The 56,344-nt window shown below is 64.4% G+C and carries 50 protein-coding genes and 3 pseudogenes; 24 read left to right on the forward strand and 29 right to left on the reverse strand.

Annotated elements, in window-relative coordinates; all coding sequences use genetic code 11:
• A partial coding sequence (locus LXM94_RS02020) for a hypothetical protein (RefSeq protein WP_235769483.1) occupies positions 1-204 on the forward strand: 204 nt, incomplete at its 5' end.
• On the opposite strand, the gene LXM94_RS26260 is transcribed toward LXM94_RS02020, so the two are convergent.
• Positions 154-333: a CBS domain-containing protein gene (locus LXM94_RS26260; protein WP_408015574.1), complete on the reverse strand. Its 180-nt coding sequence runs from the start codon at positions 331-333 to the stop codon at positions 154-156. The two genes, LXM94_RS02020 and LXM94_RS26260, sit on opposite strands and share 51 nt — an antisense overlap.
• Positions 334-381: 48 nt before the next feature.
• Positions 382-699: a hypothetical protein gene (locus LXM94_RS02025; protein ID WP_235769484.1), complete on the reverse strand. Its 318-nt coding sequence runs from the start codon at positions 697-699 to the stop codon at positions 382-384.
• A gap of 307 nt (positions 700-1,006) precedes the next feature.
• Between LXM94_RS02025 and LXM94_RS02030 the strand changes: the two genes are divergently transcribed.
• From LXM94_RS02030 to LXM94_RS02045, 4 genes and pseudogenes are all read left to right on the forward strand, one after another.
• Complete coding sequence (locus tag LXM94_RS02030) at positions 1,007-1,207, forward strand: YgaP family membrane protein (protein WP_235769485.1); 201 nt, start codon at positions 1,007-1,009, stop codon at positions 1,205-1,207.
• 10 nt (positions 1,208-1,217) lie between these two features.
• Positions 1,218-2,180 carry an efflux RND transporter periplasmic adaptor subunit gene (locus LXM94_RS02035; protein ID WP_235769486.1) on the forward strand — a complete coding sequence of 321 codons (963 nt, stop codon included), beginning with the start codon at positions 1,218-1,220 and terminating at the stop codon, positions 2,178-2,180.
• Entirely contained in the window at positions 2,177-5,404 is a 3,228-nt protein-coding gene (locus LXM94_RS02040) for an efflux RND transporter permease subunit (protein WP_235769487.1), read from the forward strand. The genes LXM94_RS02035 and LXM94_RS02040 overlap by 4 nt, the downstream gene beginning before the upstream one ends.
• A 102-nt stretch (positions 5,405-5,506) precedes the next feature.
• Positions 5,507-5,566 (forward strand): annotated as a pseudogene (locus LXM94_RS02045) (hypothetical protein); the annotation flags it as partial.
• A gap of 93 nt (positions 5,567-5,659) precedes the next feature.
• On the opposite strand, the gene LXM94_RS02050 reads toward LXM94_RS02045, so the two are convergent.
• From LXM94_RS02050 to LXM94_RS02065, 4 genes and pseudogenes are all read right to left on the reverse strand, one after another.
• Complete coding sequence (locus LXM94_RS02050; protein WP_235769576.1) at positions 5,660-8,329, reverse strand: cation-translocating P-type ATPase; 2,670 nt, start codon at positions 8,327-8,329, stop codon at positions 5,660-5,662.
• Positions 8,326-10,716: a phosphoketolase family protein gene (locus LXM94_RS02055; RefSeq protein ID WP_235769488.1), complete on the reverse strand. Its 2,391-nt coding sequence runs from the start codon at positions 10,714-10,716 to the stop codon at positions 8,326-8,328. The genes LXM94_RS02050 and LXM94_RS02055 overlap by 4 nt, the downstream gene beginning before the upstream one ends.
• Positions 10,717-10,796: 80 nt before the next feature.
• A pseudogene (locus LXM94_RS02060) lies at positions 10,797-11,979 on the reverse strand (acetate/propionate family kinase).
• Positions 11,976-12,920 carry a bifunctional enoyl-CoA hydratase/phosphate acetyltransferase gene (locus tag LXM94_RS02065; protein WP_235769489.1) on the reverse strand — a complete coding sequence of 315 codons (945 nt, stop codon included), beginning with the start codon at positions 12,918-12,920 and terminating at the stop codon, positions 11,976-11,978. The pseudogene LXM94_RS02060 and the gene LXM94_RS02065 overlap by 4 nt, the downstream one beginning before the upstream one ends.
• 169 nt (positions 12,921-13,089) lie before the next feature.
• On the opposite strand from LXM94_RS02065, the gene LXM94_RS02070 reads away from it, so the two are divergent.
• The 4 genes from LXM94_RS02070 (at position 13,090) to LXM94_RS02085 (ending at position 16,391) form a co-directional block, all read left to right on the forward strand.
• Positions 13,090-14,673, forward strand: coding sequence for a bifunctional aminoglycoside phosphotransferase/ATP-binding protein (locus LXM94_RS02070; protein WP_235769490.1), 1,584 nt, complete (start codon positions 13,090-13,092; stop codon positions 14,671-14,673).
• Between the two features lie 496 nt (positions 14,674-15,169).
• On the forward strand, positions 15,170-15,424 hold the full coding sequence (locus tag LXM94_RS02075; RefSeq protein ID WP_235769491.1) for a type II toxin-antitoxin system Phd/YefM family antitoxin: 255 nt from the start codon (positions 15,170-15,172) through the stop codon (positions 15,422-15,424).
• On the forward strand, positions 15,424-15,849 hold the full coding sequence (locus LXM94_RS02080) for a type II toxin-antitoxin system VapC family toxin (protein WP_235769492.1): 426 nt from the start codon (positions 15,424-15,426) through the stop codon (positions 15,847-15,849). The genes LXM94_RS02075 and LXM94_RS02080 overlap by 1 nt, the downstream gene beginning before the upstream one ends.
• Positions 15,850-16,109: 260 nt before the next feature.
• Entirely contained in the window at positions 16,110-16,391 is a 282-nt protein-coding gene (locus LXM94_RS02085; RefSeq protein ID WP_235769493.1) for a hypothetical protein, read from the forward strand.
• A gap of 459 nt (positions 16,392-16,850) precedes the next feature.
• Here the strand turns inward: LXM94_RS02085 and LXM94_RS02090 are convergent, their stop codons facing one another.
• From LXM94_RS02090 to dctP, 6 genes are read right to left on the reverse strand one after another with little or no spacing between them, the layout of a single operon-like run.
• Positions 16,851-17,576, reverse strand: a complete 726-nt coding sequence (locus LXM94_RS02090) for a ribonuclease activity regulator RraA (protein ID WP_235769494.1) — start codon at positions 17,574-17,576, stop codon at positions 16,851-16,853.
• 19 nt (positions 17,577-17,595) lie between these two features.
• Entirely contained in the window at positions 17,596-19,332 is a 1,737-nt protein-coding gene (gene araD / locus LXM94_RS02095; protein ID WP_235769495.1) for an L-arabinonate dehydratase, read from the reverse strand.
• Between the two features lie 4 nt (positions 19,333-19,336).
• Positions 19,337-19,510, reverse strand: coding sequence for a hypothetical protein (locus tag LXM94_RS02100; RefSeq protein ID WP_235769496.1), 174 nt, complete (start codon positions 19,508-19,510; stop codon positions 19,337-19,339).
• A 13-nt stretch (positions 19,511-19,523) separates the two neighbouring features.
• Positions 19,524-20,840 (reverse strand): TRAP transporter large permease, encoded by a 1,317-nt coding sequence (locus LXM94_RS02105; RefSeq protein WP_235769497.1) that lies wholly within the window; start codon positions 20,838-20,840, stop codon positions 19,524-19,526.
• Positions 20,830-21,351 (reverse strand): TRAP transporter small permease subunit, encoded by a 522-nt coding sequence (locus tag LXM94_RS02110; RefSeq protein WP_235769498.1) that lies wholly within the window; start codon positions 21,349-21,351, stop codon positions 20,830-20,832. Before LXM94_RS02110 ends, LXM94_RS02105 begins: the two co-directional genes overlap by 11 nt.
• Before the next feature lie 58 nt (positions 21,352-21,409).
• Positions 21,410-22,435: a TRAP transporter substrate-binding protein DctP gene (dctP, locus tag LXM94_RS02115; RefSeq protein WP_235769499.1), complete on the reverse strand. Its 1,026-nt coding sequence runs from the start codon at positions 22,433-22,435 to the stop codon at positions 21,410-21,412.
• Positions 22,436-22,552: 117 nt separating this feature from the next.
• On the opposite strand from dctP, the gene LXM94_RS02120 reads away from it, so the two are divergent.
• Entirely contained in the window at positions 22,553-23,269 is a 717-nt protein-coding gene (locus LXM94_RS02120; RefSeq protein WP_235769500.1) for a GntR family transcriptional regulator, read from the forward strand.
• 153 nt (positions 23,270-23,422) lie between these two features.
• Here the strand turns inward: LXM94_RS02120 and LXM94_RS02125 are convergent, their stop codons facing one another.
• The 5 genes from LXM94_RS02125 to LXM94_RS02145 all read right to left on the reverse strand — a co-directional run bounded on the left by LXM94_RS02125 (position 23,423) and on the right by LXM94_RS02145 (position 28,179).
• Positions 23,423-24,397, reverse strand: a complete 975-nt coding sequence (locus tag LXM94_RS02125; protein WP_235769501.1) for a LysR substrate-binding domain-containing protein — start codon at positions 24,395-24,397, stop codon at positions 23,423-23,425.
• Positions 24,398-24,484: 87 nt separating this feature from the next.
• On the reverse strand, positions 24,485-25,372 hold the full coding sequence (locus LXM94_RS02130) for an NAD(P)-dependent oxidoreductase (RefSeq protein WP_235769502.1): 888 nt from the start codon (positions 25,370-25,372) through the stop codon (positions 24,485-24,487).
• Positions 25,373-25,379: 7 nt separating this feature from the next.
• Entirely contained in the window at positions 25,380-26,639 is a 1,260-nt protein-coding gene (locus tag LXM94_RS02135; protein WP_235769503.1) for a TRAP transporter large permease, read from the reverse strand.
• Positions 26,636-27,202, reverse strand: coding sequence for a TRAP transporter small permease (locus tag LXM94_RS02140; protein ID WP_235769504.1), 567 nt, complete (start codon positions 27,200-27,202; stop codon positions 26,636-26,638). The genes LXM94_RS02135 and LXM94_RS02140 overlap by 4 nt, the downstream gene beginning before the upstream one ends.
• Positions 27,202-28,179, reverse strand: a complete 978-nt coding sequence (locus LXM94_RS02145; protein WP_235769505.1) for a TRAP transporter substrate-binding protein — start codon at positions 28,177-28,179, stop codon at positions 27,202-27,204. The genes LXM94_RS02140 and LXM94_RS02145 overlap by 1 nt, the downstream gene beginning before the upstream one ends.
• Before the next feature lie 301 nt (positions 28,180-28,480).
• On the opposite strand from LXM94_RS02145, the gene LXM94_RS02150 reads away from it, so the two are divergent.
• The 5 genes from LXM94_RS02150 to dhaL all read left to right on the forward strand — a co-directional run bounded on the left by LXM94_RS02150 (position 28,481) and on the right by dhaL (position 33,901).
• Entirely contained in the window at positions 28,481-29,335 is an 855-nt protein-coding gene (locus LXM94_RS02150; protein WP_235769506.1) for a transketolase, read from the forward strand.
• Positions 29,336-29,349: 14 nt separating this feature from the next.
• On the forward strand, positions 29,350-30,396 hold the full coding sequence (locus tag LXM94_RS02155) for a transketolase family protein (RefSeq protein ID WP_235769507.1): 1,047 nt from the start codon (positions 29,350-29,352) through the stop codon (positions 30,394-30,396).
• Positions 30,397-30,461: 65 nt separating this feature from the next.
• Positions 30,462-31,220 (forward strand): SDR family NAD(P)-dependent oxidoreductase, encoded by a 759-nt coding sequence (locus LXM94_RS02160; protein WP_235769508.1) that lies wholly within the window; start codon positions 30,462-30,464, stop codon positions 31,218-31,220.
• Positions 31,221-31,248: 28 nt separating this feature from the next.
• Complete coding sequence (locus tag LXM94_RS02165) at positions 31,249-32,073, forward strand: sugar phosphate isomerase/epimerase family protein (RefSeq protein ID WP_235769509.1); 825 nt, start codon at positions 31,249-31,251, stop codon at positions 32,071-32,073.
• 79 nt (positions 32,074-32,152) lie between these two features.
• Complete coding sequence (gene dhaL, locus LXM94_RS02170) at positions 32,153-33,901, forward strand: dihydroxyacetone kinase subunit DhaL (protein WP_235769510.1); 1,749 nt, start codon at positions 32,153-32,155, stop codon at positions 33,899-33,901.
• Between the two features lie 104 nt (positions 33,902-34,005).
• On the opposite strand, the gene LXM94_RS02175 is transcribed toward dhaL, so the two are convergent.
• From LXM94_RS02175 to LXM94_RS02195, 5 genes are all read right to left on the reverse strand, one after another.
• Entirely contained in the window at positions 34,006-35,364 is a 1,359-nt protein-coding gene (locus LXM94_RS02175) for a sigma-54-dependent transcriptional regulator (protein ID WP_235769511.1), read from the reverse strand.
• Positions 35,361-37,175: a sensor histidine kinase gene (locus LXM94_RS02180; protein ID WP_235769512.1), complete on the reverse strand. Its 1,815-nt coding sequence runs from the start codon at positions 37,173-37,175 to the stop codon at positions 35,361-35,363. The genes LXM94_RS02175 and LXM94_RS02180 overlap by 4 nt, the downstream gene beginning before the upstream one ends.
• Positions 37,176-37,282: 107 nt before the next feature.
• Positions 37,283-37,687: a DUF1850 domain-containing protein gene (locus LXM94_RS02185; RefSeq protein ID WP_235769513.1), complete on the reverse strand. Its 405-nt coding sequence runs from the start codon at positions 37,685-37,687 to the stop codon at positions 37,283-37,285.
• The gene (locus LXM94_RS02190) at positions 37,684-39,807 is read right to left on the reverse strand and encodes a TRAP transporter permease (RefSeq protein WP_235769514.1); all 2,124 of its coding nucleotides are present in this window, start codon (positions 39,805-39,807) and stop codon (positions 37,684-37,686) included. The genes LXM94_RS02185 and LXM94_RS02190 overlap by 4 nt, the downstream gene beginning before the upstream one ends.
• Before the next feature lie 84 nt (positions 39,808-39,891).
• The gene (locus LXM94_RS02195) at positions 39,892-40,836 is read right to left on the reverse strand and encodes a TAXI family TRAP transporter solute-binding subunit (protein ID WP_235769577.1); all 945 of its coding nucleotides are present in this window, start codon (positions 40,834-40,836) and stop codon (positions 39,892-39,894) included.
• Positions 40,837-41,176: 340 nt separating this feature from the next.
• Here LXM94_RS02195 and LXM94_RS02200 point away from each other — a divergent pair, with 340 nt between their 5' ends.
• Positions 41,177-41,386: a Rossmann-fold NAD(P)-binding domain-containing protein gene (locus LXM94_RS02200; RefSeq protein WP_329605579.1), complete on the forward strand. Its 210-nt coding sequence runs from the start codon at positions 41,177-41,179 to the stop codon at positions 41,384-41,386.
• Between the two features lie 236 nt (positions 41,387-41,622).
• Here LXM94_RS02200 and LXM94_RS02205 read toward each other — a convergent pair whose 3' ends face one another.
• Genes LXM94_RS02205 through LXM94_RS02225 form a run of 5 tightly spaced genes read right to left on the reverse strand, consistent with a single transcriptional unit; the run spans position 41,623 to position 46,841 of the window.
• Positions 41,623-42,804 (reverse strand): ABC transporter permease, encoded by a 1,182-nt coding sequence (locus LXM94_RS02205; RefSeq protein WP_235769515.1) that lies wholly within the window; start codon positions 42,802-42,804, stop codon positions 41,623-41,625.
• 6 nt (positions 42,805-42,810) lie between these two features.
• Positions 42,811-43,953 carry an ABC transporter permease gene (locus LXM94_RS02210; RefSeq protein WP_235769516.1) on the reverse strand — a complete coding sequence of 381 codons (1,143 nt, stop codon included), beginning with the start codon at positions 43,951-43,953 and terminating at the stop codon, positions 42,811-42,813.
• Positions 43,953-44,654 (reverse strand): ABC transporter ATP-binding protein, encoded by a 702-nt coding sequence (locus LXM94_RS02215; protein ID WP_235769517.1) that lies wholly within the window; start codon positions 44,652-44,654, stop codon positions 43,953-43,955. The genes LXM94_RS02210 and LXM94_RS02215 overlap by 1 nt, the downstream gene beginning before the upstream one ends.
• The gene (locus LXM94_RS02220; protein WP_235769518.1) at positions 44,651-45,751 is read right to left on the reverse strand and encodes an efflux RND transporter periplasmic adaptor subunit; all 1,101 of its coding nucleotides are present in this window, start codon (positions 45,749-45,751) and stop codon (positions 44,651-44,653) included. The genes LXM94_RS02215 and LXM94_RS02220 overlap by 4 nt, the downstream gene beginning before the upstream one ends.
• A gap of 46 nt (positions 45,752-45,797) precedes the next feature.
• Positions 45,798-46,841: a helix-turn-helix domain-containing protein gene (locus LXM94_RS02225; protein ID WP_235769519.1), complete on the reverse strand. Its 1,044-nt coding sequence runs from the start codon at positions 46,839-46,841 to the stop codon at positions 45,798-45,800.
• Positions 46,842-47,058: 217 nt separating this feature from the next.
• On the opposite strand from LXM94_RS02225, the pseudogene LXM94_RS02230 reads away from it, so the two are divergent.
• The 3 genes and pseudogenes from LXM94_RS02230 to LXM94_RS02240 all read left to right on the forward strand — a co-directional run bounded on the left by LXM94_RS02230 (position 47,059) and on the right by LXM94_RS02240 (position 48,592).
• A pseudogene (locus LXM94_RS02230) lies at positions 47,059-47,900 on the forward strand (integrase core domain-containing protein).
• A gap of 63 nt (positions 47,901-47,963) precedes the next feature.
• Complete coding sequence (locus LXM94_RS02235) at positions 47,964-48,206, forward strand: antitoxin (protein WP_235769520.1); 243 nt, start codon at positions 47,964-47,966, stop codon at positions 48,204-48,206.
• The gene (locus tag LXM94_RS02240) at positions 48,203-48,592 is read left to right on the forward strand and encodes a type II toxin-antitoxin system VapC family toxin (RefSeq protein ID WP_235769521.1); all 390 of its coding nucleotides are present in this window, start codon (positions 48,203-48,205) and stop codon (positions 48,590-48,592) included. Before LXM94_RS02235 ends, LXM94_RS02240 begins: the two co-directional genes overlap by 4 nt.
• Before the next feature lie 6 nt (positions 48,593-48,598).
• Here the strand turns inward: LXM94_RS02240 and LXM94_RS02245 are convergent, their stop codons facing one another.
• Positions 48,599-49,321, reverse strand: a complete 723-nt coding sequence (locus LXM94_RS02245) for a response regulator transcription factor (RefSeq protein ID WP_235769522.1) — start codon at positions 49,319-49,321, stop codon at positions 48,599-48,601.
• Positions 49,318-50,568, reverse strand: a complete 1,251-nt coding sequence (locus LXM94_RS02250; RefSeq protein WP_235769523.1) for a GAF domain-containing sensor histidine kinase — start codon at positions 50,566-50,568, stop codon at positions 49,318-49,320. Before LXM94_RS02250 ends, LXM94_RS02245 begins: the two co-directional genes overlap by 4 nt.
• A 278-nt stretch (positions 50,569-50,846) precedes the next feature.
• Here LXM94_RS02250 and LXM94_RS02255 point away from each other — a divergent pair, with 278 nt between their 5' ends.
• The 5 genes from LXM94_RS02255 to LXM94_RS02275 all read left to right on the forward strand — a co-directional run bounded on the left by LXM94_RS02255 (position 50,847) and on the right by LXM94_RS02275 (position 56,208).
• Positions 50,847-51,863 (forward strand): ABC transporter substrate-binding protein, encoded by a 1,017-nt coding sequence (locus LXM94_RS02255; protein ID WP_235769524.1) that lies wholly within the window; start codon positions 50,847-50,849, stop codon positions 51,861-51,863.
• 81 nt (positions 51,864-51,944) lie between these two features.
• Positions 51,945-53,387, forward strand: a complete 1,443-nt coding sequence (locus tag LXM94_RS02260; protein WP_235769525.1) for a sugar ABC transporter ATP-binding protein — start codon at positions 51,945-51,947, stop codon at positions 53,385-53,387.
• Positions 53,384-54,331 (forward strand): ABC transporter permease, encoded by a 948-nt coding sequence (locus tag LXM94_RS02265; protein ID WP_235769526.1) that lies wholly within the window; start codon positions 53,384-53,386, stop codon positions 54,329-54,331. The genes LXM94_RS02260 and LXM94_RS02265 overlap by 4 nt, the downstream gene beginning before the upstream one ends.
• Complete coding sequence (locus LXM94_RS02270; RefSeq protein ID WP_235769527.1) at positions 54,328-55,278, forward strand: ABC transporter permease; 951 nt, start codon at positions 54,328-54,330, stop codon at positions 55,276-55,278. Before LXM94_RS02265 ends, LXM94_RS02270 begins: the two co-directional genes overlap by 4 nt.
• Positions 55,279-55,293: 15 nt before the next feature.
• On the forward strand, positions 55,294-56,208 hold the full coding sequence (locus tag LXM94_RS02275) for an SMP-30/gluconolactonase/LRE family protein (protein WP_235769528.1): 915 nt from the start codon (positions 55,294-55,296) through the stop codon (positions 56,206-56,208).
• The last annotated feature ends 136 nt before the right edge of the window (positions 56,209-56,344 follow it).

The raw sequence follows: 56,344 nt of genomic DNA on the forward strand, positions 1-56,344 counted from the left end.
CTATATCTTCGGCGCAATCTGCCCGAAGCATGGGAAAGCCGCAGCTCTCGTCATGCCGTGGTGCGACACCGACGCCACATCCTTGGTCATGCAGTCGCCAACGGTGGTCCCGGGCGACCGAATACAGTCCGTGAAGAAGCCGCGGTTGGCGTCTCAAGGGGCAATGCTCACCCGAATATTGAAGACGCGACAGTGTTCCGCTGACTGCGCAGCACCATCGACAACCGGTACGCCGCGGGTGCGTTCGCGAAGCAACAGTTCTATGGCGGTTTCGACGCTGGTCTCGGGTGTGACACTGAACGGGTTGGCCGCCATCAAGTCCCTTGAAAGCATTTCCGTTCTTAGATCCTCGCGTTGACTGCATTGTCACAATCAGCGCCGTCATTTGCTTCCCGAATGGTTGGCAAACGCGATCTCGGACGCCCGAAGAGCTGCGCGCCAGTCGCGCACGTCCTGCGACGTCACTCGGACATGGCCGGTGGGATCCAAGCGCCCGCCGTCATATTTGTCGCTGGCGATTTGGCTGAAGGAATCGATGTACTGTTGCAGCCTGAACTCATCGACGCGGGGCGGATCTGCAATGGATTCAAGGGCATGGCGGGAAACGAACACGATTTCCTCGCCGGCCCCGGAGTCCATGAGCAACCGTCCGTCCTCGCCCGACGAGGTCAGAAAGCCCGATTTTAGTTTCAGCGGCATGACATCCTCCTTCCCTCACAAAACACAAGCTTGCTCCAAATAACCGTGCGGACAGCCGCATATGAGGGTGACACCATCTGGAAACGGCGCCTTGACGTGGGTCAACGCCGGACGACCGTTGTTGCGCTAGGAGTCAGGGCGCCTGAAACCAGCCAAGGAAGGCAGCCGAACCCCCGACATCTTGCGGAAGCAGGATCGAACAGGGCGCGCATGTGGATGGACGCTTGCTACCCTGGTCCGCACGGCGCTGCATTTGAAGACAGCAGGTCACTGTTTATCGCTCGACCACCAATACGGAGATATCTGCATGACCCTCGATCGTTCGATCCTTGCCTTTGCCGGCTTCATGGTCCTCCTTTCCGTCGCCCTGACGGTCTGGGTGTCGCCCCATTTCGTCTGGCTGACGGTGTTCGTCGGCGCAAATCTTCTCCAGTCCGCCTTCACGGGATTTTGTCCGGCGGCGTTGATCCTGCGCAGGCTCGGTGTCAAATCCGGCGTCGCCTTCTGAGGACGACCTGATGCGTCTGCTCCCTTCCATTCTCTTCGCCCTTGCGGCGTCGACGGTGCATGCCGGCACGCTGACGGTCGAAACCGTGCCGATCACCGAGTGGAAGGCGGTTTACAGCCGGATTGAAGCGCGCGACCTGGTTCCGGCCCGCGCCCGCATCGGCGGCACGGTGACGGAACTGCTCGTCACCGAAGGAGACTATGTGCGTTCGGGCCAGAAGATCGCCGCCGTGCGCGACGACAAGCTCGCCTTCCAGGTGGCGGCGATCGACGCGCAACTCGCAGCGCTGCAGGCACAGCTCGATCGGGCGGAAACGGAGCTGGTGCGCGGTCAGGCACTGGTCCAGCGCGGCGTCGCCACGGCACAGCGTCTCGACCAGCTCAGAACCGATGTCGACGTCACGCGCAACCAGATCACCGCCACAGAGGCGCAAAGATCCGTGGTACTCCAGCAGCAGGTCGAAGGAGATGTGCTGGCACCGCTCGCGGGCCGCGTCCTGACGACGCCCGTCACGCGCGGCGGCGTGGTCATGGGGGGTGACGCAGTGGCGACGATCGGCGGCGGGGGGTTCTATCTTCGTCTTGCCGTTCCGGAGCGCCATGCAGGCGCTCTCAAGCAAGGCGCGCAGATACGCATCACCACCGATGCCGGCGAGGTTGCCGGACGTCTTGCGAAACTCTATCCGCAGATCGAGAACGGCAGGGTCATCGCCGATGTCGAGGCGGGTGCCCTCGACACCGACTTCGTCGATGCGCGCGTGCTTGTCCAACTCCCGATCGGCGAGCGGCAGGCCATCCTGATTCCCGCCGCTGCCGTCGAAAAGCGCTACGGCATAGATTTCGTGCGGGCGGGCTCCGTTGAGGAACTGAACGAGCGTGCAGTTGTCATAGGCATGCGCATTGAAAGGGACGGTGTCCTGTTCGCCGAAGTGATTTCCGGCCTTGCGCCGGGCGAGATGGTAGACGTCCCATGACCGACGTATCCCATGACGGGCTGGCCGGCTCCCTGACGCGCACCTTCATCGTCTCTCCGCTCACGCCGCTTTTCCTCATCGCCGCCTTCACCTTCGGGCTGATCGCACTGGTCTCGCTGCCGCGCGAGGAGGAGCCCCAGATTTCCGTGCCGATGGTCGACATTCGCGTGCGGGCCGACGGCCTCAGCGTCGAAGATGCCGTCAAGCTGGTGGCCGAACCGCTGGAAACGATCGTCAAGGGCATCGACGGCGTCGAGCACGTCTATTCGCAGTCCCAGGATGACGGCGTGCTGGTCACGGCGCGCTTCTTCGTCGGGACATCCGCGGACGCCGCTGTCCTGCGCGTGCACGACAGGGTGCGCGCCAACATGGACCGCATACCGACAGGCGTCCCGGAGCCGATGATCGTCGGCCGCGGCATTGACGACGTTGCCATCGTATCGCTGACGCTGACGCCCCGCACGCGCGGTGAGGCGGTTATAGACGCGGGTACCCTGACCCGCATCGCCCGCGAATTGCGGACCGAGCTCGCCAAGGTCGAGGATGTCGGCCTGAGCTATCTGGTCGGGGAAACGAACGAACGCATCCGTGTCGCGCCCGATCCGGCCCGGCTGGCACTGAACGGCGCCACGCTGCAGCAACTTGCCGGCAAGGTGCAGGGCGCCAATCGTGCGTTTCCGGCGGGCCGCGTGCACGACGGTGGCGAACAGCTTATGCTGGTAGCCGGTGAAACCTTGAAGACACCCGCCGAGATCGGCAATCTGCTGCTGACGACACGGGATGGCCGTCCGGTCTATGTTCGCGACGTCGCTTCCATCGACTACATGACCGAGCCGGAGGATGCGTTGGTTTCGACGGTGACGCGCGACGGCGCCGGGGCCCGCCGCGTACCGGCCGTCACGCTGGCGATCGCCAAGCGTGCCGGCTCCAATGCCGTGACCGTCGCCGAAACAATCCTGCATCGGCTCCACGCATTGGAAGGTTCGCTGATACCGGAGACCATTGTCGTCGAAGTTACGCGCGATTATGGCGAAACGGCCAACGAGAAGGCGAACGAGCTTCTCTATCACCTCGGGCTTGCAACGATCTCGATCATCGCGCTGGTCTGGCTGGCAATCGGCCGGCGCGAGGCGGTGGTCGTCGCCGTGGTCATTCCGGTTACGATCCTGCTCACGCTGTTTGCATCCTGGGCCATGGGCTACACGCTCAACCGCGTCTCGCTCTTTGCGCTCATCTTCTCGATCGGCATCCTGGTCGACGACGCCATCGTGGTCATCGAGAACATCGCGCGGCACTGGGGCATGGCGGACGGGCGCAGCCGCAAGGACGCGGCCATCGCGGCCGTAGCGGAAGTCGGCAATCCGACCATCGTGGCGACGCTGACCGTGGTGGCCGCCCTGCTGCCGATGCTCTTCGTCTCGGGCATGATGGGGCCCTATATGAGCCCGATCCCGGCCAACGCTTCCGCGGCGATGGTCTTCTCCTTCTTCGTCGCCGTCATGGTCACCCCTTGGCTGATGCTGAAGGTGGCGGGCAAGGCGCCCGTTTCTGCCCACGACGGCCACGCCCACGGCGGACAGCTCGGAAAGCTCTACGCCGCGACGGCCCGTCCGATCCTCGCCTCCAAGGCCTCGAGCTGGGTTTTCCTGATCGTCGTCGGCGCGCTGACACTTGGCTCGCTCGCGCTCTTCTACACGAAGGACGTGACGGTGAAGCTCCTGCCTTTCGACAACAAGTCGGAGCTGTCCGTCACGATCGACCTTCCCGAGGGCTCTTCGATGGAAGAGACCGACGCCGTCGCCCAGGCCGTCGCCCGCATCGCAACCGGCATGGCGGAGGTTCGCTCGGTTCAGACCCATGCCGGCACAGCCGCGCCCTTCAACTTCAACGGCCTGGTGCGCCATTCCTACTATCGCTCCGAACCGCATATGGGCGAGGTCGCGCTCAATCTTTTGCCGAAGGCCGAACGCACGCGTTCGAGCCACGCGATCGCGCTCGACCTTCGCGAGCGGATCAGGTCTGTCGCCGTTCCGGTTGGCACAAGCCTGAAGGTCGTCGAGCCTCCGCCCGGACCGCCCGTCATGGCGACCCTTCTTGCCGAGATTTATGCTCCGGATCCCGAGACCCGGCGTGCGGTCGCCGGGAAGGTCGAGGCCGTTTTCCGCTCGGTGCCCTTCATCGTCGACATCGACAATTCCTACGGTGAGGCTGCGCGCCGGCTGCGCGCGCGCATCTCCAGTGACGATCTCGACTTCTACCGCGTCCAGGAGAGCGACGTTTTCGACACGCTCGCCATCCTCAGCGGCGGAACGACCATCGGCTATTCGCATCGCGGCGAGGGTCGCCAGCCGATCCCGATCCGCCTCGAACGGCCAAAGTCCGAGCGCCGCGTCACCGAGGACTTCCTGACGACTCCGATCCCGGCCAATCTTCTGCCGGGTGGCCGGGGTGTGGTGGAACTCGGCGATGTCGTGCGGATCGACGAGGAGAAGGCCTCCTTCCCCGTCTTCAGGCACAATGGCCGGCCGACGGAAATGGTCACGGCGGAGCTCGCCGGCGACTTCGAGGCGCCGCTCTACGGCATGCTTGCGGTCCAGGCCGCGCTCGACCGGCAGGACTGGACAGGGCTGCCGAAACCGGTGATCTCACTTCATGGCCAGCCGGAGGACGACCGCGCGTCCACGCTCTTGTGGGACGGCGAATGGGAAGTGACCTGGGTTACGTTCCGTGACATGGGGGCCGCCTTCATGGTCGCGCTGCTCGGCATCTATATCCTGGTCGTCGCGCAGTTCGGTTCCTTCAAAGTTCCCCTCGTCATCCTGACGCCGATCCCGTTGACCTTCATCGGCATCCTCGGCGGGCACTGGCTGTTCGGAGCGCCGTTCTCGGCCACCTCGATGATCGGCTTCATCGCGCTCGCCGGCATCATCGTGCGCAACTCGATCCTGCTCGTAGACTTCATCCGCCACGCACCGCGCGAAGTCGCTGCCGTCGACGGGGAAGGAACACGCACGAGACCGTTGACGGAAGTCCTTATCGAAGCCGGCTCGATCCGCTTCAAGCCGATCCTGCTGACGGCAGTGGCGGCGATGATTGGCGCCGTCGTGATCCTGACCGATCCCATCTTCCAGGGTCTCGCGATCTCGCTGCTCTTCGGGCTCGCGTCGTCGACGCTGCTGACGGTTCTGGTCATCCCGGCGATCTATCGGGTGCTGCGCACCTGAGGATCCGACGGGACGCGACCGGGTCATGTCGGGGCGTAAATTCCGGTGGCGCTGCCTGCGATGCCGTTCGGCGCCGTTGCCGCCGTCACCTGCGTGCGCCGCATGACGCATTCGCATCCGGGAGACATCGGCGGACCGATCGATGTCGTCGTGCCGCTTGACGCTGCCGTGGCCGGCACCATTGGCACGGCCATCCTCGTCTACACGAGACAATCGCTGCTGCGCCGACTGCGAGGCAAGCCGGCCCGTTTGATGTCACCGGCGCGCGCGCCTCAGGCACCACTTGTCAAGTTCGGTGACGGCCAGGATCGACGATGCCGCAAGCAGCATCAACGCCCATTCGGCCGTCGAGATCGGCGCGATTTCCAGTGTGTCGCGGAACCATGGCACGTACATCGCCGCGATATGCAGCGCCTGCGTTGCCATGATCGCGACGAGAAGCAGCGGATTTCCGAAGAAGGGCAGCGAGAAGAGTGAGCGGCGCTCCGAACGGCTCGTCAGTGTCTGCACGTTCTCGAACATCACAAAGAGCAGCAATAGCATGTTGCGTGCCGCATCCACCGCGTAGCCGAGCCGCAGCAGCCCGTAGAAGACGGCAAAGCCACCACCACCGATAACGAGCGTCGAGACGAGGATGCGCCGGAGCATGATCCGGTCGAAGATCGGCTCCTTCGGGTTGCGGGGAGGGCGGGAGAGTTCGTCGCCTTCCGGCGCCTCGGCGGCAAGCGCCACGTCCTGGATGCCGTTGGTCACGAGGTTGAGCCAAAGGAGCTGCACCGGGAGAAGCGGCATCGGAAGTCCGAGCGGAATTGCGAGCAGGAAAAGAAACAGTTCCGCTGAACCGGTTGCCACCAGCATCAGGATGACCTTGCGGATATTGCCGTAGGCCGCACGGCCTTCACTGATGCCGGTGACGATCGAGGCGAAGTTGTCGTCGGTGACGACGATGTCGGCGCTTTCCTTGGCGACATCCGTGCCCTTGCGCCCCATGGCCACACCGACATGGGCATGTTTCAAGGCAGGCGAGTCGTTCACCCCATCGCCGGTGACCGCGACGAAATGGCCGTTGCGGGCGAGTGACAGGACGATCGCCAGCTTCTGCGATGGGGCGACACGGGCAAAAATTCGGGTGGTGCGTGTCAATACGTCGAGCACATGCTCCCCGGCCTCCTCGGCAGCCAGAACCTTCGCACCCGTCGTGACCTGATCGGGCTGGAACACAAGGCCTGCTTCGGCCGCAACGGCCGCCGCGGTATGCGGGTCGTCGCCTGTCACCATGGCGACCTCAATGCCGGCCACCTGGCAGGCGCGGATCGCCGTCGGCACCTCCGGCCGGACCGGGTCCTTCATGCCGGCGATGCCGAGAAAAACGAGATCGACAAGATGATGATGGCCGAAGACTTCGTCCTTGGCGCTGGAGATCGTGCCTTCCGCAAAGCCGAGCACGCGCAGCCCGCGTCCTGCCATCTCCTCCTGTTGCCGAAGCAAAGCCGTGCGATCAATTGCAACCGGACCGTTGCCGGCATCCATGCGGTCCGCCATGTCGATCAGCACTTCGGCCGATCCCTTGACAAAGATGCGCGCCGTGTCGCCGCGCCGGTGAAACGAAGCGGCATATTTCAGGTCCGGCTCATAGGGAATGCGTGTCACCAGGGGATAGGCCGACCAGAGTTCTTCTCGTGCGAGGCCACCCTTTTGCGCGGCGGCAAGCAGTGCGACATCGACGGTATCACCGAGACCTCGCCAGCCGTCTTCGTCACGCAACAGAGCCCCTTCATTCGGAAGAACGGCTGCCTTCAGCAGCTTTGCGGCGCGCCGGCTCGCGTCAGCCGGGCACAATCCGTCGCCGCGAATGCTGCATGTGTCGAGATCGGCACCCGCGTCGATCACGAGGTCTGTTCCGTCCGGCAGGCGGATGTCGGTCACGGACAACTCGTTGAGGGTCAGCGTGCCCGTCTTGTCCGTTGCGATCATCGTGCAGGAGCCGAGCGATTCGACGGCCGCCATGCGCCGCACGATGACATTTCTTCTTGCCATGCGCCGCATGCTGATCGCCAGGGCCACGGAAATGGCAATCGGCAGGCCTTCCGGTATGGCGCTCACCGCAAGACCGACCGCCATCAGGAAGAGTTCGTTCCAGGCCAGACCGCGAAGCAGGCCGACGGCGATCAGAACCAGCGATACAAGGCCGACTGTCCAGGCGATCAGGTTGGAGAAGCGCGCGAGCCGGATCATCAGTGGAGGCCGCGAGAGCGAGGCCTTGCCGATCTCGGAAGCGATCTTCCCGAGTTCGGTTGCAACCCCTGTCGCCACGACAAGCCCCCGACCCCTGCCGCGCGTCACCAGCGTTCCCGCGAAGGCGCGGGCATCGGGACCATCTGTGTCCGGGCGCAAGGCGCCACCCGCCTTGCGAACCGGCACGGACTCCCCTGTCAAAAGAGACTCGTCGCAAAGCAGATTGCTGGTTTCGCTGAGCTTCAGATCGGCCGGAACCTTTGCGCCCGCCTCCAGCAGGACGAGGTCGCCGGGAACCAGCAGCCGTGCCTCGATCTCGTGGACCTCGCCCTGACGAATAACCGTCGCCATCGTTTGTTCAAGGTCCCGAAGAGAAGCGGCGGCGCGTGAGGCCGAATGTTCCTGGATCGCGCCGACAATGCCGTTGGCGAGCAGGACAACACCGATGAAGACAGCATCCTCGACGTCGCTGACGAACAGCGAAACCGCCGCGGCCAGCAGCAGGATATAGATCAAGGGGCTGCTGAACTGCCGAATGAAGGTGACGACGAGCGACGGCGCTGATGGTGCCGGCAGCACATTCTCTCCGTATTCGTCGAGAAGGGCGCTCGCCTGCGCGTGGCCAAGCCCCAGTCGGGGCTCAGCGCCATCGGCTGTGTACCGAAGGGCAGGAGCCGCAGCCCGCATCATGGCTTCCATCTCCAGGTCCGGATTTCCGGCATGTCCTCCCCGTATTCCCGCACGTACTGATGGTGCGCTTCAAGCTTCGCCTTGAGGGCACTGACGACGTCCCCGGCCATTTCGTTCAGACCCGGAACGCGCTCGATCGCGTCGATGGCGAGATGATAGCGGTCAAGCCCGTTCAGCACCGTCATGTCGAAGGGTGTGGTGGTCGTTCCTTCCTCGATGAAGCCGCGCACATGAATGTTGCGGTGGTTGGTCCGCTTGTAGGTCATCCGATGAATGAGGTAGGGATAGCCGTGGTAGGCGAAAATCACCGGCCGGTCGGTCGTGAAGAGACGGTCGAATTCGGCGTCCGGCATGCCATGCGGATGATGCTCGGGGGATTGCAGCATCATCAGGTCGACGACGTTTACCGCGCGGATCCTCAGAGCCGGCAAGGCGGCGCGCAACAGCATAACGGCGGCAAGCGTCTCCATCGCCGGCACGTCGCCGGCGCAGGCCATCACCACGTCCGGGGCGCTTGCACCGTCTTCGTTGCCGGCCCAGTCCCAGATGCCGATACCGGCCGTGCAATGGATCTTCGCCTCCTCCATCGTCAGCCATTGCGGTTCCGGCTGCTTGCCGGCAACGATGACGTTGATCCGGTTCCAGGTCTTCAGGCAATGGTCGCCGATGCACAGCAGCGTATTCGCGTCGGGCGGCAGATAGATGCGCACGACGTCCGCCGTCTTGTTTGCCACCAGGTCGACGAAGCCGGGATCCTGGTGGGAAAAGCCGTTGTGGTCCTGCCGCCAGACATGCGATGTCAACAGGTAGTTCAGCGACGAGACGGGCCTGCGCCATTCCAGTTCGCGCGAAACCTTCAGCCATTTGGCATGCTGGTTGAACATCGAGTCGACGATGTGGATGAAGGCTTCGTAGCAGGAGAAGAACCCGTGCCGGCCGGAAAGCAGATAGCCTTCGAGCCACCCCTGGCAAAGATGTTCGGAAAGCACCTCCATGACGCGCCCGTCTCGTGACAGGTGAACGTCGTAGGGCTCGATCCTTTCCATCCAGACCCTGTCGGTCGCCTCGAAGACCGCGCCGAGCCGGTTCGATTCCGTTTCGTCCGGGCCGAAAATGCGGAAATTCGTATTCGCCTCGTTGAGCTTCAGGGTGTCGCGCAGATATTGGCCAAGTACGGCTGTCGTCTGTACCATCGAAGCGCCACGCTCGGAGACGTCCACCGCGTAGTCCGCAATATCGGGAACGATCAATTCCCGCCGGAGCAATCCGCCATTCGCATGCGGATTGGCACCCATGCGGCGGTCGCCGGCGGGTGCAAGGTCTTGAAGATCTTTCCTGAGTCGACCATCAGCATCAAACAGGTCTTCCGGATCGTAACTGCGCATCCAGTCTTCGAGGATCGTCCGGTGGCCGTCGTTCTCCCGGCAGTTGGCGACCGGCACCTGGTGTGACCGCCAGAAATCCTCGACCTTCTTTCCATCCACTTCCTTCGGGCCGGTCCAGCCTTTCGGGCTGCGCAGCACGATCATCGGCCAGCGGGGGCAACTGTCAGCGGCCAATCCTCCCCGCGCCTCGTCCTGGATCATCCGGATCCGGTCGAAGATCACGTCGAGCGTCGAGGCCATCTGCCGGTGCATGTCGTCCGGTTCATGGCCCTCGACGAAGAAGGTCTCGTAGCCGTAGCCGCGGAAGAGATGATCGAGATCACTGTCGTCCATACGGGCAAGCAGCGTCGGATTGGCGATCTTGTAGCCGTTCAGATGCAGGATCGGCAGGACGGCACCGTCGCGGGCCGGGTTGAGGAACTTGCTGGAGTGCCAGCTTGCAGCCAGCGGGCCGGTCTCCGCTTCGCCGTCGCCGACGACGCACGCGACGACAAGGTCCGGATTGTCGAAGGCCGCGCCGAAAGCATGCACCAGCGCATAGCCGAGTTCGCCACCCTCATGGATGGAACCCGGCGTTTCGGGTGCGGCGTGGCTCGGAATGCCGCCGGGGAACGAGAACTGGCGAAACAGCTTGCGCATGCCGTCCACATCCTGCGGGATGTCGGGGTAGATTTCGCTGTAGCTGCCTTCAAGATAAGTGTTGGCGACCATGCCCGGCCCGCCATGGCCGGGTCCGCAGATATAGATCATGTTCACGTCGCGGTCGCGGATGATGCGGTTCAGGTGGGCGTAGATGAAGTTGAGTCCAGGCGTCGTCCCCCAGTGACCGAGCAGACGCGGCTTGACGTGTTCGGCCTTCAGCGGCGCGCGAAGAAGCGGATTGTCGAGAAGATAGATCTGACCGACGGACAGGTAATTGGCGGCCCGCCAATAGCGATCCAGTTGCTTCAGATCCTGCGCATCGATCCCGGAGGCTGCGGATGACGAAAGGTCTCGTGGCATCGGTCTCTCCATGCTTCGTTGAGGGTGCACTCTATCGCCAAAACCAAGCCTGTTCTTGCGGTCGATCAAGAACGGATCGGTCACCGTGTTGCCGTGTTTCTGGCCAGGCTGAAACACTCTTCGGCAATGACCTGTTCCTCGTCCGTGGCAATGACATGGGCGACGACGCGGCTCGCCGGTGTACTGATCCTGAAGGCATTGGCCTCATTGGGCTGCGGGTCGAGTTCGACGCCCAGCCAGCGCAGCCGGTCGACGACGCGTTGGCGGATTTCCGGCTGGTTCTCGCCGATGCCGGCCGTGAACACAATGGCGTCGAGCCCCTGGAGGGTGCAGGCCAGCCGGCCGATTTCGCCGGCAATGCGAAGCGTGAAAAGATCGATCGCGTCTCGCGCGGCCGTCGGCCAGAAGTTGCCGCACATCGCCGCTCACGCCCGAAACGCCGAGAAGGCCGGAGCGGTGATAGAGCATGTCCTCGACCTCCCCGACCGTCCTGCCGAGCGGGCCGAGGAGATGAAGGACGGCGCCCGGATCAAGCCAGCCGGGGCGTGTCGCCATGGGAATGCCGTCGAGCGTGGAAAATCCCATGCTCGTATCGCGGCTCAGTCCGTTCTCCGTTGCACAGAGACTGGCGCCGCTGCCGAGATGGGCGATGACCACCTTGCCGCGGGCGATCTGAGGCTCCCTCTCGGCGAGGACGCCGGCCACATGACGGTAGGAGAGGCCATGGAAGCCGTAGCGCTTGACGCCGCGGTCGTGAAGGTCGCGGGGGATGGCGAGGCGACGGACGAGGTCGGGTACGGTCGCGTGGAATGTCGTGTCGAAGGACGCGGTCTGGTAAAGGTCAGGCTTCAGATGGCGAACGGCGCGCAGAAGCCGCAGCGCCTGCGGCTGGTGGAGCGGCGCGAGTTCGACCAGGGCTTCGATCTTGTCGAGGGATCCCGCGTTGAGCGCGACCGGACCTTGGAAGACATCGCCGCCGTGGACGATGCGATGACCCGCCGCTATCAGCGAATGCAGATCGAAATAACGGCTCAGCCTGTCCAGAATTTCGCCCATCAGGCTATCGAGATCGTCGCTGTTCCCGCGCTCGAGTGGCAACACAAACGAATCCGTCTGCGCCTGGAGGTGAAGCTTCAGCGGTCGCGCTACGAGATCGACCGTCGCCTTGCCGATGCGTGACGGCCTGCCCTGTTCGATCGTGAACAGGCCGATCTTGATCGTGGACGATCCGGCATTGAACGTCAGGAACTGTGTCTGCGTCACGCGCTTCCTCCAGTCTCCTTTCTGCCGGCGGCCACGAGCTTTGCCAGGACAGCGGAAGCGGTACGCACCCTGGCAGAATCGGCCCGGCTCGTCAGGATGATGGGCACGCGGGCGCCGAGGACGAGACCGGCCGCGTCCGCCCCGGCAAAGTAGATGAGCTGTTTGGCGAGAATATTGCCGGCCTCGATATCCGGTACGAGGAGGATGTCGGCGTAGCCCGCGACCGGGGATGCGATGCACTTGGCCCTTTTGGCTTCGACGTTGATCGCATTGTCGAAGGCAAGCGGGCCATCGACGAGTGCGTCTGTGATCTGCCCGCGCGCACTCATCACCGTCAGTGCCGCGGCGTCGAGCGTCGCCTGCATCCGGCTGTTGACAGTCTCGACGGCGGCGAGCACGGCGACCTTGGGCGTTTCGATGCCAAGAAGACGCAGGAAATCGACGGCATTCTGGCAGATGTCCCGCTTCTGATCGAGATCCGGCTTTATGTTGATCACCGCATCGGTGATGGCGAGAAGCCGGTCGTAGGCCGGAACGTCCATCAAATAGACATGGCTCATTCGCCTTTCCGTCTTCAGCCGCGAGTTTGGTCCGACGACCGCCGACAATAGCTCGTCGCTGTGAAGGCTGCCTTTCATAAGCGCCCCGACACTGCCGGTCGAGGCGAGTTCGGTGGCGCGGTCGGCCGCGGCATGGCTGTGCTCGACCGGCTCGATGGTCATTCCGGCCAGAGAAATGCCGGCGGCTTCCGCAACGGCACGGATCTTGTGTCGGGGTCCGACAAGCACCGGGTCGAGCACGCCCTGAGCCTTGAGATCGACGGCTGAACGGAGCGTTTCGGGCGAACAAGGATGGACAACGGCTGTCTTGAGCGGTGGAAGAGTTGCCGCCTGCCGGATGAGAGCGTCGTAGCGGCCGTGGTGGATCGGCATGTCGTTCATGGAACCGTGCCTTTGATCAACTTGTTTTAGGACTGGATACGCGGAACCTGGCCGCCACGTGCCGTTCTTGCGCGCCGCCGAGGGGTTTGTCTTTGACACAGCGCAAGGCCGCCGGACGCCTGACCGCTGACACTACGGCAACGACGGATGGCGCCGGGAGGCTTCTTCGATGACGACGGACGATCAGACTGACGCCATTGCCTTTCTGGCCGCGGCGGCAACTCACGACCCGGGCAGGCCGCCGGAACAGATCGAGACGCACATTTCCCTGATAGCGCTCGCCGGCGACCGTGCGTTCAAGATGAAGAAGGCGCTGAAGCTCCCCTATGTCGATTTCTCGACGCCGACGATCCGCGAGGCGGCGTGCCGCAGGGAGGTCGAATTGAACGGGAAGACCGCACCCGGCCTCTATCTGGGCATCCGGCGCATCACCCGGAAGACCGACGGTGCACTCGAATGGAACGGGCAGGGCCCCCTGGTCGACTGCGTCGTGGAGATGCGACGGTTCGATCAGAACCTGCTTTTCGACCACATGGCCCAACGAGGAAAACTGACGCCGGAGCTGATGACGGAAACGGCGAGGATGATAGCCTCCTTTCACCGCCGGGCTCCCGTCGTTGTCACCGGCGAGGGGGCCGGGAACATTGCCGCGGTCCTGGACATTAATGATGCCGGATTCGCCACGAGCCATATCTTCGAGGCCGCCGAAGTTGATGCACTCGGGCAGAAATTTCGGGCGAAGCTCGTGCGGCATGCGGTCCTGCTTGACCATCGCGCCCGCAACGGCCGGCTGCGCCGCTGCCATGGCGATCTTCACCTGCGCAACATCTGTTTGCTTGAAGGCAAACCCTGCCTTTTTGACTGCATCGAGTTTAACGACGCTATCGCAACCGTCGATGTTCTCTACGATCTCGCCTTCCTGCTGATGGATCTCTGGCACAGGGGCTTCGAGGATCTTTCGAACCTTGTGATGAACCGTTATCTGGACGTGACGGACGACGAAGACGGCTTTTGCCTGATGCCTTTCTTCATGGCGATACGCGCCGCGGTACGGGCCCATGTCACCGCCACGCAGGCCGAAGAACCCGGACAGGACGCCGCGCGGCTGGAGGCGGAAGCGAGGGGTTATTTCGAGCTGGCGCATGTGCTGCTTGAGGGACAGCCCCCGGTGCTGATCGCGATCGGAGGCCTCAGCGGTTCAGGCAAGACGACGGTTGCGGACCACCTGGCATCGCGGGTCGGCGCGCCGGCGGGAGCACGCGTCATCGAGAGCGACCGTATCCGCAAAGCCTTGCACGGTGTTTCCGCGGAAACGCGGCTGCCGTCGGAAGCCTACCGCCCGGCGATGTCCGAGACGGTCTATCGGGAAATGGCGTGCCACGCCGCATCGATCCTCGCGCAGGGTGGCTCGGTTGTCGCTGATGCGGTTTTCGACGACGCATTCAATCGGCGGCGGATCGAGGAGGCTGCCGAGGCGAGTGGCGCTGCCTTCAGCGGCGTCTGGCTCGACGTGGATCCGCCGGTCCTGATGGCACGGGTGCTAAGCCGCAAGGGCGGCCCTTCGGATGCGGATCAGCGAGTGCTCGCTGCGCAACTTGCCCGCCAGGCCGGCGGAGCTGACGGGACCATGTGGCGGAAACTCGACGCGTCAGCACCCCTGGAGCAGGTGATTGCAGGCATTCTGCGCAGCGACGGCCGCGCAAAGCGTGCGAGCGGGCGGTCGGAGACGCCGGCTCAGGTCTCGAACACATGACGTCCGGGCGCTGGTTCCAAAGCCGGATGTTCATCTGCCTGCCGAGCCGCTCCAGCCAGACCGGCCACCACGAGCCTGGCTTTTCGAAGGCCTACCTTCACGCCATAAATTAGCTCGGTCTCGACCGAGGTGGAAGCCATGGAGAACCAACGCGATGCCGATACCGATCCCGCCGCCCACCCCTCGAAATGCCCCTCCCTGCCCATAAAAATGGAGGGCAAGGAGCGGGGCGGGGCAGTCGGTCCCACGTCCCCTTCGGGCCACGATGTCGAAGCTCCTGCGGCTGCCGCGGTTCTGCTCCTTGCATGTCGAGAATTCCCGAAATCCCGGCCGGCGCTATGCTGATTTCTCCGATGCTCTTCATTTTTGCATGATCGCGCCTGCCGACCACAGAGCGGGCAGGCCCGCGATCTGTTTCCTGCAGCGGCTGCATCTTGCAATTTCACTGTGTGCAGATTAAATGTGGTTACGTAACCACGAATGTTGGAGGCTCGCCATGACCGTCACCACGCTTTCAGGACGAGAACTCAATCAGGACCTTGGCCGGGCAAAGCGCGCAGCCAAGGATGGACCTGTCATCATTACAGACAGAGGACGGCCTGCGCACGTCCTCCTGTCGTTCGACGAGTACAAGCGGCTTACGGGCAAAATGCGGACGCTAGGTGACATGCTGGCAGCGCCGGGAGCGGACGATGTTGACTTGCCGCTCCCGCAGCGCACCGAACACGCCCGACCGGTCGACCTGTCCTAATGCTGTTGCTCGATACCAATGTCGTGTCCGAGCTGCGCAGGGTCGCGAGCGGCAAGGCTGATCCCAATGTCGTGGTCTGGAACGAAGCCGTCGACCCGGCCGAGACCTTCATTTCATCTGTCGTCCTGCATGAACTGGAGATTGGCGTTCGGCTGGTGGAGCATAATGATCCAGCTGCCGGGAGGGTGTTGCGCAACTGGCTGGAAAATGCCGTTCTCACAGCGTTTTCCGGCCGCATCCTGCCCCTGGACGAGGCGGCGGCCGTTCAGGCGGCCCAATGGCATGTACCCAATCCCAAACCGATCAATGACGCCTATATTGCGGCGACAGCCTTTACCCATCGTATGACGCTGGTCACGCGCAACGTTAAGGATTTCGAGGGCATGGGCGTTGCACTCGTGAATCCGTGGGATCTTTCGACGTAGCATTCCTGCGATTCCACGGTGATCGTTCGCTCTGTTCGGACGTCGCCTCCCTCGCGGGGGCGTGGATCGAAACGAGGACGGTATCCGGCGGAACGTTGTCGGACGTGCGGAAGAAGCGCCTGAAGTAATGTGCGGACACTTTGCCAATGAGACCTGTGCGCGGAGATTTATAGACGGCTGAATTATGGATGATTCAATTCCTTTGTCGAATGATGGAGGTGTGTGGTGAGCCGTCGCAGGATTGGGCAGGAAGCATTCGGGTGAAGACCGGCACGCTTGTCGATGCGACGATTGTTGCTTCGGCAAGTGAAGATGATGGCGAGGGTCATTGGGTCGAGCACAAGGGTCGCCCGGCGGTCCGTGGCTTCAAGGCCCATGTCGGCGCCGACGCCGAAATCCGAGCACGTCTCGATGCCTGGAACCAACCGATCCACCGGATCCGCGGTCGGATCGGGACGATCTTCGGCACATGGAAACGAAGCCATGGCCTGCGCCGGATGCAATGGCGAGGGCTAGCAAAGGCGGCGTTCAAATTCGCCTGACCGCTATCGCCTACAATATGAAGCGGGGTTTGAAGGCCCTTGCCGCGGCCGGATAGGCCGTAGAGCGACACGCCGGACAATCCGTCGTCCAACCAAGGCGCATCGGAGCGACAAAGGTCGCCACATATCGCTTCCAGCCTGCGAAAATGCAGGAAATTCAATCGGAAAACTCCTCCGCGTGCAGGTCTCATAGCCAACGTGGTCGTGTTGAAACACCACAAAGAAGAAGGATCGCCGACAAGGTATTCGGCAGCGACGTCATCGTGGCCGACCTCAACGAGCGTGGCGCCAGGATCGTCATCTCTCAGCGCCGCGCTCGCAACAGTGCGCGAAGCCCGCCGGCGATGAACTCCCGAATGTCGTCCTCGGTAGCGGTGATTTCGTCGAAAAGGCCTTCTCTTCCGTCGGCTCCGTCGCGCCTGACGCCTCGCGCCGCGGAATGGTTGTCCTGTAGGCCGGCTAGCGGCCGGACTTTTCGCGCCAGGCGGCGTAGTCTGCCTGGGCCTTCTCGGTCGTCGGCGGATAGAGGCCGATCACGACGGCCCCCTCGAGTACCTGTTCCAGCACGAAATCCTCGAAGCTCTCCATGCCGGTGCACTCCTCGGCGATCTCGTCGACAAGATGCGCGGGAATAACCATGACGCCGTCGGCGTCACCAAGCATGACGTCGCCGGGGAAGACCGCGACATCGCCACAGGAGATCGGCACGTTAATGTCGAGTGCCTCGTGCAGCGTCAGATTGGTCGGTGCCGAGGGATTCTGGCAGTAGGCGGGCATGTCGAGCCGTCCGATGCCTTCGCAGTCCCTGAAGCCACCGTCCGAGACGATGCCGGCACCGCCGCGGATCGCAAGTCGCGTCACGAGGATGGAGCCGGCGGAAGCCGCGCGCGCATCCTTGCGGCTGTCCATCACCAGCACCCAGCCTTCCGGGCAGGTTTCGATCGCCACGCGCTGCGGATGATCCGCATTTCGGAAGACGGTGATCGGATTGCGGTCCTCGCGCGCCGGGATGTAGCGCAGCGTGAAGGCCTGGCCGACCATGTTGACGCCCTTCCAGGCGACGGGCCGGACGTTATGGACGAACTGGTTGCGCAGTCCGCGCTTGTAGAGCGCGGTGGCGACAGAGGCGGTCGATACCGTCATGAGACTGGCGCGGGTTTCGGCGGAAAGGACGTAGTCGGTCATGGTTGCCTCGGACATTGGGTCAGTTGATGGCCGGCTCGTCCACCGGACGGCCGTAGTCGGTTTTCAGGAAATCGAAGTCGCAGCCCTTGTCGGCCTGCTCGATGTGCTTCGAGAACATGACGCCGTAGCCGCGACCGTAGCGCGGTTCCGGCGCCATCCAGGCGGCGCGGCGGGCTGCGAGTTCCGTTGGGTCAACGAGCATGTCGAGCCGGCGGTCCGGAATGTCGAGCTCCACCATGTCGCCTGTCTTCAGGAGCGCCAGCGGGCCGCCGACATAGGCCTCCGGCGCGACATGCAGCACACAGGCGCCGAAGGAGGTGCCGGACATGCGCGCATCCGAAATGCGGACCATGTCGCGCAAGCCCAATTTCAAAAGCGCTTTCGGCATCGGGATCATGCCCCATTCCGGCATGCCGGGGCCGCCCTGCGGGCCGGCATTGCGCAGCACGAGCACGGTGTCCGGCGTCATCGGATGGTCGGGATCGTCGATGATCGCCTTGAGGTCGGCATAGCTGTCGGCGACGAGCGCCGGGCCGCGATGGCGGTGGAATTTCGGATCGCAGGCGGCAGGCTTGATGACGGCGCCGTCCGGGCAGAGATTGCCTTTCAGCACGGCAAGCGAGCCCTCGTGATAGACGGGATCCGACAGCGGACGGATGACGTCGTCGTTCCAGATTTTCACCTCCTCGAGCCCCTCTGTGAGCGGCCGGCCGCTCACGGTGATCGCCGAACTATCGAGCTTGCCGCCGAGCTGCTTCATGAGCGCGCGCAGGCCCCCGGCATAGTAGAAATCCTCCATCAGATAGGTGGAGCCGGAGGGGCGGATATTGGCGATGACCGGCGTGGTGCGGCCGATCCGGTCGAGATCATCCAGTTCGAGGGGAACACCGGCGCGGCGCGCCATGGCGATCAGGTGGATGATGGCATTGGTCGAGCAGCCGGTCGCCATCGCCACCGTGACGGCGTTTTCCACCGCCGCCGGCGTGACGACCTGGTCGGGCGTCAGATCCTCCCAGACCATTTCGACGATGCGCCGGCCGCACTGGGTCGACATGCGCTGGTGGTTGGCGTCGGCCGCTGGAATGGAGGATGCGCCGGGCAGCGTCAGGCCCATGGCCTCGGCGATCGCCGTCATGGTGGAGGCGGTGCCCATCGTCATGCAGTGACCGTAGGAGCGCGCGATGCCGCCCTCGATGCCCTGCCATTCCTCCTTGGAAATCGTGCCGGCGCGGCGTTCGTCCCAGTATTTGAAACCGTCCGTGCCGGAGCCGAGATACTTGCCGGCATAGTTGCCGCGCAGCATCGGACCGGCGGGCAGGAAGACGAAGGGCAGGGCCATGCTGAGCGCACCCATGACGAGACCGGGCGTGGTCTTGTCGCAGCCGCCCATCAGCACTGCGCCGTCGATCGGATGGGAGCGCAGCAGTTCCTCCGTCTCCATCGCCAGCATGTTGCGGTAAAGCATCGTCGTCGGCTTGACGAAATTCTCCGAGAGCGACAGCGCCGGCAGTTCCATCGGGAAACCGCCCGCCTGCAGCACGCCGCGCTTCACCCATTCGACGCGGTCCTTGAAATGCATGTGGCAGGGCTGGGCGTCGGACCAGGTATTGAGGATGGCGATGATCGGCTTGCCTTCCCAGTCGGCCGGATCGTAGCCCATCTGCATGGTGCGCGAGCGATGGCCGAAGGAACGCTGGTCGTCCGGCACCATCCATCGGGCGGAGCGGAGCTGGTCATAGGTTTTGCGGGGCTTCATCGATCTATCCCGTGAATGCGAAGGTGAACCAGACGAGGATCGCGGTGGCGACCGTGCCGACGATCTCCGGCCAGTTGCCGAAATCGGGTTCCGCCGCCTCATCGACCGCGAATTCCTCCGGCGCGATGTCTTCGTCGCCCCGCATCAGGTCCCGGTTGAGGTTCTTGTCGTCGGTCATGGTGCAAGCCTCCTCAATTCAGCAGCGTCGGGATGAAGAGCGCGATCTGCGGGATGAACAGCACCAGCGTCAGCCCGAGCACCTGAAGGGCGATGAAGGGCAGAACGGCGACAAAGATATCCTGCAGGCTGATCTCCTTCGGCGCCACCGATTTCAGGAAGAAGCAGGCGGGGCCGAAGGGCGGCGACAGATAGTAGATCTGGATGTTCATCGCGAAGAGCACGCCGAACCAGATCGGATCGAAGCCGAGATCGATGACCACCGGCGCGAAGATCGGCACCGTGATGAAGAGGATCGCGATCCATTCGAGGAAGGTGCCGAGCACCATGACGATCAGCATCATCACGATGATGACGGCGATCGGCGGGACGTCGAGCGAGGTCAGGATGCCGCGCAGGAAATCGCCGCCGCCGATGCGGTTGTAGATGCCGATCAGCGCCACGGCGCCGAGCACCAGCCAGATGATGGAACCGACCGTCAGAACCGTCTGGCGCATGGCGTCGCGCGCCTTGACCCAGGTCAGTTCCTGCCGGACGGCCGCGACGACGAGCGCGCCGACCGCGCCGACCGCTGCCGCCTCGGTGACGGTGGCGATGCCGGAATAGATGACGCCGAGGACGGCACCGATCAGGCTGCCCGGCAGGATGACGCCTTTCAGGAACGGCAGGCGTTTGACGAAGGGCAGGCCGGTTTCCGGAATGTCGTATATCGGGGCGAGCGCCGGATTGAGCCGCACGCGCACGAGGATGTAGAGGATGTAAAGCGAGGCGAGCAGCAGGCCGGGACCGATCGAGGCAGCGAAGAGCTTGGTGATCGAGACCTGCGCGGCAAGCCCGTAGACGATTAGCACGACGGATGGCGGGATCAGGGTCGCCAGCGCGCCTGCGGCGCAGATGATGCCGATCGCAAGCTTCTTGTCATAGCCGAGGCGCAGCATCTGCGGCAGCGCGATGAGACCCAGCATGACGATCTCGCCGCCCATGATGCCGGACATGGCGGCGAGCACGACGGCGACGATACAGGTCTGCACGCCGACCGAGCCGCGGAAGCGTCCGCCCATGATCGCCATCGACTCGAAGAGCGAGTGCGCGATGCCGGAGCGTTCCAGGATATTCGCCATGAAGACGAAGAAGGGGACGGAGATCAGCTCGTATTTGTGCAGCACCTCGGTGACATTGGCCGAGACGATGAAGAAGCCGGCCCGTTCGCCGAAATAGAGGATCGCGGTGCCGAGCGAGACGATCAGCGTCGTGATGCCGAGCGGGATGCCGATCGCCATCAACGCCAACAGCGAGACGACGATGAGGATGGTGATATATTCAATGCCCACCGACAGTCCCCTTCTCGGTGTGCTGGAACCAGCGGATGATGTTGGCTGCCAGTTGCAGGAGATAGAGACAGCAGCCGACGAGCAGCAGCACCTTGAGATAGCTCGGCTGCAGGGAGTTCATCGCCGTGCCGGAATATTCCGGCCGGCCGATGACCTTTAAGGCGGGACCCCAGAGCGCCATCGACAGCACGGAGACCGCGCCGAAGGCGGCGACGAGTTGCACGATCCTGAAATAGCGCCAGACGCCTGGTCCGACGACGATCTCCAGCATGGTGATGGAAATGTGCCGGTTGCGCTCGGTGACATAGCCGACGGCGAGCACCCAGGCGGTGGCGCAGAGCGTTATTGACAGTTCCGTCGACCAGGTCGTCGGCCTGTCGAAACCGTAGCGCATCACCACTTCCAGCGCGGAGGCGATGATGCAGGCGAAAAACAGGATTGAGCAGCCATGCCCGACAAAGACGCTGAAACGGTCCATGGTCTCGGCATAGCGCGCAAGAAGGTGTCGCATGATCCCTCCGGCCGCGCGATGGTGGAAAGGCCCGGCCGCCCAGCGGCCGGGCGGCACGTCAGTCCTTCAGGAGGCCGATCTTTTTCATGTAGGCGAGGTTGGCGTCCAGCGCCTCGCGGGCGAGATCGCTCTTTTCGGCGAATTTCAGCCATTCGGCGCGGGCCACTTCGCGAAGCTGGTCGCGATCTTCCTGCGCCCAGTCGATGACCTCGATCTTGCCGCCGGCGGCATCGGCCTTGGCCTTCTCCTGGTCCTGCGCGTCGACGACCTTCGTCAGGTCCTCCATGGCGGCATACCACCAGTCGCGCAGCGCCTTCTGGTCTTCCGGCGACAGCGCCTCCCACTTCTCCTTCGTCATCGTGAACTGCATGAGCGGCATGGAGTGGATGCCCGGATAGAGCGGGTAGGGGGCGACATCGTGCAGGCCGGTCGCCACGTTGTTGACATAGGCGGACGCATCCGCCGCATCGACGATGCCCTTTTCGAGCGCGCCGTAGACTTCCGAGAAGGGGATGGAGACCGGGCTTGCGCCGGCCGAGGCGAAGACGGCGGAAGCGAGGCCTTCCGGGGCGCGAATCTTCTTGCCCTTGAGATCCTCGAAGGTGCGGATCGGCGTGCGTGCCGGCAGCGATTCACGGCTATAGGGACCACAGGCAATCAGATGAACCTCGCCGCCGGTGACGCTGTCGAGGATCTTCTGCTGCATCTCCTCACCGCCGTCGTCCTTGCAGAAGCCGAGCATCTGGGCCGGGGTGTCGTAGCCGGAGATCAGATCCGCCATGATGGCGAAGGCGGGCTCGATGCCGGAGAAATAATTGACCGAGGTGAAATCGCCGTCGATGACGCCGGCCGCGACGGCCTCCGGCGTTTCCTTGGCCGGAACGACGGATGCGTTCGGCGTCAGCGTGATCTCGATCCGGTCGCCGGTCATTTCCTTGATCTTCGGCAGCCAGTTCTCGGTGAGGTATGTCATGGAGAAATCGCCGGCATTGAACGACGACTGGATGGAATAGGTGTCCGCGCGGGCGGCGGATGCGAAGGCAAGCGCGGCACAGCCGGCGAGCAGGGTAAGCTTGACGTTCATTCTGTCCTCCCATGGAAAAATCGTGGAGACCTCCATCTCCTGCATAAATGCACTAATATATTAGTTTCGCCCTGTCAATCGCCGCGCTATAGTGAATCGTTCATCGAGGAAACGCCAATGCCATCAGCCAGCCCGTTGCCCGACCGCGCCGCCGAAGAGGCGCCCGTGACGGCGATCCGACGCACCTCGACGGCACACCAGCTCTATGACTTGCTGCGCGGTCGCATCATCGCGCTGGAGCTGCCGCCCGGCCTGCAACTGTCGCGCAACGACCTCGCCGCGGGCTACGGCGTCAGCCAGACCCCGGTGCGCGATGCCTTGCAGATGCTGGAAAAGGAGGGCCTCGTCGTCATCTATCCGCAGTCGCGGACCGAGGTGACGCGCATCGATCTCAAGCAGGCGCGCGAGACGCAGTTCCTGCGCATGTCGCTGGAACTCGAGGTCGTGCGGGCGCTCGCCACCGAAGCCGGGCAACCGGCTGTCGGGCAGGCGATGCGGATCGTGCGGCAGCAGGAGACGGCGCTCACCATCGACGGTGACCTCGCCCGGTTCGGCCAGCTCGACCGCCAGTTTCACCAGATGCTGTTCGAGGCGGCCGGCGTGCCGGACCTCTGGCAGGTTGTACAGTCGCGCTCGGGCCATATCGACCGCCTGCGCCGGCTGAACCTGATGGATCCGGGCAAGGCCGCGACGATCCTCGCCGCCCACACCGAGATTCTCGATCGGATGAAGGCGCTCGATGTTTCGGGGGCGCAGAACGCAGTCCGACGCCATTTGTCCGGAACGCTCGCAAAAGTGGATGAGATCAGGCGTGTTCACGCCCACTATTTCTAGGGTGCTGCGTTTTGCTGTTCCGGGACGCCATGCGCTTGTTACGACGGGCTCCGCAAGCGGGGATGTTAGGGAACGGCAACCAAGTTCCATCATGGCGTGACTGATTCAAAATGCCTGAAACCCTGACGTAATTTCAGCATCTGTTTCCGCGCTTTAGCGCAGTCCCGGCTCCCCGTCCCGCGCAAGGCGGAAGCGGCAGCCGAGGGTGCCGAGCATCGTCCGCGCCAGATGGTCGAAACTGCGGGCTTCCTCTCGGATCCAGTCGGTGAAGAGGCGCACCGTGCGGCGGCTGACGTGGCGGACGGGGCAGACGACCCAGTAGGCGGGAAATTCGACGACGTCGAAGACGGTGGAGAGCGGTACGAGCGTGCCGCGTTCGAGATCCTCCTGCGCCAGCGTCGCCGAATCGAGCACGACGCCGGCGCCGTCGCGGGCAAGCTGGATCGCCATCGACGAGCGGTCGAAGCGCAGCGGCGCCTGCTCCGTCGGTGGATCGATGCCATGCACGATCAGCCACAGGTCCCATTGATAAAGCGCCTTCACCGAGTGGATGAGCCGGGCCTGCGACAGGAGCGCCGCCGGGTCGTCGCCGAGCGCCATCATCCGGTCGCGATAGGCCGGGCTGCACATCGGCAGCACGAAATCGTTGATGATGCACTCCGTATGCAGATCTTCCCAGGCGCCGGAGCCGTATCGTAAGTCGAGATCGACCACTTCCGTCTCGAAGTCGGAAAAGTCCGGCGTGGCATCGACGCGCACGCCCCATTCCGGATTGGCGTCAAGGAAATGCTTGAGCCGCGGCGTCAGCCAGCGCACCGCGAAGCTCGGGCTGGAGCGGATCGTCAGTTGCCGGCTGTTGCGCTGGCGAAGCACGGCGGAGCGCGCGCCGCGGATCATGCGGAAGGCGGTGGTCGTCGTCTGGTACAGCATCTCGCCGTCGATCGTCAGCGTCAGGCGACGGTCCTTGCGGCGGAAAAGACGCACGCCCCACTGCTCTTCGAGCTGCTTCAGCTGCTGGCTGACGGCGGCGGCCGAGACGCCGAGTTCGGCAGCCGCCAGCGACACGCGGCCGGTGCGCGCGACGGCCTCGAAATAGGCGAGCGAATTGAGGTTCGGATTGATCGGCACGCCTTCCTCCGCGCGGGGGCCACGCGGCGCAGCGGAAAGAAAGACCGCGGCACCACCCGCCAAAAGGGGCGCGGTGCGGCGGTTCTGTCAAGAGATGCCGTTGAGGCGGCGATAGGCGGCGATCACCTGGCTGTCGTCGGCAAGCCCGTTGCCGCTGCCGCTTTCGGCGAGGAACATCTGGTGCGCGGCGGCGGCGAGCGGCAGGCCCATGCCGGACGAACGGCCGGCGGACAGCGCGATGCCGAGGTCCTTGACGAAGATGTCGACGGCGCTGGTGACGGGCGGTTCGTCCATCAGCATGCGGGGTCCGCGATCCTTCAGCATCCAGCTGGACGCGGCCGAGCCGGAGACGATGTCGAGCAGGGTGGCCACATCGACGCCGGCCTTCTGCCCGAGCGCCAGCGCCTCGCCGGCGGCGGCCAGATGCACGCCGCAGAGGAGCTGGTTGATGGCCTTGACGACGGCGCCCTGTCCGACCTCGGGCCCGCAATGATAGAGCTTGTCTCCCATGGCGCGCAGGATCGGCGCGACGGCGTCGAAAGCCGCCTTCGGCGCTCCGACCATGATGGTCAGGGTCCCGGCCTTCGCGCCGACCACGCCGCCCGAGACCGGGCAGTCGACCAGCACCTTGCCTGCAGTCCGCACCTCGGCGCCGAGCGCCACCACCTCGTCGGGCGGGCAGGTTGCCATCAGGCAGACATGGGTGCCGGCCGGAAGAGCTGAAAGCGCGCCGGCATCGATCAGCACGTTCCGCGCCTGCGCCGCATTAACGACCATCAGGATCAGCACCGAAGCCTCTTCGCAGGCCGCCGCAAGATCGGCCGATCTTTCTCCGCCGGCGGCCGCGAGCGCATCCATGGCCTCGCGCCTCATGTCGAAGCCGCGTACGCTATGCCCGGCCTTCACCAGGTTCTTTGCCATCGGCAGGCCCATGGAGCCGAGGCCGACGAAGGCGATCGTTGTCTTGTCGGTCATATCGGCCTCAATAGATCGTCAGCGCGGGAATGTAGGACATCAGCAGCAGCACCGTCAGGGCGACAAGGTAGAAGGGCCAGAGCTCCTTCACCACGGCACCGATCGGCACGCGGGCGATGACCGCACCGATGAAGAGCGTCGTGCCGATCGGCGGCGTGAAGAGGCCGATCGACAGGTTGATGCAGATCATCACGCCAAGCTGGATCGGATCCATGCCGATCGCATGGCCGATCGCGACGAAGGTCGGGCCGAGCAGCAGGATGGCGGCCGGCAGGTCGAGGAACATGCCGATGACGAGCATGATGAGGTTCATCATCAGGATGATCAGGAACGCGTTGACCAGAGTTTCCTGCGCCCACTGGGCGACGAGCGTCGGGATGCGCTCCGAGATCAGCACATGGCCGACGAGGCTCGACGCGGTGATGACGAGCATGACGACGCCGGTCGTGATGACCGTGCCGACGAGGGCCGCGTTGATGCGTTGCCAGGTCAGGTCGCGGTAGATCACCAAGCTGACGACGAGCGCGTAGAAGACGGCGATGACGCTGACTTCCGTCGGCGTGGCGATGCCCGCGCGTAAGAGCACGACGATGAAGAAGGGCATCAGCAGCGCCGGTAGCGCCGAGACCAGCGACCTGCCGAAGGTCCCGAGCGCGCCGGTATTGGTGAGGCGCGGGAAGTTGCGGATGCGTCCCGAGAGATAGCAGACGACCATCATGCCGGCTGCCAGCATCAGGCCGGGCAGGACGGCTGCCGAGAACAACGCGGCGATCGAGGCGTTGGAGACCGTCGAATAGAGGATGAGCGGAATCGACGGCGGGATGAGGCCGGCGATCGTCGAGGAGGAGGCGGTGACGGCGGCGGCAAAGCCCGCCGGATAGCCCTCGCGCTTCTGCCAGGGGATCAGCATCGAGCCGAGCGCCGAGGCTTCCGCGACCGCGGAGCCGGAGACGCCGCCGAAGATCGTCGAACCGACGACCGTCACCTGGCCCATGCCGCCATGGAAGCGGCCGACAAGGGAGGCCGCGAACTGGACGAGCTTCTGTCCGAGCGTGCCTGACATCATCAGAGAGCCCGACAGGATGAAGAAGGGGATGGCGAGCAGCGGAAAGCTTTGCGTCGGCTGGAACAGCTTGACGACCGCGACGACGGTCGGCGTGCCACCGTTGATGAGGATGGCTGCGCCGGCGGCGATGATCAGCGCGTAGCCGACGGGCACCGAGAGCGCCAGCATCGCCGCGAAGAGACCGGTCATGATGGCGGTCATGTCATATGCTCCGTGTCCGGTTCATGCAGGGTCCGCGGGTTGTCGCAGCAGGCGACGCGTACGAGATTGACGAGCGAGGCGAGCGTGATGCCGCCGAAGCCGAAGAGCAGCGAACTGTAGGCCCAGGCCTGACCGAGACCGGTCATCGGAAAGACCTGCGCCTTGGTGATAGAGATCACCTGCAATGAGAGATAGGCGAGGAAGGCGAAGGAGACCGCCACCAGAAGATGGATCAGTACGAGCAGGATGCGAAGCTGTTCGGCGCTCAACAGCGCCTGAAAGGCTTCGGCGGCGATATGCGCGCCGCGATGGGCACCGATGACGATACCGCCCATGATCAGCCAGGGAAACAGCAGGTTGGGCACCTCGTTCGGCCATCCGAGACCGGCCTGGGTCAGGTAGCGGACGATCACCTCCGCCATCAGCGCGAGAAAGATGGCGATGACCGAGCCGACCGCGATGACCACGGCGATCCGGTCCAGCACGAGGCCGATCCCGTCGGCGATGCGCAAGGCGGGAGAACCCGCCTTGGCACCTTTGTTGCGGACGTCGCCCGGCGTCATCATTTCTCCGCCGCATCCTTGGCCGCTGCGACAAGTTCGTCGACGAGCTCCGGATACTGCTCGCGCCACTTGTCGTAGACCGACTGGGTTGCCGCGACGAAGGGGGCGGGATCGACCTCGTTGACCTTGATGCCGGCATCCTTCAGCGTGCCGAGAAGTTCGTCCGACTGGTCGCGCACCATCTTGCGGTTCAGGTCTCCGGCTTCCTTCGCCGCGTCGCGCAGGATCTGCTGGTCTTCCGGCGAGAGCGTGTCAAAGACCATCTTGGAAGCGAGGAACGGTGTCGCCTCGTATTTATGGTTGGTCATCGAGATGAAGGGCTGAACCTCGTGCAGCTTGGACGAATAGATGTTGATCAGCGGGTTCTCCTGGCCATCGACGACGCCCTGCTGGAGCGCGATGTAGAGCTCCGAAAAGGCCATCGGCGTCGGCGAGGCGCCGAGAGCGGCGAAGATATCGACGGTCATCGGATCCGGCGGCGTGCGGATCTTCATGCCGGCGAGATCACCCGGCACGGTGATCGGCATCTTGGAATTGGAGGTCTCGCGGATGCCGTTGTTCCACCAGCCGAGCACGACGAGGCCTTGCACTTCCGCAGCAGCCGCGATCTTGTCGCCGACCGGGCCGTCCATCACCGCCTCGGCCTGGTCGAGGCTCTGGAACAGGAAGGGAAGGCCGAGAAGCGCGATCTCCGGCACGACGGCCGACGTGGTGCCCTGCGAGTTGGCCGAAAACGCGATGGTGCCAAGGCGCATGTTGGTGATCGTCTCGGCGTCGTCGCCGAACTGTGCGGCGCCGCCGACATCGACCTTCAGCCGGCCATCAGTCTTCTGCTCGACGAGTTCGGCGAACTTCAGCGAAGCGACGTCCTTCGGGTTGCCGGTGGCGGCGTTGTGCGAAAGCTGGAATGTCTGGGCGCTTGTCTGGCTGGCGCAGAGCGCAATGGCGGCAGCGGCCAACAGATGACGGATATTCATGTGTCTCCTCCCTGAGAGCGTGGGTGCGGTATCGGTCAGCGAAAGGGAAATCCTCCGCGTGCTGCAGGGGCGTTCGGCTGTCCCTCATTCGTCTGCCGGCTAGCGGCAAAGGGGACCGATCGTTCCTGCAGCGGAGCGTCCTCCTCGCCCGCCTTGCCAGACCCTCGCTCATCTAGAGGAACACGTCACCTAAGTTTTCCTAAACAACTTGTTCGAATATCTTAATTGTCAGGCTGCCGCTTCCGGGGTCAGTAGTTGAGGCGTGAGCGCAGCGGTGCTGCCTCGCGGGACGGGAGGAACCATGACCAGCCAGAGCCCGGCAATTCAGCTGTCGAACATGAGTCTTGCACGCCGCGCGTGGGAAATCCGCCGTAAGGCCGTGCGCATGGGCGAGGTGCAGGGGCAGGGATATGTCGGCCAGGCGCTCGGCATCGCCGACGTTCTCGCCGTTTCCTATTTCCATGCGCTGACCCACAGGCCGGACGATCCGGAATGGGAAGGCCGCGATCGCTTCCTCTTGTCCATCGGCCATTATGCGATCGCGCTCTATGCGGCCCTCATCGAGGCCGGCATCCTGCCCGAGCAGGAACTGGAGACCTATGGCACCGACGACAGCCGCCTGCCGATGTCCGGCATGGCCGCCTATACGCCCGGCATGGAGATCACCGGCGGCTCGCTCGGCCAGGGGCTCGGCATCGGCGTCGGCATGGCGCTCGGCCTGAAGGCCAAGAAGAACCCGGCCTTCGTCTACAACCTGATGTCCGACGGCGAGCTGGGTGAGGGCTCGACCTGGGAGGCGGCCATGTCGGCGGCCCATCACAGGCTCGACAATCTCGTCTCCATCGTCGATTTCAACGACCAGCAGGCCGACGGCAAATCGACCGAGACGCTGAGCGCCGAGCCGCTTGCCGACAAATGGGCGGCCTTCGGCTGGCATGTGCAGCGCGTCGACGGCAACGACATCAAGGCCCTCGTCGCCGCCTTCGACACCGCCCGCAATCTCGCCGAACCCAGGCCACGCGTCATCGTCTGCGACACCGTCATGTGCAAGGGCGTGCCCTTCCTGGAGGCGCGCGAGATCATGCATTTCGTCCGGGTCGAGGCCGATGAATGGCAGAAGGCGCTTGCCGTGCTCGACGCAAACCGGCCAGCATGAGGGAGGAAAGTACCATGGCCGCAAGCCGCGCCTACGATCCGCACCGCAAATGGGAACCGCGTAGCGCGCCGAAGCCCGGCGAGGGCGGACGCACCTCCGCGATGATCGCCTCGCTGGCCGCGGAAGGCTACGAGACCGTCTCCGCACCCTTCGGCCACGCGCTGGTCGCGGAAGCCAGGAAGAACGACCGCATCGTCGGCCTTACCGCCGATCTTGCCAAATACACCGACCTGCACATCTTCGCCGAGGCTTTTCCTGAGCGCTTCTACCAGATGGGCATGGCCGAGCAGGTGATGATCTCGGCTGCCGCCGGCATGGCGCGCGAGGGCTTCATACCCTTCGCCACCACCTACGCCGTCTTTGCCTCACGCCGGGCCTACGATTTCATCGCCATGGCGATCGCCGAGGAATACCTGCCGGTCAAGATCGTCTGTGCGCTGCCGGGGCTCACGACCGGATACGGGCCGAGCCATCAGGCGACCGAAGACATCGCGATCTTTCGCGGCCTGCCGAACCTCACCATCGTCGATCCCTGCGACGCGATCGACGTGATGGAAGCGGTGCCGGCGATCGTCGCGCATCCTGGACCGGTCTACATGCGCCTGCCGCGCGGCAAGGTGGCGTCCGTCATCCGCCGCCACTGCCCGGATTACCGGTTCGAACTCGGCAAGGCCAAGTTACTCCGCGACGGCACGGATGCGCTGGTCATCGCGTCGGGCTTCATGACGATGCGCGCGCTTGATGCGGCCGAGGAGATGGCGCGCGACGGCATTTCTGTCGCCGTGCTGCATTGCCCGACGATCAAGCCGCTCGACACCGAAACCATCCTGGCCGAGGCCGGCAGGGGCGGGCGGCTGGTCGTTACGGCGGAAAACCACACCAAGGTCGGCGGCCTCGGCGAGGCGGTCGCTTCGACGCTGCTGACCAACGGCGTGACCCCGACATTCCGCATGATCGGCCTGCCGGACCGGTTCCTCGATGCAGGCGCGCTGCCGACGCTGCACGACCGCTACGGCATCTCGACCGCCGCGATGGTGACGCAGATCCGCGACTGGCTCTGACACGGTTTCAACGAATACATCGCCCGCGACAGGCGTCGGGGCTTGAGACTCAAGGGAGAACATCCATGGCTACAGCGCTGCTCCAGGGCAAATTCGCCGTCGTCACCGGCGCGGCTTCGAAGCGCGGGCTCGGCAAGGCAACCGCGAAGCTTTTCGCCGAGCACGGCGCGACGGTCGCCATCCTCGATCTCGACGAAACGGCCGCCAAGGAGGCTGCCGCCGATCTCGGACCGCAGCATGTCGGCATGGCCTGCGACGTCACCGATCTCGACGGCGTCAAGGCGGTGATGGACAGGCTCGCCGCCACCTGGGGCGCGATCGACATCCTCGTCAACAATGCCGGCATCACCCAGCCACTCAAGATCATGGAGATCGCGCCGAAGAATTACGACGCGGTGCTCGACGTCAACCTGCGCGGCACGCTCTATTGCAGCCAGGCGGTCATTCCGCACATGCGCGCGCGCAAGGAAGGCAGGATCGTCAACCTCTCCTCGGTTTCCGCCCAGCGCGGCGGCGGCATCTTCGGCGGCCCGCATTATTCGGCGGCCAAGGCCGGCGTGCTCGGGCTCACCAAGGCGATGGCGCGTGAGCTGGCGCCCGACAATGTGCGCGTCAACGCCATCTGCCCCGGCTTCATCGCGACCGACATCACCGCCGGCCTGCTGACGCCGGAAAAGCTCGTCGAGATCAAGGCCGGCATCCCGATGGGCCGGCCGGGCACGGCCGAGGACGTCGCCGGCTGCGCGCTGTTCCTCGCCTCCGACCTCTCGGCCTATGTCACCGGCTCCGAGGTCGACGTCAACGGCGGCTCGCTGATCCATTGATCCGCGCGCGGATGTCCGGGAGGGCGGCATGAAACTGGGCTTGGGAAGCTACGCCTTCCGCTGGTCGATCGGCATCCGGGACCTGCAGCCGGAAACGCCGATGACGGCCATGGCGGTGCTGGAGATCGCGCATGATCACGGGCTGGCGCTCGTGCAATATGCCGACAACCTGCCGCTCGACCGCCTGACGGCGGACGAGCACCGGGCGCTGAAGGCCCGCGCGGACGGGTACGGCATGACGCTGGAACTCGGAACGCAATCCTTCGATGCCGAGGAGCTGGCGCGCTACATCCCGATCGGCGAGCGCATCGGCGCGAGGATCCTGCGCGTGGCGCTCGACGCCGACGACGCTCTTGTCCCGGTACCGGAGCTTGCGGCCCAGATCCGCGAATTGCTGCCGGACGGCAAGCGCGCCGGCCTGCGCTTTGCCATCGAGAACCACTTCAACTACCCCTCGCCGCGCATCGTGGATCTGCTCGATACCGTCGCCGACGATGCGCTCGGCGTCTGCCTCGACGTCGCGAATTCGATCTGCGCCGGCGAATGGCCGATGACGACGGTGAAGATGCTCGCGCCCTACGCGATCAACCTGCACCTGAAGGACTACCACATCGTGCCCGACCCCTACGGCGTCGGCTTCCGCATCGTCGGCACGCCGCTCGGCGAGGGGCGGGCGGAAATCGGCGAAATCCTTAGCTGCCTTGCCCACTGCCCTGATGACATGAGTGTCATCCTCGAGCACTGGTTGCCGCAGACCGACGACATGGTAGCGACGCGGCGGCTGGAGCACGAGTGGCTCGGCCGGACGGTTGCCGCGGCAAAGCGGCTCGTTCTCCGCAGGCACGCGGCCTGACGGGTTCAGAGAACAAGACGACATATGAGGCCGATGCCGGCCTTGACGGACGCAAGGCGTCCGGGAGGAGAAGCACGCCATGACGATCAGGACGAAGAAGCTCATCAATGCGCCGGAAGACATCATCCCCGAATTCATCGAGGGTCTGGTCGGCGCCTATCCCGATCTGCTGACCGTCGAGGGTTCGACGGGCCGCGCCGTCGTCGCGCGTCATGGCCCGCGCGACGGCAAGGTGGGAATCGTCATCGGCGGCGGCTCGGGTCATGAACCCGCCTTCGCCGGCTATGTCGGTCGTGGCCTTGCCGATGCGGCGGCTGTCGGCAATGTCTTCGCGTCGCCCTCGCCGGAGCAGATCCTTGATGCCGGGCGCGCGGCCGATGGCGGGGCAGGGGTGGTGTTCCTGTACGGAAACTATACCGGCGACGTCCTGAACTTCACCATGGCAGCCGAGGAACTGGCCGCCGAAGGCACGCCGATCCGCCACATCGCGGTCACCGACGACGTCGCGTCCGCGCCGTATAACCGCCGCAGCGAACGCCGCGGCGTCGCTGGCGACTTCTTCGTCTTCAAGTGTGCAGGTGCGGCGGCCGATCGCGGCGAGCCGCTGGAACGGGTCGAAGCCTTGGCCCGCCTTGCCAACGACCGTTGCCGTTCGATGGGCGTGGCGCTCGGCGCCTGCTCGCTGCCGCAGACCGGCACGCCGAATTTCGAAATTGGACCCGGAGACATGGAAATCGGCATGGGCCTGCATGGCGAACCGGGCATGCGGCGGGAACCGCTTGCTACCGCCGATACCGTCACGGACGTCCTGATGGAGCCGATCCTTTCGGAACTCGACCTGACGGAAGGCGATCGCGTCGCCGTGCTTGTCAACGGCCTCGGTGCGACGACCCAGCTCGAGCTCTTCGTGCTCTTCCGCCGTGTGCGGCAAATCCTCGAGGCCCGTGACGTTGCCATCCACGCAAGTTGGGTCGGCGAATATGCGACCTCGCTCGAAATGGCCGGCGCGTCCGTGACGCTGCTGAAACTCGACGAGACCCTGACCCCGCTGCTCGATCATCCGTGCAGGACGCCGGCCCTGACCGTCGGGGCGGCGCCTGAGCCGATCGCCGGTGCGACCCGGAGCGCACGGCAAATGCGTGCCGCCAAGAGGGCGACAGCGGTTGATCGCCTGTCATTGAAGCAGGGTGGGCGGATTGCGCCCACGACTTTCCGTGGGTCGATGATGGCAGTGGCGGAAGCCATCCGGCGGGAAAGGGACTGGCTGTCGCAACTCGACGGGGTCATCGGCGACGGCGATCACGGTATCACTATGGACACCGGCTGGACCGCGGTCACCGCCGCTCTTGCCGCATTGCCGGCGGATGCAACGATCTCGGAAATCTGCGAGACGATCGCCCACGCCTTTCTCACCGCCGTCGGCGCCTCCTCCGGCCCGCTCTACGCCGAAGCCTTCCGCAGCGCCGGCGCGGCGGTTTCCGATCGGCTGGACCTCGACGGTCCCGCCCTTGCGGCCTGGGTCAAGGGCATGAGCGACGGTATCCTCGCCCGCGGCGGCGCGAAGCCAGGCGACAAGACAATGATCGACGCCTGGGTGCCGGCAGCGCTGGCCGCAGCCGACGCGGCCGATCGGGGTATGGATGAGAGCGCCGTGCTTGAGGCAGCGCGCGACGCGGCCAGGGCCGGCATGCACGACACCGCGGAGATCGAGAGCCGTTGCGGCCGCTCGGCGAAGCTTGGCGCACGCTCGCTCGGCCACATCGATCCCGGCGCGGCTTCGGCGAGTGTCATGCTCGCGGCGATGTGCAGCGTATTGGCGCTGCGATGAGGTGCCCGCAGTCGATGCGTTGCGCCGTTGCACCGCGACTGGAGCGGCGCTGTCCTCCCGCAGAGCCCTGCGCTGACTAGGATGGGGCCTTCCCGGCCATCATCCTACTCATTCGCGGAGTTCGACAACTTCCGCAATGCCTGAAGACCGTAGCGGGCGACCTTTTCGTTGAGCGTGCGATGGGGGATTTGCAGGGCCATGGCGGCGCGCGCGGCGTTGCCGTCGTGTTTTTCAAGCGCCTCCCGGATGAGATGCGTCTCGTAGGCGGCCAGCCGATCCGGCAGGGGCAGATCCTGTGCCATATCGGCTGTCCGGCCGGAGGATGGCCAGGGGTCATCGAGGCCCAATGCAAAGCGTTCCGCCCGCGCCTTGAGCTCACGGACATTGCCGCGCCACTCCTCCTGCTGCAGGCGGTCTGCCAAATCGGCCGGCACGGCGCGTTCCGCGCGACCATAGCGGCGGGCGGCAAGCGATGCGAAGTGACCGAACAGCAGGCCGATATCATTCCTGCGCTGCCGGAGCGGCGGGATGCGCACGTCGACGGTCGCCAACCGGTAGAACAGATCCTCGCGAAAACGTCCGGCGAGAATATCGGCGGAAAGATCGCTTTTGGCCGCTGCAACGATGCGCACGTCGACCGGTCTCACACGGTTCTCGCCGAGCCGCTCGATCGCCCGTTCCTGCAGCACGCGCAGTATTTTCGCCTGCAGGCCAAGCGGCATCGACTCGATCTCGTCGAGAAAGATGGTGCCGCCGGCCGCATATTCGAACTTGCCCTTGCGGTCCGAAATCGCGCCGGTAAACGCGCCTTTCGCGTGGCCGAAGACTTCGCTTTCGAAAATGGTCTCCGGCAGCGCCCCGCAGTTGATCGCGACAAACGGGCCGGAGGCGCGGCGCGACTGGTGGTGCAGAGCCTGCGCCACCAGTTCCTTGCCCGTCCCCGTTTCACCGATGATCAGTACGTCTATGTCGACATCGGCAAGCGTGGCGATCCGGCTGCGCAGGTCCCGGATCGGCATGCTGTCGCCCACGATGTTTCCCGCCTTCCCACCCTCTCGGACAAGGCCTTGCAGCCGCTCGATCTCCTGCTTCATCCGCCGCTTCTCGACAGCCTTGTCGAGGACGGAAAGCAGCCGGTCGGCATCGTAAGGCTTTTCGATGAAATCCTCGGCCCCCTGTTTCATCGCCTGCACGGCAAGTGTCACATCGCCATGCGCGGTCATCAGGATGACCGGAACCTCCCGCTTCTGGCGTACGATCGAGTTCAAAAGCGTCATTCCGTCGATGCCCGGCATGCGCAAGTCGGTCACCACGACGTCCGGTTCTTCGCGCTGCAAGGCCTGAAACGCCTCTTCCGGCCGGTGGAAGGCATCGACCGAAAACCCGCTGACGGCCAGCCAGTCCGCCGCGGCCTTCAGCAAGTCGCGGTCATCATCCACGAGCAGCACGCGCCCGCGGCTCATTGGGCCGCTTCCAGGGTCGGGTCGCCGCGTCTGCCGAGCGGTACGGAAACCGTCGCGCATGTTCCGCCGCCCGGCACCTCTGCGAAACGGATTTCGCCGCCGCATTCCCGAACGATCGTCGTCGCGATCGACAGGCCGAGTCCCAGCCCCCCGCCCGTCAGCTTCGTCGTGAAGAAGGGCTCGAGAATGCGATCGCGATGCTCCGGCGCAATGCCCGATCCGTTGTCGACGATGGCGACTTCGACGCAGTCGTCATCGTGCGTTCGCCGGATGGCGACTGCGGGGTCGGGCCGCCCTTCCACCGCATCGAGTGCATTCAGCAGAAGGTTAAGCATTGCCTGTTCCAGTTTCAGCGCCACGGCGACGACGACTGGTGACGGTTCCGTCGCCTCGATGACCGGAGTCACGCCGAGGGCTTTTGCGCGAGGCGCAGCGAGGTCCACGACGTTGCGGATGACCGAGTCGATCGCCACGTCCTCCAGTTCGGATGCGCCCTTGCGGGAAAAGGTCTTCAGATGTTTGACGGTACGCTGCATGCGCTTGACGAGCGCGCGTGCATCAAGGAGCCGTTCGCCGACTGCACCTGCCTTGTCCTTGCCGGCCAGCACGCCGGCTGTGGCCAGTGTCGTGTCGAGCGCGGCGAGCGGCTGGCTGACCTCGTGCACGATCGCCGCCGACATGCGCCCGAGCGCGGCCATCTTCTCCGCGTGGATGAGCCCTTCCTGCGTGCGGCGCAGTTCTTCTTCGGTTTTCTTGCGCATGTCAATCTCGCAGGCGAGGTCCTGCGTCCGCTCCGTCACCATGCGCTCGAGCAGTTCGCCCTGGCGCAGCCGCATGCGGATGAGTTGGGCGCGCTGATGCAGGAAATAAAGGGCGCCGGTCGAAACCAGGCCGGCGATGAGCGCCGCGAGTGCCCAGAACCCGGTGAGCTTTGCCGTGTCTTCCGTGCTGGTTGCCGCCAGCACCCGCCAACCATCCGGCTCCACGGCAGAGAATCTGGCGAGCAACTGCTGGCCTCCTTCGCCGACCCGCAGCGACCGCTCCTCCACTGCACCGGTGGGCATGCCGATGCCCGCCGGCAGAATCGGCTTCGTTGACGCGACGTCGGCGCCCTCATAGGTACGCTCCTCGGCAAGCCGGATCGCGGCATCGTCACCCAGAGGCACCAGCGGGCGATATTTCCAGTCCGGATTGCCCGACAGGAAGACAATACCCCAGCGATCGGCGATCGCCGTCTGCACGCCTGCAGCCTCCCAGGTCAGTTCCAACGGCAGCAGGTCCGCTTTCACCACGACCACGATAGGCGGTTTGCCGGCAAGATCGATCCGCGAGGCGAGGAAATAGCCGGGCTTCTTGGTCGTCACACCGATCGCATAGTAACGTCCGTCGCCATTGCGCATTGCATTTCGGAAATAGGGGCGAAAGCTGTAGTCGTGCCCGACAAAGCTCTCGGGTGTCGCATGGTTGCTGGCAGCGAGCGTGATGCCACGTTCGTCGAGCACGTAGAGTTCCGCCGGCCCGGCTTGCTTGACAATCGTTTCGAGGTAGAAGTTGGCGGCGGCGAGTTGGGCCTCGCTTCGCGTGCTTCCTGCCAGCGCGCGGATGCGTGCATCCTCGCCGACGACGACGGGCAGGTAGCGGAAGCGCTCGATCTCCGTCTGGATTGCCCGATTGGTCAGAACGAGGCTGCGCTGGAGTTGGCTCTCCAGGGTGCTGATCGCGACACCGCTCGCCAGATAATACGCGATGAAGGGCGCGACGCATGTCACGACGAGCATGGCGATGGTCATGCGGCCAATGGTGCGCGTCATTCTCGGGTCGAGCCGCCTTCGGGTCTTCCTGTCAATCGACACCAGCGTCCCTTTCGCGAAGGGTGAACAGATGGATCCTACTGCCTCGCCCGCCCTCGATCCCGACGTCATTGGCCGGCTGTCCGCTGGCGCCCGGCGTCGGCTTCCCCATCGGTGCAGGGGCGAAGCACGATGGGCTCGCCCGACCGCCGGCCAAGCTCCCGGCATCCGCCGGTGTCGCAGAGCGTCCAGCCGGAAACGGTGGCTCCCGACGCGGCCAGCACGAGCCGGGGAAGCGGCCCCGTCTGCGGCCGCCATATCCACCAGCCGCCCTCGCGGCGCGCGCCTTCGCCCGGCTCCATGCCCGCACCCGAACCCTTCACGCGCGCTTCCTCCAGGACCAGGCCGGCTTCCGTCACCGCCCAGCGCTCCCGCCACTCGATCTTCTCCACCGAATGGGTCCAGCCGAGGGTGAACAGACCGGCGGCAACGGCGATGGCCTTGCCGCTCGCGATGCAGAGCAGGGCACTCATGCCGTTCTCGGGGTGGACACCGGTCGCTCCGCCTTCGCCGTTCTCGCCTTTCGCCATACGAGGACAATGAAAAGAGCGCCGAGGGCGAAGCCGATCTCATCCGTCAGAGGCAGCGCGGCGAGCAGCGTGAAGGCCGCAACGGTCGCCAGGGCCCGCTCAAAAAGCGAAAGCCGAACGGCGGCGAAGCCGATCACTGCGGCGCCCCACAGGCCAATCGCAAGCCCCGTCTTGAAGACGATGTAGGCGACGGCCGCGGGATAGCCGAGCGACGCCGCCAGCGGACCGCCATCCTGCAGCATGAGCGCCGGGGAATAGACTGCCATGAAGGGAATGACGAAACCGGCTGCCGCGACCTTGATGGCCTCGATGGAAATCTTGAGGCCGCTTTCGCGGGCGATCGGCGCGGCGGCGAAGCAGGCAAGGGCCACCGGCGGGGTCAGGTCCGCCATGATACCGAAATAGAATACGAACATGTGGCTGACGATGAGGGGCACGCCGAGCTCGAGAAGCGCGGGCCCGGCGATCGACGAGGTAATGATGTAGTTCGGGATCGTGGGGATGCCCATGCCGAGCACAAGGCAGGTTATCATCGTCAGCACAAGCGACAGGAACAGGCTCTTGTCGCCCACCGAGACGATGAACTGGCCGAATGTGTTGGCGGCTCCTGTCAACGTCATCGTGCCGATGATGATGCCGACGAGGGCGCAGGCGATGGCAACCGGCAGCGCCGTCTTGGCGCCTTCCGCAAGCGCATCGCGGCAGATGGCGAGCGTGTTCCGTCCGCCTTTCCAGACGGCATTTGCGGTGATCAGCAGTACCAGCGCGACGACGATGACCTCGATGCCGAACTTGAAGAAGGCGGCCGCGACGAAGCCGAGACAGATCCAGAAGATGACCCGGACGGCAGTCGAGGGAAGGCCGAGCGCCAGTGAGCTCCCGAGGATCAGCAGCAGCGTGAAGCCGAGGCCCACCGTGCCGGCAAACAGCGGCGTGTAGCCGGAAAAGAGCAGCCAGACGAGGGCGGCAAGCGGCAGGATCAGATACCATCCGTTGGCAATCGCGGCCCGTGCGGAGGGAAGCTCGGCTTTCGGCAGCCCCAGAAGCCCGCGCTTGCCGGCCTCCAGATGCACCATCCAGAAGGCGGAGGCGAAATAGAGGATCGCCGGGATGAGCGCAGCCTTGACGACCTCGTGGTACTCGACGCCCAGCGTCTCGGCCATGATGAAGGCGACGGCGCCCATGACAGGCGGCATGATCTGGCCGCCCATCGATGCGGTCGCCTCCACGCCGCCAGCGAAGGCGGGGCTATAACCGAACTTTTTCATGAGCGGGATGGTGAACTGTCCGGTGGTCACCACATTGGCGACGCCTGAGCCGGAAATCGTCCCCATCAGCCCGGAGGAAATGATCGATACCTTCGCCGGTCCGCCCCGTCGCGCGCCGACGAGGCTGAGCGAAACGTCGTTGAAGAGCTGGATCATCCCGGCCTTTTCCAGGAAGGCGCCGAAGAGGATGAAGAGGAAGATATAGCTCGACGACACCAGTGTCGGGATGCCGTAGATACCTTCCGTGCCATAGGCCATGTGGTCGATGACCTGGGAAAAGTCATAGCCGCGGTGATCGAGCGGTGCGGGCAGGTACTCGCCGAACAGGCAATAGGCGAGGAAAACGCCCGCTATAATCGGCAGCGCAGGCCCCATCAGCGCCCAGGCGGCGGCGAAGACCACGCCGATCGCGATGACGCCCGCAACGATGTCGAGCGGCAGGGGATCGCCGGCGCGCACGATCAGGTCGGCATATTCGTAGCATTGGTAAAAGGCGACGGCGGCGCCCAGTGCCGACAGGGTCCAGGCGGCCGCCCGGACGAATCCGCCTCGGCCGGCCATGGCGGTCAAGAGGGGGAAGATCAGCACCGTGACGAAGCCGACATGGATTGCTCTTACGAGCTGGCTCGGCGGGTCGAGAAGATGCGCGGCCGTCGCGATCTGGAATGCGGAAAACAGAAAGGCGATCGCGAAAAGCAGTCGTCCTTCCGGCGTCGCGGGAAAAGCGCCCGCCAGCGCATCATGCTTGCTCAGGTCGACGGCAGCGCCGTCGACCGGTCCGTTGGTGTCGTGCATCGATTCCTCCCGAGCGACCGATAGGCAGGCAGTACATACACTACGCGGCGATCCTCCATCGCCGCGTAGCCTCGTTCGTGACTGTCAGAGCAGTCCCTTTTCCTTGTAGTAGCGCTCCGCACCGGGATGCAGGGGAACCGGCATGCCCTTCAACGCGTCCTCGATATTGATCTTTCCCGCCGCCTTGTGCGCAGCAACCATCGCCGGCAGGTTCTCGAAAAGCTGCTTGGTCATCTGGTAGGCGGTCTCGTCGGAAACGTCCGAGTGGGTCACGAGGAAGTTGACGACGGCGACCGTCGGCACGTCGCTGTCCTGACCCTGGTAGGTGCCTGCCGGCACGGTCGCGGCGATATAGGGAGCGCCGACTTTCGTCGCGATCTCTTCCGGTATCGCCACCATCTGCACGTCGAGCGACGTTGCGAGGTCCTTGAAGGACGAGACGCCGAGGCCGGCCGATTGCAGCGTCGCATCAAGCTGGCGGTTTTTCATCAGTTCGACGGATTCCGCGAAGGGCAGGTATTCCGTCTTGCCGAGATCCTCGTAGGTCATGCCGGCCGCTGCAAGGATGGCGCGGGCATTGAGCTCCGTGCCGGACTTCGGCGCACCGACCGACAGGCTCTTGCCCTTGAAGTCGGCAAGCGTCGTGATGCCGGATTCTCTTGAGGCCATGATCTGGATGTAGTTCGGATAGATCGCTGCGATGCCACGCAGCTTGTCGAGCGGCGCCTTGAAGCCGGCTTCGGCGTTGCCTTCCCAGGCCAGCTTGACGGAATCGCCGAGCGCAAAGGCAATCTCGCCGCGGCCCTGCTGCAGGAGGTTGAGGTTTTCGACCGAGGCCTTGGTCGCCTGTACCTGGGTCCGCGACCCTTCAATCTTGTCGCCATAGATTTTCGACAGCGCCACGCCAAGCGGATAATAGACGCCGGACGTACCGCCCGTCAGGACGTTGATGAACTCGTCCGCCCGTGCTGACGCTGCGGTCATGGCGATGGAAATGCCGGTGATTGCCGCAATGGCGGCGCGTTTCATGGCATGCGTCATGGTAATTCCTCCCAAGATGTAAAGTGGCGCGGTTCTCTCCCGTCCGCGTGACGTTACATCAACAGCAAGAGTTGGGCCAAATGCAATGCGTTGATTTTTATGGAGGCAGGGATTCGCCAGCGCCATTCCAGGCGGAGATTCGCCGCGGTCCAGCAATCTTGCGGCAAGAAATTGCCGTTCTGTCTCCGCGTTGATACGATGGACTATCTGCCCTCATGCGCGCCAGATAATAAGTTCGTCCCCAGTCGGGGTGGCCAGGTGGCGGCCGCATTCTCAACATTGGCTCCATCCTCGGTGTCATCCCCGCGCCGTATTCGATCAGAACGGCATGGAGCCCGACCGGCAGGAGGCCGAATACGATCAGGCACGTGCGGCTGTCGCGGCGCTGCTGCGGGATGTCATGCGCAAGGCCGACCTGCCGGATGTCATCGTCAAAGTGGTCATCAAGGCAGCCAACGATCCTATTCCACGCCGACGCTACACCGCGGGCAATGCGTCGCGCATGGCGAACCTGCTGCGCCGATTCGCCACCGCTTGACTGTTCGACAAGTTCCTGTGCCAACAGTTCCGCATCGCGTAATCAAACCCCGCAGCATTCCCGCATGTCCGGACGCCTATGGATCCGGACATGCCGGAAGGTTACCTAAGTCCTTTCCGTGCGGCGGTCGCAATGACTGCAATTGGCGCATTCAGCCGAAAAAGTTTGCGGGAAAAAAGGGGCGCAAGTTCGAAACCGTTCAAGACCGGAAACGTTCCGATTGTAGGCGCCGGCTGCTAGCCCCGCGCCCGAAGCGCGGCAGTCAGCGGCAGTCTCGTGGCGGCGATGGCGGGGAGAGCGCCGCCGAGGATGCCGATGGCGAGGCCGAGCAGGCCGGCTGTCATGAGGACATCAGGTGTGACCGTGAGTTGGAAGGCCATGCGGGCGTTGTTTGCGCCGATGGTGCTTGCCTGCCAGCCGTTGAAGATGAGCCATGAGGCGAAGAGGCCGAGGACGACGCCGGCACTCGCGAGCGCTACGGCCTCGACCCAGGTCCCGAGAAAGGCCGAGAGGCGGCTGAAGCCGAGCGCGCGCACGGTGGCGATCTCGACGGTCCGGTCGGCAACGGAACTCATCATCGTGTTGAGCGCACCTGCCGTCGCCCCAACGGCCATCAGCAGCGCGACCGGCCAGCCGAACAGGCGGATGAGGCTCGCGGTCCGTCCGGATTGCGTGGCGTAGAGATCGGCCTCGGCAACGGCGACAAGCGGGGTCTCGGTGATCGTCGCGAGCGTGGCCTGCAAGCGCTTGAGCGAGGCGGGATCGGTGAGGCGGAGTTTCAGGCTTTGTACCTGGCCCTGCCGGTCGAAGGCGGCGCGCACGGCGTCGAGGTCCGCCCAGAGTTCGGATTCGAAGGCGCTGCCATGGGCGGAAAAGTGGCCGGCGACCGTCCAGTCGACGGCGCCGAGCCGGACAATGTCCCCCACGCCGAGGCCGAATTCGTCGGCAAGCCGGCGCCCGACGACGACCTCGCGGGCACCGGGCGTGAAGATGCGGCCGGCCGAAAGTCCGATGCCGTCGCGGATCGACGGGCCCGTCGCATCCATGCCGCGCAGCGCCAGCGTGCGCAGCTTAACATCGACGGGCACGACGATCTCGCGGGACGAGACGAGCTTGCCGCCGGCATCGCGGGCGACGCCCAGATCGCCGGTCATGGCGTCGAGCGTGCGGATGATGGACGCGGGAATATTCGAGCCCGTCTCCTGATTGGTGCCGCCGCCGAGGACGACGGCAACGGAGGGCGAGCCGGCTCCGGTCAGCGCCGTCTCGAACCCCTTCGCCATGGACAGGAACCCGGCGAGCACGCAGACAACGAGCGCGACCGACAAGGCCATGGAGGCGGAAATCGCGAAACGGCGCGGCAGGCTGGCCAGATTGGTCCGGATCATCACGAACGCTTGTTTGTTGTGGGTGGACATGGGGAATTACCTCGTTCTGAAAGCTTTGATGATGGGGGTCCGCATCGCGTTGAAGGCTGGCAGCGCGCCGGTCGCAAGCCCGAGGACGGCGACGATCGCGAGCGCCTTCGCTAAAACCGCTACGGAGAAGACCAGTCCAAGTACCGGGCCGGCAAACACGGTGGCGAGCTTCGCCAGGGCGAGGCCGATGCCCCCGCCGACAGCGAAGACAAAGAGGGTTTCGCCGAGGACGATCGCCATGATGGCGAGCCGGGAAAACCCCAGCGTCTTCAGCACGCCGATCTCGAAGGTGCGTTCGCGCACGGCAAAGACCATGATGTTGACGACGATCATCAGGAGGGTGACGAAGGCCGCGCCGACGACGAGGTTCACGATCAGCCCGACATCGGCATACTGGCGCAGGAACGCCTCCAGGAACTGCTTTTCCGATTGCGTGCGCGTCGGTGTGGCCGAGTTGGCGAAAAGCGCATCGATCCGGGCGGCGAGTTCCCCCGGCGAAACGCCCGCGCGAGGGCGGATGACGAAGGCGTCGACGGTGTCCTTGCCGCGTGCACGCGCGGCGTTCACATAGTCGTAGCGGGCGATCATGAAATAGGTGTCGGTGGCGGCGTTTTCTCCCTCGAAGATACCGGATATCTCGAAACGCCAGTCGCGCCCGCCGTCCTCTCTCGGCGTGTCGAAGGCGGTGACCGTCACGCGCTGTCCGACGGTCCAGCCCTGCGCCTCGGCCAGGGCGCGGCCGACCAGCACCCTGTCACGCGACTGGCCGATTGCGTCAACCAATGCGGGCGTCAGGCCGAGCTCCTTGCCGTTGACGGCCATCAGCAGGTCAGGATCGGTGGCGCTGATGGCGACGACATTCCTCTCAACATCGACGAAGCCGCGCAGCCGCGTGACATAGCCGACCGCCGCGATATCGGGGTCGGCGGCGATCCGCGACATCGCCGCCATCGGCAGCGGCTGCGTGCGACCGCCGGCACTCGTGACGCCGAGAAGGTCGTCGCTCGCACCGGCCGCTCCCTGTGCACCATTGATGAAGCTTGCGGTCAGGCCGTAGATCAGGAAAGCGACCGCGATCGAGACCATGAGGAGCACGGTGCGCAGCGGCTTTCGCCAGGCATTCTTTCGGGCGAGATCGAAAAAGGTCATCAGGCGGCTCTCTTCTCTTCGACGAAATCGCCCTTGTCGAGATGCAGCGTGCGGCGCGCATAGAGGGCGGCCTGCGGGTCGTGTGTCACCATGACGATGGTCTTCTCCAGCTCGCGGTTGAGGAAGCGCAGCATGTCCAGAACCTCGTCGGCGGATTTTCGGTCGAGGTCGCCGGTCGGCTCGTCGCAGAGCAGCAGCCCCGGATCGGAGACGATGGCGCGCGCAATGCCGATGCGCTGCTGCTGGCCGCCGGACATCATGGCGGGGTATTGCTTTTCGCGCCCGGAAAGCCCGACGAGGTCGAGGACCTTTTCGACGCGGATGCGCCGCTCCTTGCGCGACAGCGGTTTCAACAGCAACGGCAGCTCGACGTTTTCTGCGGCGTTGAGCATGGGCAGCAGATTGTAGAACTGGAAGACGATGCCCATGTTGTGCGCCCGCCAGGCGGAGCGCGCGGCCTCGCCCATCTGGTCGAGACGGCTGGTGCCGATGCTCAAGGTGCCGGCATCCGGACGGTCGATGCCGGCGAGCATGTTGAGCAGCGTCGATTTGCCCGATCCGGACGGTCCCATGACGGCGACGAAATCGCCACGGGGGATGGTGAGATCGAGCCCGGAGAAGATGGGGATCATCGCGCCGCCGATGTGATACGCCTTCCGGACGCCGCTGAGCGCGATATAGGGGGTGACGTCTTGGATCATTGCGGGTTTTCTCCTGTTTCATCAAGGGCGATGCGGATGCGGACGGCCATGTTCGGCCGGATGCCGTCGGGTGGATCGTCGAGCGACAGGCGCAACGTGACGGTGCCCTTTTCCGCGGAAGCGACGGGCGCCAGTCGCAGCACTGTGACGGCGAAGGGTCGGTCGGGAAAACCGTCGAGCACCGCCTGGCCGAAAAGGCCGGGTTTCAGCGCGGCGAGGGTGGTTTCCGCCACGTCAGCGTCGATCACGAGGCTTTTCGTATCGGTGATCGTCAGCAGGCTCTGGCTTTCGCGAACGCTGTCGATCCGCGCCAACACCGTATCGCCGACGCGCGCGTCGAGCCGGGTGACGGTACCGGCGAAGGGCGCGCGAACGGTCAGTTCCGCCACCCGTTCCTCGGCGATGCGAATGGCGAGGTCGGCGCTGTCTGCGGATTGCCGGGCTTGCGCCACGGCATTCGATGCGCGCTCGGCGGCCGCGCGTGCGTCTTCAAGCGCCTGCCTGGAGGTCGCGTTGCGGGCGGCGAGGATTTCGGTGCGGTCCAGCAGGGTGCGGGCCTGCGCAAGGTCGATGTTGCGGGCGGCAAGGATCAACTCGGCCTGAGCCTTCATGGCGCTTGCCTGTTCCAGCGCGAAGCGGGCGCCTGCATCGTCAAGGACCACAAGGATCTGGCCGGTCTCGACAGGGTCGCCCGGCGCCACGGCGATCCGCGTGATCCGGCCTTCATATTTGGCGAAGACCGCCGTCATGCGCGGCGCGACGACAAAGCCGGAACCGGCGATTTCGCGGGTGGTCGGGATCGGGTCGTGGGCGGCGGGCCGGTCCGCAACGCGCTCGACCTGCGTCGCGGCGGCAGGATCGGCTGTCGTATCCGCCGGTCCCGACAGCTCGGCCACCATTTGATGAACCAAATCCGGCCGATAGACGCCGCCACCCGCCCCGACCACCAGCGCGGAAAGGCAGGCCGGAAGAATGAGACGCCGGAGCATCGGCTTCGGCGGCTGTATGTCGTGGGGAACGGGCTCAAGTGATAGCGACTTGAGCGTCTCGGCCAGTTTTCGGCCTTGTTCGGTGGCGATGTCAAAATGGGTGTTCATGCCGGGCATCATGGCCGGCGAGGGCAGAACCGCGACCTAAAACGCGTTATGGGTCGTGCTTAATCGCGATCGGGGACATCATTGCCTTCCGCTCGCGCCATTCGAGCGGCGACATTTCGGTGACGCGGCGGAATTCGCGGTTGAAGTTGGACTTGGTCTGGAACCCCACCTCGAACATGATCTCGGTTACGGCCTTGTCTGTTTCGACGAGCAGCGTACAGGCCTCGGCAATCCGGTGCTCGTTGACATATTGCGAGACGTTCTTGCCCGTCGCCCGGTTGATCGCCGTGGAAATCTGCCGCGCCGGTATGCCGAGCTTGCGCGCCAGCCGGTCAAGATTGAGATCGACATCGCGATAGGCACGCCTGGTCGCCATCAGCGCTTCGACCGCGGAAAGCGTTTCCTTGTCGCTGCCCGTTTCGGACCGCACGGCCGTTTCCCCGGTCTCCGTCGCCGCGTGGCTTCGGCTTGCGGCCGCTGCGGCAATCGACAGGATGACCAGCGAGAACAGGTTGCCGACCGCAATCAGCGGCGGAGCATATTCTCCTCCCATCCAGGTCAGATCGACAAACACGAAGGTATCGATCGCCGCGGAGAGGAGCAGGGCAAGGGCTGCGAAGAGGATGGCGCGGTAGGCGCGTGCCGCCTCCTCGAAGGGGGCGAGGCGCAAAGCATCCGTCCCCGATCGCATTAAAAGCAGGATCGCAACGGCATAGGCGACGAAGCTCAGCACGAGCGCCATGTCGATGGCGTCGCGCCACGTCGCGAGAAGCACGATGACGGTGAGCATGGGAACGGCATGGAGGGCAAGACGTCGGACCAGAGACGTCCGGCTTCTGCGGACCAGTTCCGTCACCCCGGCATAGGCGAGCGGCGGCACGGCGGCGGCGCAGACCGGGGCGAGGAACATGATAGTGCCCTGCACGCCATAACCCCAGCGCAGGCCGGAGAGCACCGACAGGAACGCGCTGATGAGGATGAGCGCCAGAAACGGCCGGTTCGCCGGCCTTTCATCGCCGTGGCGCACGGCAGCGGCGAAGAGAACGAGCAACAGGACGGCGACGACGAAGGAGAGCGGGACGAAGGGCATGAAAATCCGGCGAAGGAATGAGGAAAGACAGTCTCCGATATCCTGCCTCTCAGGACAATCTCTCGCGACCTGTATCGTGTTCTAGGTGTGAGTTTTCGGGAGATTGTCCATTCGGACCGGATCGGGGAGACTGGAGTTACCAGGCTTCAGCACCCACCGGAGGGTCCGAACGAACGTCCACAAGAATGCCCGTCTGACGCCGTTGCATCGAGAGGAGATGGCGCTGTCGGTCATCGGAGGGCACATTTCCAAAGCCCATGCGGCGCGGACGTATGGTGTGTCGGCGAAGATCGTGGCGCGCTGAGTCGAGCGCTTCAAGACCGAAGGGCACGCCGGCATCACCGACCCGACGATTGCCGGGCGCATCGTGGCCTTGCGCCGCCAGCGCTGGACCGGCCGGCATATCGCGCTTGAGGTCGGCGTCTCACCAGCCACCGTCAGCCGGGTCCTGAAACGGATGGGCTGTCGCGACTGAAGGATATCGAACCCGCCGCGCCGGTCAGACGCTACGAACGGGATCATCCCGGCGAGATGATCCACATCGACATCAAGAAACTCGGCCGGTTCGAGCGCATCGGCCACCGCATCACCGGCAGTCCGCAACAGGCAGTTCGCGCGGCGCCGACTGGGAGTTCGTCCGCGTCGCCTTCAGCCAGATCCTGCCCGATGAACGCAAGGAAAGCGCGGTCATCTTTCTCACGGCGGCGATCGCCTACTATGCCGGCTTCGGCGTCACCGTCACCCGCGTGATGACCGACAACAGCTCCTGCTACCGCTCGAAAGCCTTCGCCAAAGCCCGCCGCCAACTCGGGCTCAGGCATGTCAGGACAAGGCCCTATAACACCGAAGACCAATGGCAAGGCCGAACACTTCATCCAGGCCGCTCGCAGGGAATGGGCCTACACCATCGTATATCCGACCTCACGGCACCGCGCCGCCGAATTGCCCACCTGGCTCCGTCGCTACAATTGGCATCGGCACCGCCGCAGCCTAAAGTCAAAACCGCCAATCAGCCGCCTCGGTCTAACCGCCGGCAACCTCTTCAGGAGCCACAGCTAGGCAGCTTGCGAAGGGCTGCATCTTGATATATATTTTTGCTATATATCAAGCTGGAGGCCAGCGATGACAACGGCAAAAATTTTCTGGTCCGGCCGTTCCCAGGCGGTGCGCCTTCCCAAGGACTTTCGCGTCGACGGCGACGAGGTGCGGATCAGCCGGCGAGGAAACGCGATCATCCTCGAACCGGTCGTAAACGGCTGGTCCTGGCTCGGCGACGTGCAGGGACCGATCGACGGCGATTTCGTCTCCGCGACCGAGGAAAACGTTCCCGTCCAGAAAAGACCCGCGCTGGACCTTTTCAAGTGAAGTTCCTGCTGGATACGAACGCCGTCATCGCCCTGATGCAGGGAAACGCCCGCCTTACGGAGCGGATGACCCGGCATGAGCCGGTCGATTTCGCCCTCCCGGCCATTGTCGCGCATGAACTCCACTACGGGATCCATAAGAGCGAGCACCGCGCCGCCAACCTCGAACGCGTCGAGGCCCTTCGCTTTGCGATCCTGGAATTCGATGCGGACGACGCACGCGAATCCGGGCGTATCCGTGCGGTGCTTGCCAGGTCCGGCCAGCCCATCGGTCCCTATGACGTCCTGATCGCGGGGCAGGCCTTGAGCCGGGGATTGACGCTGATCTCGAACAACCTGCAGGAGTTCACCCGCGTCGAGGGGCTGAAGGTCGAAGACTGGCAATAGCAGGCTTCACCGTCCCTCCAGCCATTCCTGCAATTCCGCCTCGGCGCGTTCCAGCGCGCTGTAGTTCAACAGCTTGCGGAGGAACGCGACGGTCACGGCGCGGGCTCGCAGGTTGAAACGGCCGTCCTCGTGGTCGTCGCCGGCGCTCTGGTAGACGTCGAGCTTGTCGTAGAGCTGCTGGAGCCGATTCTGCACGCTGCGCAACGACAGGTTCCGCCGTTTGGCGATGGCCCGGTCGGTCAGGCCAAGCGCGATGTCGACGAGGATCTCGTATTCGGAATCCGTGAAACCGTTCGTCTGGCCAAGGCTCTTCTGCTGCAGACCGCGCACCTCGCGGTCGATGACACACTGGCTTTCGACGAAGATGGAGCGAAGGGCGAGCTTCAGGCGCTCGTCGGAGGCCGATTTCAGGACGTAGCCATAGGCCGCGCCATCCGGCACGATGCGCGATACGCCGCGCACATAGGCCTCGTCGGAATAGTTGGACCAGAACAGAATGCGCGTTTCCGGCCGCTCCTTCCAGATGGTGCGGGCGGCCTCGATGCCGTTGCGGTTCGCCATCTGCAGATCCATGACGATATGGGCCGACTTGTGGTCGCGCGCGAGTTTCTCGCCGACCGTGCCGTTCTCGGCCTCGATCACGGTGTCGCATTCGGGCAATGCCGCATTCACCGCCTCATGCAGGTAGGAGCGGTGCAACGGGTCATCCTCGACGATCAGGACCTTCATGATGCCATCTCCCCGAGGCCGTCGCCGGCATCGTTCGGCGTGAGCGGCAGAACGACACGTACGGTCGTCCCGCGGTTGTTGTGGCCCGGACCGATCGCAAATCGTGCAGAAATGAGCCGTGCCCGGGTTTTCATGTTGTCGATGCCGCCGCCGATGCGTCCGCGCATCTTCGCGAGCCCCGTGCCGTCATCCGAAATCTCGATCGAAAGGCGGCTGTCGTCGATCCCGAGCCGCACCGTCACGGCAAGCGGGCTGGCATGCCGCACGGCATTGTTGATCGCCTCCTGGGCAATGCGGAAGAGGGCGACGCTGACGGCCGGTTCCAGTGTCTCCAGCGCGCCGTCCGTCTCGTCGGCCAGCCCCCACTCGATCGTCGAACCCGTGTCGCGCGTCGAGCGGTCCAGATGGTGCTCGATCGCCTGGGCAAGGCCGAACAGCTGAAGCACGGACGGCTTTGCCTGCTCGATGATCTGGCGAAGATCCTGCATGCAGTGCTGCAGCGAACGCGATACGGGCTCCAGCGCATCGGACGCCACCTCGCCATTGCGCGACAGGCGATCGATGCGGCGTGCAAGCCGCGTCAGGTCCGCGAGCGTCTGGTCGTGCAGGTCCATGCCGATGCGCTGGCGCTCCCGCTCGAGCGCTTCCGTGAGCTTGAGCGCACCTTGCCGAAGGCCTTCCTCGCGGGCCCGTGCCTCCGCTTCGACGATGGCCGAGCGCTGCGCCTGCTCGGCGGCCCGAAGCGCAAAGAAATAAGGCGTCAGCAGATCGGCGATGATACGGGCGCGCTCCACGTCCTCCATCGTATAGGCGCCCGGCGTCTGCGAGGAGCAGGAGAGTGCCGCGATGATCGTGGCCTGCACCTTCATCGGGACATGCAGCCGGCTTCTCAGCGATTGTTCGACGATAGGCCGCTTGAAGGCACCCTCGAAATGAAACCGCGGATCAGTCATCGCATCGTCGGCCAAGAGGTAGTCGACTTCGCCCCAGAGCAGCGAGCGTATCGGGCTGTTGACGACGGGAGCACCCGCGAGGTCGCCCCAGGCGGTCTCCATTCCGGTCTCGTAGGCCGTGTGGTAGTTGCCGTCTTCAAGCAGAACACAGACATCGAGATGATCGTGCGGGATGATATGCGCCACCTCGGCAGCGACCGATCGGATGGCCGAGCGGAAATCCAGCTGTCCCGCCAGCAGACGCGAAATCCCGAGATAGTGGTCGAACAGCGCTGCGGGCGCGTGGTGCAGCATGAGCCGGTTCCTCCCGAAACGGCGGGCTCCTCAACCCGCCACGATCGCTACGTCAGTAAGCGCCCGCCGGGACGCCCGCGTCTTGCGTAAACCCGCAGCTTGTCGCGCAAAACCCGCAAACAACTTGCCACCTTGCGCCTGTACAGGGCGGTCGATCTCCCGCATCCTGCCCTTACTGAGAGGAGGAAGCTCAGTGCAAGAACAATTTTCATCCGCGCTCTTTGGGGAGCGGGGATGAAGCGATCGGCCGCCACGGCGCGATCATGAGGGAGAGAGACATGACCATCCGTAAGATGCTTGTGGCATCGGTCGCGTTCGCTTGCGCCGCGATGCCCGTTTCCGCATTCGCCGACACGTCGGCCAAGAAGATCGCGTTGTCCAACAACTATGCCGGCAACTCCTGGCGACAGGCGATGCTGACGAGTTGGGAAAAGGTGACCGGCGAAGCCGTCAAGACCGGTGTCGTCGCGGCCGCCGATCCGTTTACCACCGCAGAAAACCAGGCGACGGAACAGGCCGCGCAGATCCAGAACATGATCCTGCAGGGCTATGATGCCATCGTGCTCAACGCCGCCTCGCCGACGGCGTTGAACGGCGCCGTCAAGGAAGCCTGCGATGCCGGCATCACCGTCGTCTCCTTCGATGGCATCGTGACCGAGCCCTGTGCCTGGCGCATTGCGGTCGATTTCAAGGAAATGGGCCGCAGCCAGGTCGAGTATTTGTCGGGCAAGCTGCCGGATGGCGGCAACCTGCTCGAGATCCGCGGCCTGGCCGGCGTCTTCGTCGATGACGAGATTTCGGCGGGCATTCACGCGGGCGTCGCGCAGTTCCCGCAGTTCAAGATCGTCGGCTCCGTTCATGGCGACTGGGCACAGGACGTCGCGCAGAAGGCGGTCGCCGGCATCCTGCCGAGCCTGCCGGACATCGTCGGCGTCGTGACGCAGGGTGGCGACGGCTATGGCGCGGCCCAGGCGATCGCCGCGACAGACCGCAAGATGCCTGTCATCGTCATGGGCAACCGCGAAGACGAGTTGAAGTGGTGGAAGGAGCAGAAGGACGCCAACGGCTACGAGACCATGTCCGTCTCGATCGCACCCGGCGTCTCGACGCTCGCCTTCTGGGTCGCTCAGCAGATCCTCGACGGCAAGGACGTCAAGAAGGACCTCGTCGTGCCTTTCCTGCGCATCGACCAGGACAACCTTGAAACGAACCTCGCCAATACGCAGGCCGGTGGCGTCGCCAACGTGGAATACACGCAGGAAGACGCAATCAAGGTCATCGAGTCGGCCAAATAAACCTCCCGGCGACTGCCGCGCGGCCGCGAATGGCCGCGTGACCTTCTTATCAAGCAGACGACGACACATGTGGCGGTTTGGATGACGAATGCTGTGATCGAGGTCGAAGGCGCCAAGGTGAGCTTCGGTGCGGTCAGGGCACTCGACGGCGTCACGCTCGGCGTCATGCCTGGCGAATGCGTCGGGCTGGTCGGGCACAACGGTGCCGGCAAGTCGACAATTGTCAGCATCATCAATGGCGGCCTGACGCCGCACGAGGGCACAATCTCCGGCGATGGAGAGCGGTTGGACCGCTACGGCATCAATGCCGCACGGGCGCGCGGCGTGCGTTGCGTCTTCCAGGAACTGTCCCTTTGCCCGAACCTCTCCATCCTCGAGAATGCCCGTATCATGCACCGCGCTCTCGGAGGTTTCGGCTGGCGGGCGAGGGCGGCGAGGATCATCGAAACGAGCCTCGACACAATCTTTCCCGGCCATGGCATCGACAGCGGCCAGACAGTTGGTGACCTGTCGATCGCCGAGCGGCAGATGGTCGAGATCGCGATGGCCTTTTCCGATTCCGGAGTGGCGCCCCGTCTCGTCATCCTCGACGAGCCGACCTCTTCGCTCGACGCCAGCCTCGCGCGCCAGATGCTCGATCACGTCCGGCGCTTCGTGGCGACGGGCGGATCGGTAATCCTGATCTCGCATATCCTGCACGAAATCCTCGAAACCTCCGATCGCGTCGTCGTCATGAAGGACGGTCGTGTGGTTGCCGAACGGCCAGCGCATGATTTCGATCACCATGGCTTGGTGGAGGCCATGGGCAGCGTCGCAAAGGACGAGGCGCTGCAACGCACGGCCCGTGAACTCGTGACCGCGCCGATGGTTCTCTCCTATCCGGCGCACGGCCTTCCGTTCACCGCGCGGCAGGGCGAGATCATCGGCCTAGCGGGACTTGCCGGCCACGGCCAGACCGAACTCCTGCTCGCCCTGCATGCGTCGAAATCCGGCAACTGGCTGCCGAAGCACGACCCGCTCGTCACCTTCGTGGCCGGCGACCGGCGTCTCAACGGCGTCTTCGAACTCTGGAGCATTCTGCGGAATTTCTCGATCGCCTCGCTGGGCGACCTCTCGCGTCGCGGCATTGTCCGCCACGACGACGAGGCGCAGAAGGGCGCGGACTGGAAGCGGCGGATTGAAATCCGCACACCCGACATGGAAAACAGCATTCTTTCTCTTTCCGGCGGCAACCAGCAGAAGGTGCTCTTTGCGCGCGCGCTTGCGACCCGGGCAAGGATCGTGCTGATGGATGATCCCATGCGCGGGGTCGATATCGGCACCAAGCAGGAGGTCTACGAGATCATCCGCCAGGAGGCAGCGGACGGCCGCACTTTCATCTGGTATTCCACGGAGATGGACGAGGTGCGCCTCAGCGATCGCGTCTACGTGTTCCGGGAGGGCCGCATCACGGCCGAACTCGTCGGCGACGCCGTCAGCGAAAAGAACATCATCGCCGCCTCCTTCGAGGGAGCCGCCGCATGAGGACCCGGATTTCGTCCGACGCTCTGCGGCTTGCCATCCCGGCGCTATCGCTGACGCTGCTGCTCGCCGCCGTCTTCTGGCTGCAGCCGCGCGCCATGAGCTATGTCGGGCTGAACCTGCTGTTCAACCTCGCGGTACCCATCGCGCTGGCGACGATCGCCCAGATGCTCGTGATGGCCGTGAACGACCTCGACCTCTCCATGGGCACCTTCGTCAGCTTCGTCGCTTGCGTGACGGCGACCTTCCTGCGAGATGCGCCGGTGGTCGGCATCCTGATCCTCGCGGCGGCCGTCGCAACCTATGGGGCACTTGGCGTCGTCATCTACCTGCGCAATCTTCCGTCCATCGTCGTGACGCTCGGTATGAGCTTCGTCTGGGCCGGCCTCGCGGTGCTGCTGCTGCCGGCTCCCGGCGGGCAGGCGCCGGACTGGGTCCGCTGGCTGATGACCGTCAAGCCGCCGCTCGCTCCCATGGCAATCGTGGCCAGCATCATCATCGCCGTCGTCGCGCATCTTGTCGTCATGCGTTCCTCGCTCGGCGTCCTGATCCGCGGCATCGGCGGAAACCAGCGCTCGGTGGAACGGGCGGGCTGGTCGATCGTTGCGGCACGCGCCGCTGCCTATGCCCTTGCCGGTTTCTTCGCAGTCCTGGCCGGCATCGCGCTCGTCGGACTGACGACGTCGGCCGACGCCAACATCGCATTGCGCTATACGCTGCTTTCGATTGCCGGCGTCATCCTGGGCGGCGGCGAGTTCGTCGGTGGCCGGGTTTCTCCGGTCGGAGCGGTTGTCGGCGCCCTGACCTTGACGCTCGCCGGCTCTTTCCTGTCTTTCCTGCGAATTTCACCCGACTGGCAGATCGGGGCGCAGGGCGCCATCCTGATCATCGTTCTCGCGCTGCGCCTGATGCTGAACCGTATCGAGAAGCGGGAGAAACGCCGATGACCCTCTTCACCCGCCTCTTCGGCAGACCCTGGATATGGTCGTGGCTCGCCGCCTTCGTCGTCTGGTTCCTGACGATCATGGTGACCGGCGGGGCCGGCGCGTTCGGACTGTCGCAGGCGGCGCTTACTTTTGCAGCCTTTTCCGTGATCGTCGGCATTGGCCAGATGTTTGTCATCACGCTTGGGCCCGGCAATATCGACCTCTCGGTGCCGGCGACAATGACGCTCGCCGGCACGGTGGCGCTGAAACTGATGAATGTCGAAAACGGCATGATCGTGCCGGGCCTTCTTCTCGCCATCCTGATCGGCCTCGGCGTCGGCCTTTGCAACTATGCACTGATCAAGGCGCTGCGCATCCCGCCGATCATCGCGACGCTCTCGATGAGCTTCATCGTTCAGTCGGCCGCGATCTGGACGAACCGGGGGTTGCGCATCAAGCCGCCGGGCGTGCTTGCGGACTTCACGACCTCGAATACGCTCGGCGTGCCGAACGTGGCGATCGTTGCGCTCCTGGTCTCGATCCTCGCCTGGTTCCTGCTGGACAAGACGATCTACGGCCGCTGGATCTCGGCGATCGGCCAGAGCATGCCGGCGGCGCGCATGGCGGGCATCCCGGTCGACGGCACACGCTGCGTCACCTATCTCTTCTGCGCCGTGCTCGCATCGGTCGCGGGCTACCTGCTCGCGTGCTTTTCCGGCGGTGCGGCGCTGAACATGGGATCCGAGTATCTGCTGATGTCGATCGCGGTCGTCGTCATCGGCGGGACCGCTGTCGCCGGCGGCGATTCCAACGTTCCCGGCATATGGGGCGCGTCGCTCTTCATGTTCCTAGTCGTCTCCATGCTCAACACCTACGGGCTCGGCGCCGGCATCCGCCTGATCATGACCGGGCTCATCATCATCAGCGTCATCATGCTCGCCGGCGGCCGCCGCGCCGGCATGCGCTAAAACGGGAAGACCGCCATGGCCGAAGCCAGCATCTACGAAATCCACGATCCGCGCTTCCGGCAGATGATCGTAACGAGCGCCGGGCTGGACGAACTCCATTCCGGCTGCCGCTGGGCCGAAGGCCCCGTCTGGTTCAACGACGCGAACCAGTTGCTGTGGAGCGACATTCCGAACCAGCGCATGCTGCGGTGGACGCCCGAGAGCGGCGTGTCCGTCTATCGGCAGCCGTCGAATTTCGCCAACGGCCATACGCGCGACAGGCAGGGACGGCTCGTCTCGTGCGAGCACGGCACGCGCCGCGTGACGCGCACCGAGATCGACGGCTCCATCACCGTGCTTGCCGACAGTTTCGAAGGCAGGCGCCTCAATTCGCCGAATGACGTGGTGGTCAAGTCGGACGGCACGATCTGGTTCACAGACCCGACCTACGGCATCATGTCCGACTACGAGGGTTATCGCGCGGAACCGGAGCAGCCGACGCGCAATGTCTACCGGCTCGACCCGGCGAGCGCCGCGCTTACCGCCGTTGCAATGGATTTCAATCAACCGAACGGTCTGGCTTTCTCGCCAGACGAAACAATCCTCTATGTGGCGGATTCGGCCGCAAGCCACGATGACAGCCTGCCGCGACACGTCCGCGCCTTCGATTTGGTCGACGGAGAGCGGCTCGCGAACGGCCGCGTCTTCTGCCTCATCGACAACGGGATTCCGGACGGCATTCGCACGGACATGAACGGAAACCTGTGGTCAAGCGCCGGCGACGGCGTGCATTGCTTCGACCCGGCCGGCCGCCTGCTCGGCAAGATCCGCGTGCCGCAGACGGTCGCGAACCTGACGTTCGGCGGCCCGAAACGCAATCGGCTGTTCATCACTGCAACAGCGTCGGTCTATGCGGTCTATCTCGCGATCTCCGGCGCCCAACGCCCGTAAACATACAGTCCTGAAACGCGAAAAGCCGCGGCGCGCGCCTTTCTGCGTCCTTCGCCACTCGGCGGCGGCGCCATCCGGATGGCGCCAGACGGGATTCCGCCGGCGGCGGCCGTCCTTGGCGCGGTCGATGACACAG

Origin of the sequence: Rhizobium alarense (genome assembly GCF_021555155.1) — a bacterium.
Classification (GTDB): Bacteria; Pseudomonadota; Alphaproteobacteria; order Rhizobiales; family Rhizobiaceae; genus Rhizobium_D; species Rhizobium_D alarense.

Coding starts and splice junctions, on each gene's coding strand:
- LXM94_RS26260 (WP_408015574.1), bottom strand. CDS start 333: ATGCTTTCAAGGGACTTGATGGCGGCCAACCCGTTCAGTGTCACACCC.
- LXM94_RS02025 (WP_235769484.1), bottom strand. CDS start 699: ATGCCGCTGAAACTAAAATCGGGCTTTCTGACCTCGTCGGGCGAGGAC.
- LXM94_RS02030 (WP_235769485.1), top strand. CDS start 1,007: ATGACCCTCGATCGTTCGATCCTTGCCTTTGCCGGCTTCATGGTCCTC.
- LXM94_RS02035 (WP_235769486.1), top strand. CDS start 1,218: ATGCGTCTGCTCCCTTCCATTCTCTTCGCCCTTGCGGCGTCGACGGTG.
- LXM94_RS02040 (WP_235769487.1), top strand. CDS start 2,177: ATGACCGACGTATCCCATGACGGGCTGGCCGGCTCCCTGACGCGCACC.
- LXM94_RS02050 (WP_235769576.1), bottom strand. CDS start 8,329: ATGATGCGGGCTGCGGCTCCTGCCCTTCGGTACACAGCCGATGGCGCT.
- LXM94_RS02055 (WP_235769488.1), bottom strand. CDS start 10,716: ATGCCACGAGACCTTTCGTCATCCGCAGCCTCCGGGATCGATGCGCAG.
- LXM94_RS02065 (WP_235769489.1), bottom strand. CDS start 12,920: ATGAACGACATGCCGATCCACCACGGCCGCTACGACGCTCTCATCCGG.
- LXM94_RS02070 (WP_235769490.1), top strand. CDS start 13,090: ATGACGACGGACGATCAGACTGACGCCATTGCCTTTCTGGCCGCGGCG.
- LXM94_RS02075 (WP_235769491.1), top strand. CDS start 15,170: ATGACCGTCACCACGCTTTCAGGACGAGAACTCAATCAGGACCTTGGC.
- LXM94_RS02080 (WP_235769492.1), top strand. CDS start 15,424: ATGCTGTTGCTCGATACCAATGTCGTGTCCGAGCTGCGCAGGGTCGCG.
- LXM94_RS02090 (WP_235769494.1), bottom strand. CDS start 17,576: ATGACCGACTACGTCCTTTCCGCCGAAACCCGCGCCAGTCTCATGACG.
- araD (WP_235769495.1), bottom strand. CDS start 19,332: ATGAAGCCCCGCAAAACCTATGACCAGCTCCGCTCCGCCCGATGGATG.
- LXM94_RS02100 (WP_235769496.1), bottom strand. CDS start 19,510: ATGACCGACGACAAGAACCTCAACCGGGACCTGATGCGGGGCGACGAA.
- LXM94_RS02110 (WP_235769498.1), bottom strand. CDS start 21,351: ATGCGACACCTTCTTGCGCGCTATGCCGAGACCATGGACCGTTTCAGC.
- dctP (WP_235769499.1), bottom strand. CDS start 22,435: ATGAACGTCAAGCTTACCCTGCTCGCCGGCTGTGCCGCGCTTGCCTTC.
- LXM94_RS02120 (WP_235769500.1), top strand. CDS start 22,553: ATGCCATCAGCCAGCCCGTTGCCCGACCGCGCCGCCGAAGAGGCGCCC.
- LXM94_RS02130 (WP_235769502.1), bottom strand. CDS start 25,372: ATGACCGACAAGACAACGATCGCCTTCGTCGGCCTCGGCTCCATGGGC.
- LXM94_RS02135 (WP_235769503.1), bottom strand. CDS start 26,639: ATGACCGCCATCATGACCGGTCTCTTCGCGGCGATGCTGGCGCTCTCG.
- LXM94_RS02140 (WP_235769504.1), bottom strand. CDS start 27,202: ATGACGCCGGGCGACGTCCGCAACAAAGGTGCCAAGGCGGGTTCTCCC.
- LXM94_RS02145 (WP_235769505.1), bottom strand. CDS start 28,179: ATGAATATCCGTCATCTGTTGGCCGCTGCCGCCATTGCGCTCTGCGCC.
- LXM94_RS02150 (WP_235769506.1), top strand. CDS start 28,481: ATGACCAGCCAGAGCCCGGCAATTCAGCTGTCGAACATGAGTCTTGCA.
- LXM94_RS02155 (WP_235769507.1), top strand. CDS start 29,350: ATGGCCGCAAGCCGCGCCTACGATCCGCACCGCAAATGGGAACCGCGT.
- LXM94_RS02160 (WP_235769508.1), top strand. CDS start 30,462: ATGGCTACAGCGCTGCTCCAGGGCAAATTCGCCGTCGTCACCGGCGCG.
- LXM94_RS02165 (WP_235769509.1), top strand. CDS start 31,249: ATGAAACTGGGCTTGGGAAGCTACGCCTTCCGCTGGTCGATCGGCATC.
- dhaL (WP_235769510.1), top strand. CDS start 32,153: ATGACGATCAGGACGAAGAAGCTCATCAATGCGCCGGAAGACATCATC.
- LXM94_RS02175 (WP_235769511.1), bottom strand. CDS start 35,364: ATGAGCCGCGGGCGCGTGCTGCTCGTGGATGATGACCGCGACTTGCTG.
- LXM94_RS02180 (WP_235769512.1), bottom strand. CDS start 37,175: ATGACGCGCACCATTGGCCGCATGACCATCGCCATGCTCGTCGTGACA.
- LXM94_RS02185 (WP_235769513.1), bottom strand. CDS start 37,687: ATGAGTGCCCTGCTCTGCATCGCGAGCGGCAAGGCCATCGCCGTTGCC.
- LXM94_RS02190 (WP_235769514.1), bottom strand. CDS start 39,807: ATGCACGACACCAACGGACCGGTCGACGGCGCTGCCGTCGACCTGAGC.
- LXM94_RS02195 (WP_235769577.1), bottom strand. CDS start 40,836: ATGAAACGCGCCGCCATTGCGGCAATCACCGGCATTTCCATCGCCATG.
- LXM94_RS02200 (WP_329605579.1), top strand. CDS start 41,177: ATGGAGCCCGACCGGCAGGAGGCCGAATACGATCAGGCACGTGCGGCT.
- LXM94_RS02205 (WP_235769515.1), bottom strand. CDS start 42,804: ATGTCCACCCACAACAAACAAGCGTTCGTGATGATCCGGACCAATCTG.
- LXM94_RS02210 (WP_235769516.1), bottom strand. CDS start 43,953: ATGACCTTTTTCGATCTCGCCCGAAAGAATGCCTGGCGAAAGCCGCTG.
- LXM94_RS02215 (WP_235769517.1), bottom strand. CDS start 44,654: ATGATCCAAGACGTCACCCCCTATATCGCGCTCAGCGGCGTCCGGAAG.
- LXM94_RS02220 (WP_235769518.1), bottom strand. CDS start 45,751: ATGAACACCCATTTTGACATCGCCACCGAACAAGGCCGAAAACTGGCC.
- LXM94_RS02225 (WP_235769519.1), bottom strand. CDS start 46,841: ATGCCCTTCGTCCCGCTCTCCTTCGTCGTCGCCGTCCTGTTGCTCGTT.
- LXM94_RS02235 (WP_235769520.1), top strand. CDS start 47,964: ATGACAACGGCAAAAATTTTCTGGTCCGGCCGTTCCCAGGCGGTGCGC.
- LXM94_RS02245 (WP_235769522.1), bottom strand. CDS start 49,321: ATGAAGGTCCTGATCGTCGAGGATGACCCGTTGCACCGCTCCTACCTG.
- LXM94_RS02250 (WP_235769523.1), bottom strand. CDS start 50,568: ATGCTGCACCACGCGCCCGCAGCGCTGTTCGACCACTATCTCGGGATT.
- LXM94_RS02255 (WP_235769524.1), top strand. CDS start 50,847: ATGACCATCCGTAAGATGCTTGTGGCATCGGTCGCGTTCGCTTGCGCC.
- LXM94_RS02260 (WP_235769525.1), top strand. CDS start 51,945: ATGACGAATGCTGTGATCGAGGTCGAAGGCGCCAAGGTGAGCTTCGGT.
- LXM94_RS02265 (WP_235769526.1), top strand. CDS start 53,384: ATGAGGACCCGGATTTCGTCCGACGCTCTGCGGCTTGCCATCCCGGCG.
- LXM94_RS02270 (WP_235769527.1), top strand. CDS start 54,328: ATGACCCTCTTCACCCGCCTCTTCGGCAGACCCTGGATATGGTCGTGG.
- LXM94_RS02275 (WP_235769528.1), top strand. CDS start 55,294: ATGGCCGAAGCCAGCATCTACGAAATCCACGATCCGCGCTTCCGGCAG.